Source organism: Ideonella sp. FW305-24, from assembly GCF_058788035.1.
In genome coordinates this window covers 55,134-110,113 of sequence record NZ_JBYTAI010000016.1, presented here as the reverse complement: position 1 = coordinate 110,113, position 54,980 = coordinate 55,134, and the positions used below count along the sequence as shown (strand labels likewise).

The 54,980-nt window shown below is 68.6% G+C and carries 54 protein-coding genes (2 of these 54 cut by a window edge); 33 read left to right on the top strand and 21 right to left on the bottom strand.

Going from position 1 to position 54,980, the window contains the following annotated elements; genetic code table 11:
• Together AC3WR5_RS29285 and AC3WR5_RS29280 are read right to left on the bottom strand one after the other, a co-directional pair.
• Positions 1–135: the 5' portion of an antibiotic biosynthesis monooxygenase gene (locus AC3WR5_RS29285; protein ID WP_492489073.1), read on the bottom strand. It extends 507 nt beyond the left edge of the window; only the first 135 of its 642 coding nucleotides appear in the window; the start codon lies at positions 133–135; the stop codon falls past the left edge of the window.
• 110 nt (positions 136–245) lie between these two features.
• Positions 246–1,220, bottom strand: a complete 975-nt coding sequence (locus tag AC3WR5_RS29280; RefSeq protein ID WP_492489071.1) for a helix-turn-helix domain-containing protein — start codon at positions 1,218–1,220, stop codon at positions 246–248.
• Between the two features lie 499 nt (positions 1,221–1,719).
• Here AC3WR5_RS29280 and AC3WR5_RS29275 point away from each other — a divergent pair, with 499 nt between their 5' ends.
• The 8 genes from AC3WR5_RS29275 (at position 1,720) to AC3WR5_RS29240 (ending at position 9,332) form a co-directional block, all read left to right on the top strand.
• Complete coding sequence (locus AC3WR5_RS29275) at positions 1,720–2,967, top strand: acyl-CoA dehydrogenase family protein (protein WP_492489069.1); 1,248 nt, start codon at positions 1,720–1,722, stop codon at positions 2,965–2,967.
• 69 nt (positions 2,968–3,036) lie between these two features.
• Positions 3,037–3,960, top strand: coding sequence for an AraC-like ligand-binding domain-containing protein (locus AC3WR5_RS29270; RefSeq protein ID WP_492489067.1), 924 nt, complete (start codon positions 3,037–3,039; stop codon positions 3,958–3,960).
• 280 nt (positions 3,961–4,240) lie between these two features.
• A complete protein-coding gene (locus AC3WR5_RS29265; protein ID WP_492489065.1) occupies positions 4,241–5,755 on the top strand; it encodes an amidase in 1,515 nt (504 codons plus the stop codon).
• Between the two features lie 54 nt (positions 5,756–5,809).
• Positions 5,810–6,433 (top strand): nitrile hydratase subunit alpha, encoded by a 624-nt coding sequence (nthA, locus tag AC3WR5_RS29260; protein WP_141286903.1) that lies wholly within the window; start codon positions 5,810–5,812, stop codon positions 6,431–6,433.
• 25 nt (positions 6,434–6,458) lie between these two features.
• Positions 6,459–7,112, top strand: a complete 654-nt coding sequence (gene nthB, locus AC3WR5_RS29255) for a nitrile hydratase subunit beta (RefSeq protein WP_492489063.1) — start codon at positions 6,459–6,461, stop codon at positions 7,110–7,112.
• Entirely contained in the window at positions 7,109–7,546 is a 438-nt protein-coding gene (locus tag AC3WR5_RS29250) for a nitrile hydratase accessory protein (RefSeq protein ID WP_492489061.1), read from the top strand. Before nthB ends, AC3WR5_RS29250 begins: the two co-directional genes overlap by 4 nt.
• A 79-nt stretch (positions 7,547–7,625) precedes the next feature.
• Complete coding sequence (locus AC3WR5_RS29245; protein WP_492489059.1) at positions 7,626–8,309, top strand: energy-coupling factor ABC transporter permease; 684 nt, start codon at positions 7,626–7,628, stop codon at positions 8,307–8,309.
• 156 nt (positions 8,310–8,465) lie between these two features.
• Complete coding sequence (locus AC3WR5_RS29240; protein WP_492489116.1) at positions 8,466–9,332, top strand: transporter; 867 nt, start codon at positions 8,466–8,468, stop codon at positions 9,330–9,332.
• A 48-nt stretch (positions 9,333–9,380) separates the two neighbouring features.
• On the opposite strand, the gene AC3WR5_RS29235 is transcribed toward AC3WR5_RS29240, so the two are convergent.
• Both AC3WR5_RS29235 and AC3WR5_RS29230 read right to left on the bottom strand, forming a co-directional pair.
• Positions 9,381–9,710: a high-potential iron-sulfur protein gene (locus tag AC3WR5_RS29235; protein WP_231011857.1), complete on the bottom strand. Its 330-nt coding sequence runs from the start codon at positions 9,708–9,710 to the stop codon at positions 9,381–9,383.
• 1 nt (position 9,711) lies between these two features.
• A complete protein-coding gene (locus AC3WR5_RS29230) occupies positions 9,712–9,912 on the bottom strand; it encodes a heavy-metal-associated domain-containing protein (protein ID WP_231011856.1) in 201 nt (66 codons plus the stop codon).
• Between the two features lie 216 nt (positions 9,913–10,128).
• Between AC3WR5_RS29230 and AC3WR5_RS29225 the strand changes: the two genes are divergently transcribed.
• The 5 genes from AC3WR5_RS29225 (at position 10,129) to AC3WR5_RS29205 (ending at position 16,225) form a co-directional block, all read left to right on the top strand.
• A complete protein-coding gene (locus AC3WR5_RS29225; RefSeq protein ID WP_492489057.1) occupies positions 10,129–12,354 on the top strand; it encodes a heavy metal translocating P-type ATPase in 2,226 nt (741 codons plus the stop codon).
• Between the two features lie 22 nt (positions 12,355–12,376).
• Entirely contained in the window at positions 12,377–12,838 is a 462-nt protein-coding gene (gene cueR, locus AC3WR5_RS29220) for a Cu(I)-responsive transcriptional regulator (RefSeq protein ID WP_492489056.1), read from the top strand.
• A 63-nt stretch (positions 12,839–12,901) separates the two neighbouring features.
• The gene (locus AC3WR5_RS29215) at positions 12,902–13,306 is read left to right on the top strand and encodes a hypothetical protein (protein ID WP_492489054.1); all 405 of its coding nucleotides are present in this window, start codon (positions 12,902–12,904) and stop codon (positions 13,304–13,306) included.
• Positions 13,307–13,421: 115 nt separating this feature from the next.
• Positions 13,422–14,810 (top strand): TolC family protein, encoded by a 1,389-nt coding sequence (locus AC3WR5_RS29210; RefSeq protein ID WP_492489052.1) that lies wholly within the window; start codon positions 13,422–13,424, stop codon positions 14,808–14,810.
• Between the two features lie 11 nt (positions 14,811–14,821).
• On the top strand, positions 14,822–16,225 hold the full coding sequence (locus AC3WR5_RS29205; protein WP_492489050.1) for a multicopper oxidase family protein: 1,404 nt from the start codon (positions 14,822–14,824) through the stop codon (positions 16,223–16,225).
• A 67-nt stretch (positions 16,226–16,292) separates the two neighbouring features.
• Here AC3WR5_RS29205 and AC3WR5_RS29200 read toward each other — a convergent pair whose 3' ends face one another.
• The 9 genes from AC3WR5_RS29200 to flgA all read right to left on the bottom strand — a co-directional run bounded on the left by AC3WR5_RS29200 (position 16,293) and on the right by flgA (position 22,838).
• Positions 16,293–16,613 (bottom strand): hypothetical protein, encoded by a 321-nt coding sequence (locus AC3WR5_RS29200; RefSeq protein WP_492489049.1) that lies wholly within the window; start codon positions 16,611–16,613, stop codon positions 16,293–16,295.
• Between the two features lie 99 nt (positions 16,614–16,712).
• The gene (locus tag AC3WR5_RS29195) at positions 16,713–17,663 is read right to left on the bottom strand and encodes a winged helix-turn-helix domain-containing protein (RefSeq protein WP_492489047.1); all 951 of its coding nucleotides are present in this window, start codon (positions 17,661–17,663) and stop codon (positions 16,713–16,715) included.
• Between the two features lie 143 nt (positions 17,664–17,806).
• Complete coding sequence (locus AC3WR5_RS29190) at positions 17,807–18,445, bottom strand: YceI family protein (RefSeq protein ID WP_492489045.1); 639 nt, start codon at positions 18,443–18,445, stop codon at positions 17,807–17,809.
• A gap of 152 nt (positions 18,446–18,597) precedes the next feature.
• Entirely contained in the window at positions 18,598–19,008 is a 411-nt protein-coding gene (locus AC3WR5_RS29185; protein ID WP_141291182.1) for a type II toxin-antitoxin system VapC family toxin, read from the bottom strand.
• A 2-nt stretch (positions 19,009–19,010) separates the two neighbouring features.
• Positions 19,011–19,283 (bottom strand): type II toxin-antitoxin system Phd/YefM family antitoxin, encoded by a 273-nt coding sequence (locus AC3WR5_RS29180; protein ID WP_141291180.1) that lies wholly within the window; start codon positions 19,281–19,283, stop codon positions 19,011–19,013.
• 120 nt (positions 19,284–19,403) lie between these two features.
• Positions 19,404–20,864, bottom strand: a complete 1,461-nt coding sequence (locus AC3WR5_RS29175) for a M20/M25/M40 family metallo-hydrolase (RefSeq protein ID WP_492489042.1) — start codon at positions 20,862–20,864, stop codon at positions 19,404–19,406.
• A gap of 120 nt (positions 20,865–20,984) precedes the next feature.
• Positions 20,985–21,371, bottom strand: coding sequence for a hypothetical protein (locus AC3WR5_RS29170; RefSeq protein WP_492489040.1), 387 nt, complete (start codon positions 21,369–21,371; stop codon positions 20,985–20,987).
• Between the two features lie 146 nt (positions 21,372–21,517).
• Positions 21,518–21,817 carry a flagellar biosynthesis anti-sigma factor FlgM gene (gene flgM / locus AC3WR5_RS29165; RefSeq protein ID WP_141289757.1) on the bottom strand — a complete coding sequence of 100 codons (300 nt, stop codon included), beginning with the start codon at positions 21,815–21,817 and terminating at the stop codon, positions 21,518–21,520.
• Between the two features lie 112 nt (positions 21,818–21,929).
• Positions 21,930–22,838, bottom strand: a complete 909-nt coding sequence (gene flgA / locus AC3WR5_RS29160; RefSeq protein ID WP_492489039.1) for a flagellar basal body P-ring formation chaperone FlgA — start codon at positions 22,836–22,838, stop codon at positions 21,930–21,932.
• Between the two features lie 184 nt (positions 22,839–23,022).
• On the opposite strand from flgA, the gene flgB reads away from it, so the two are divergent.
• The 6 genes from flgB (at position 23,023) to flgF (ending at position 26,828) form a co-directional block, all read left to right on the top strand.
• Entirely contained in the window at positions 23,023–23,436 is a 414-nt protein-coding gene (gene flgB / locus AC3WR5_RS29155) for a flagellar basal body rod protein FlgB (protein WP_141286388.1), read from the top strand.
• A 28-nt stretch (positions 23,437–23,464) separates the two neighbouring features.
• The gene (locus AC3WR5_RS29150) at positions 23,465–23,593 is read left to right on the top strand and encodes a hypothetical protein (protein ID WP_259374078.1); all 129 of its coding nucleotides are present in this window, start codon (positions 23,465–23,467) and stop codon (positions 23,591–23,593) included.
• On the top strand, positions 23,590–24,039 hold the full coding sequence (gene flgC, locus AC3WR5_RS29145) for a flagellar basal body rod protein FlgC (RefSeq protein WP_141286390.1): 450 nt from the start codon (positions 23,590–23,592) through the stop codon (positions 24,037–24,039). Before AC3WR5_RS29150 ends, flgC begins: the two co-directional genes overlap by 4 nt.
• 43 nt (positions 24,040–24,082) lie before the next feature.
• A complete protein-coding gene (locus AC3WR5_RS29140) occupies positions 24,083–24,736 on the top strand; it encodes a flagellar hook assembly protein FlgD (protein WP_141286392.1) in 654 nt (217 codons plus the stop codon).
• Between the two features lie 78 nt (positions 24,737–24,814).
• A complete protein-coding gene (gene flgE / locus AC3WR5_RS29135; RefSeq protein WP_141286394.1) occupies positions 24,815–26,077 on the top strand; it encodes a flagellar hook protein FlgE in 1,263 nt (420 codons plus the stop codon).
• A gap of 19 nt (positions 26,078–26,096) precedes the next feature.
• Positions 26,097–26,828, top strand: a complete 732-nt coding sequence (flgF, locus tag AC3WR5_RS29130) for a flagellar basal-body rod protein FlgF (protein ID WP_141286396.1) — start codon at positions 26,097–26,099, stop codon at positions 26,826–26,828.
• A 13-nt stretch (positions 26,829–26,841) separates the two neighbouring features.
• Here flgF and AC3WR5_RS29125 read toward each other — a convergent pair whose 3' ends face one another.
• The 3 genes from AC3WR5_RS29125 to AC3WR5_RS29115 are packed head-to-tail and all read right to left on the bottom strand — an operon-like array spanning position 26,842 to position 30,548.
• The gene (locus AC3WR5_RS29125; protein ID WP_492489037.1) at positions 26,842–28,638 is read right to left on the bottom strand and encodes an ATP-binding protein; all 1,797 of its coding nucleotides are present in this window, start codon (positions 28,636–28,638) and stop codon (positions 26,842–26,844) included.
• 15 nt (positions 28,639–28,653) lie between these two features.
• Positions 28,654–29,046 carry a response regulator gene (locus tag AC3WR5_RS29120; RefSeq protein ID WP_141286400.1) on the bottom strand — a complete coding sequence of 131 codons (393 nt, stop codon included), beginning with the start codon at positions 29,044–29,046 and terminating at the stop codon, positions 28,654–28,656.
• A gap of 2 nt (positions 29,047–29,048) precedes the next feature.
• Positions 29,049–30,548 (bottom strand): PAS domain S-box protein, encoded by a 1,500-nt coding sequence (locus AC3WR5_RS29115; RefSeq protein ID WP_492489035.1) that lies wholly within the window; start codon positions 30,546–30,548, stop codon positions 29,049–29,051.
• 212 nt (positions 30,549–30,760) lie between these two features.
• On the opposite strand from AC3WR5_RS29115, the gene flgG reads away from it, so the two are divergent.
• The 7 genes from flgG (at position 30,761) to AC3WR5_RS29080 (ending at position 38,856) form a co-directional block, all read left to right on the top strand.
• Positions 30,761–31,543 (top strand): flagellar basal-body rod protein FlgG, encoded by a 783-nt coding sequence (gene flgG, locus AC3WR5_RS29110; RefSeq protein ID WP_141286402.1) that lies wholly within the window; start codon positions 30,761–30,763, stop codon positions 31,541–31,543.
• Positions 31,544–31,563: 20 nt separating this feature from the next.
• Complete coding sequence (locus AC3WR5_RS29105; protein ID WP_141286404.1) at positions 31,564–32,310, top strand: flagellar basal body L-ring protein FlgH; 747 nt, start codon at positions 31,564–31,566, stop codon at positions 32,308–32,310.
• 61 nt (positions 32,311–32,371) lie between these two features.
• On the top strand, positions 32,372–33,499 hold the full coding sequence (locus AC3WR5_RS29100; protein WP_492489032.1) for a flagellar basal body P-ring protein FlgI: 1,128 nt from the start codon (positions 32,372–32,374) through the stop codon (positions 33,497–33,499).
• A gap of 1 nt (position 33,500) precedes the next feature.
• Entirely contained in the window at positions 33,501–34,421 is a 921-nt protein-coding gene (flgJ, locus tag AC3WR5_RS29095; protein ID WP_141286406.1) for a flagellar assembly peptidoglycan hydrolase FlgJ, read from the top strand.
• Positions 34,422–34,431: 10 nt separating this feature from the next.
• Positions 34,432–36,381: a flagellar hook-associated protein FlgK gene (gene flgK, locus AC3WR5_RS29090; RefSeq protein WP_141286408.1), complete on the top strand. Its 1,950-nt coding sequence runs from the start codon at positions 34,432–34,434 to the stop codon at positions 36,379–36,381.
• A 68-nt stretch (positions 36,382–36,449) separates the two neighbouring features.
• Complete coding sequence (flgL, locus tag AC3WR5_RS29085) at positions 36,450–37,643, top strand: flagellar hook-associated protein FlgL (protein WP_141286410.1); 1,194 nt, start codon at positions 36,450–36,452, stop codon at positions 37,641–37,643.
• 16 nt (positions 37,644–37,659) lie between these two features.
• Complete coding sequence (locus AC3WR5_RS29080; RefSeq protein WP_492489030.1) at positions 37,660–38,856, top strand: EAL and HDOD domain-containing protein; 1,197 nt, start codon at positions 37,660–37,662, stop codon at positions 38,854–38,856.
• A 235-nt stretch (positions 38,857–39,091) separates the two neighbouring features.
• On the opposite strand, the gene AC3WR5_RS29075 is transcribed toward AC3WR5_RS29080, so the two are convergent.
• Together AC3WR5_RS29075 and AC3WR5_RS29070 are read right to left on the bottom strand one after the other, a co-directional pair.
• Positions 39,092–39,532 (bottom strand): hypothetical protein, encoded by a 441-nt coding sequence (locus tag AC3WR5_RS29075; RefSeq protein ID WP_492489028.1) that lies wholly within the window; start codon positions 39,530–39,532, stop codon positions 39,092–39,094.
• Positions 39,533–40,047: 515 nt separating this feature from the next.
• Complete coding sequence (locus AC3WR5_RS29070) at positions 40,048–40,509, bottom strand: MarR family winged helix-turn-helix transcriptional regulator (protein WP_492489026.1); 462 nt, start codon at positions 40,507–40,509, stop codon at positions 40,048–40,050.
• 54 nt (positions 40,510–40,563) lie between these two features.
• Between AC3WR5_RS29070 and AC3WR5_RS29065 the strand changes: the two genes are divergently transcribed.
• The 3 genes from AC3WR5_RS29065 to AC3WR5_RS29055 all read left to right on the top strand — a co-directional run bounded on the left by AC3WR5_RS29065 (position 40,564) and on the right by AC3WR5_RS29055 (position 44,873).
• Positions 40,564–40,932, top strand: coding sequence for a VOC family protein (locus AC3WR5_RS29065; protein WP_141290558.1), 369 nt, complete (start codon positions 40,564–40,566; stop codon positions 40,930–40,932).
• A gap of 131 nt (positions 40,933–41,063) precedes the next feature.
• Positions 41,064–44,114: a PAS domain S-box protein gene (locus tag AC3WR5_RS29060; RefSeq protein ID WP_231011840.1), complete on the top strand. Its 3,051-nt coding sequence runs from the start codon at positions 41,064–41,066 to the stop codon at positions 44,112–44,114.
• A 66-nt stretch (positions 44,115–44,180) separates the two neighbouring features.
• Entirely contained in the window at positions 44,181–44,873 is a 693-nt protein-coding gene (locus tag AC3WR5_RS29055; RefSeq protein ID WP_492489024.1) for a response regulator, read from the top strand.
• Positions 44,874–45,167: 294 nt separating this feature from the next.
• On the opposite strand, the gene AC3WR5_RS29050 is transcribed toward AC3WR5_RS29055, so the two are convergent.
• Positions 45,168–46,811: a sensor histidine kinase gene (locus AC3WR5_RS29050; RefSeq protein ID WP_492489022.1), complete on the bottom strand. Its 1,644-nt coding sequence runs from the start codon at positions 46,809–46,811 to the stop codon at positions 45,168–45,170.
• 232 nt (positions 46,812–47,043) lie between these two features.
• Here AC3WR5_RS29050 and AC3WR5_RS29045 point away from each other — a divergent pair, with 232 nt between their 5' ends.
• From AC3WR5_RS29045 to AC3WR5_RS29035, 3 genes are all read left to right on the top strand, one after another.
• Positions 47,044–47,424, top strand: coding sequence for an Hpt domain-containing protein (locus tag AC3WR5_RS29045; protein ID WP_141290495.1), 381 nt, complete (start codon positions 47,044–47,046; stop codon positions 47,422–47,424).
• Positions 47,421–49,733 (top strand): putative bifunctional diguanylate cyclase/phosphodiesterase, encoded by a 2,313-nt coding sequence (locus tag AC3WR5_RS29040; RefSeq protein WP_492489020.1) that lies wholly within the window; start codon positions 47,421–47,423, stop codon positions 49,731–49,733. Before AC3WR5_RS29045 ends, AC3WR5_RS29040 begins: the two co-directional genes overlap by 4 nt.
• 114 nt (positions 49,734–49,847) lie before the next feature.
• Positions 49,848–51,611, top strand: coding sequence for a GGDEF domain-containing protein (locus tag AC3WR5_RS29035; protein ID WP_492489017.1), 1,764 nt, complete (start codon positions 49,848–49,850; stop codon positions 51,609–51,611).
• Between the two features lie 30 nt (positions 51,612–51,641).
• On the opposite strand, the gene AC3WR5_RS29030 is transcribed toward AC3WR5_RS29035, so the two are convergent.
• On the bottom strand, positions 51,642–54,224 hold the full coding sequence (locus tag AC3WR5_RS29030) for an ATP-binding protein (RefSeq protein ID WP_492489016.1): 2,583 nt from the start codon (positions 54,222–54,224) through the stop codon (positions 51,642–51,644).
• 76 nt (positions 54,225–54,300) lie between these two features.
• Between AC3WR5_RS29030 and AC3WR5_RS29025 the strand changes: the two genes are divergently transcribed.
• Positions 54,301–54,573, top strand: coding sequence for a DUF4242 domain-containing protein (locus tag AC3WR5_RS29025; protein ID WP_492489014.1), 273 nt, complete (start codon positions 54,301–54,303; stop codon positions 54,571–54,573).
• Between the two features lie 5 nt (positions 54,574–54,578).
• Here AC3WR5_RS29025 and AC3WR5_RS29020 read toward each other — a convergent pair whose 3' ends face one another.
• Positions 54,579–54,980: the end of an AraC family transcriptional regulator gene (locus AC3WR5_RS29020; protein ID WP_492489012.1), read on the bottom strand. It continues 525 nt past the right edge of the window; the window shows 402 of its 927 coding nt (coding positions 526–927); its start codon lies off the right edge, out of view — the gene reads right to left on this strand; it ends in the stop codon at positions 54,579–54,581.

The window sequence follows — 54,980 nt, the reverse complement described above, 5'->3', positions numbered from 1 at the left end:
ACGCTGGCGGATCACCGCGGTGATCATTTCGGCCTGAGGCAGTTCGCTGGCCACGACCTGAAGCAGGTCTGCAGAGCGCAGTTCCGGGCGTCTTTCATCGGTGGCATGTGCCGGGGGAATGCGAGCGGTGTCCATGCCGCACTGTGGGCGCAAAAGGCCCGGCCAGGCTTCGGCCAAATGGCCGATGCAGCCCTCCCCACTGCGGTGGATTTGCGCAAGAAGTGGCCAGCGCCCGCCTCAGGCTCTCAGCGGTCGTCTTCCCGAGCGGCAGCCTGGCCGGCAGCGAACCCGCGCGGAGAGACGCCGAAGCGCTGCTTGAACAGCCGGGAGAAGTGCGAGGCGTCGTTGAAGCCCCAGCGCAAGGCCACCGCCAGGACGCCCGGATGGCCGGGTCTGCGCAGGTCGCTGGCGCTGCGCTGCAGGCGCAGCTCCCGGATCAGGCTGCTGACGGACAGCGGCGCCTCCTCGAACAGGCCGTAGAGCGTGCGGCGGGAAACCCGGAAGCGCGCGGCAAGCTGGTCCGGCCCGAGCTGTGGCTCCATCAGGTGGTCGGCAATGTAGGTCTCGACCGCCTGGCGAAAGGCTGCGCGCACCGGCAGCCGGTCCTGTTCCTGGGCCTCCAGCGTCGCGCCCAGCGCGGTGGTGATGATGCCGTTGAGCGCGGCGCTGAGCCCGTCCTGCGCGCTGATGCTGGTGGCGGCGCCCACCTGTTCCAGCGACCGGGCGAAGCGGGCTGCGACCAGGCCCAGCCCGGTCTGTCCGCTGACGCAGCGTGCAGTCGCCTGGTGCGGTGCCGCGAGCCGGGACACAAGCTGGTTCCTGGGGATGCGGAACGACAGCACGCGCCAGTCCTCACGGAAGTCGAGGAAATACGGCCGCGTGCTGTCCACGATCGAGAAGTCGCCAGGCGATACCAGCGTTTCCTGGCCATCCTGGCGAACCACGCACGAGCCTTCCAACTGGAAGTTCGCGAAGCAGAACTCGACCGGATTGCGGCGGATCTCGTCCCAGCGGCGCTGGACGAACTGGCTGCGTGAGAACACGCGGGTCTGCATGCTCAGCGAGAGCGGGCTGGAACTGGCCTCGCCGGTGAAATCGGGCCCTGGGTCGCTTTGCTTGAGGACGGGATTGAGCGAAACAAAGGCCTGGCAGAGGACCTCGCGCCAGTAGCTGAATCGCTCGTGCTGCGCACAGGCTTCGGTGGTCCAGACCCGCTGCATTGCTGGCTACTCCGCGGGCACACGCGCGGCCCATGTCAGGCGCGGGCGCCGCTCGGCGGTGGCGCGGCATGGCATGCCGTTCAAGCGCGTCATGTGGGTGCTCGCTTTGCACAGATCGTCAACTGGCCTTGCACGAAAAGACAACTCATGGCGTGACGGGCTTGCAGCGTGTGCCCATGCTGTGCACGAGGCGCGCGCAGGCTGCGTCATCTCGGTGCAGCCTTTTCGCACGCCGGTGCGGTGGCAGGTGGCGCAGGCCCGGATCCAGGCGCCTGCGGACCGAAAAGATGCAAGGTCCGGGCCAGAGCACGGAGGCCATCGCGTGCCGGCGGTGGCGCGAACGGGCGTGCCCGCGCCTTGGCGAGAGCGGTGGAGGGCGGCGCTGCCGTGCTTGCGCGAATCATCAATTGGGCCTGCATGGACTGGCGAGATGACAGCAGACCCCCTGCCTACGATCCATCGTCGCTTTCCCCAACTCCCGCAAGAAAGGTCGTTTCGCATGGCTATCGATTTCCAGCTCTCCGAGGCGCAGCAGGGCCTGCAAATGGGCGCGCGTGCGTTCGGTGCCGAGGTCCTGCGCAAGGTCGCGCCCACCATCGCCCCGATCCCCCGGCCCGAGGACCGGTTCTACGCCACGCGCCCGTTCTACAAGGCCATGGCCGACGCCGGTTTCGTCAAGGCGCTGCTGCCGGCCTCGATCGGCGGCACCGCACTCAGCACGCTGGACTTCGCTTTGGCAGCCGAAGAGCTCGCCGCCGTCGATGTCAACGTGCCAACCGCCCTGCTGGGCACCGGCCTGGGACTGCATGCGGTGCTGCATCACGGCACCGAGGCGCAGAAGCAGCGCTTCCTGCCGGACTTCGCCGAGGACGGCTCGCGCCTGGCCGCACTGGCATTCACCGAAGTCACCGGCGGGGCCAACTACGACAACCCCGACCCGTCCGTCGGCGTGCAGACCTTTGCCCGGCGCGAAGGCGACGAATGGGTCATCAATGGCGCCAAGCACTACACCACCAATGGCACCGGCTGGGACGGCAAGGGCGCGCACCTGTACAGCGTCATCTGCCGCACCGACCCGGCCTTGCCGCCGCAGGATTCGCTGGCGGTCGTCATGGTGCCGGGCGGCACGCCGGGCATCGAGATCGTGGGCATTCTCGACACCGTGGGCCACCGCGCGACGATCTCGCCGCGCATCCACTTCAACAACGTGCGCGTGCCGGCCGCCAACATCGTGGGCAAGCCCGGCGACGGCATCGCCATGGTGGAGGGTGCCTTCGCATGGACAGCGGCGCTGATCGGCGCGGCCTGCGTGGGCGTGATGCGCGCGGCCTTCGACGTGGCGTTGAAATTCGCCCGCAGCGACAAGCGTTCCGGCACGGTGCCGGTGATCGAGCACCAGAACGTCGGCTTCATGCTGGCCGACATCAAGATGCGCATCGAGGCCGCGCGCTACCTGACCTGGAAAGCCTGCCACCAGCTCGACCTCACCGAGGGCCGCAGCCGCGAGCTGGCCATCATCACCAAGGTGCACTGCTCGGAACTGTGCGTGCAGGCGGTGTACGACACCATGCGCGTGGTCGGCGTGGATGCCTACACCGACATGCACCCGCTGGCCGGCCTGATGCAGGACGCGCTGTGCTTCCCGCTGTACGACGGCGGCAACATGGGCGTGCGCCGCCGCCAGCTGCATGCGCTGCTGCGCTCGCCGGACTACAACCCCATGGCCTCGGCCGAGGCGCGTGGATGAGGCCTGCCGCCGCTTGATTGTTCGACCGTCTGACCGTCTGTCCGTTTGACATCGCCGAGGGTCACGCCGATGAAGCTCCAATACGCTACCGAGATCGTTGACGCGCCCAGGCGCTTCGACTACTGGAACGAGGTCGTCTGCCGCCATTGCCTGCTGGCGGACAGCAAGTCGCTCAGCGAGAGGCCGTTCGACGGCAAATTGCATGTCGGAGCGGCGGGCACCGTGGGTGTCAGCATCATGTCCGCGCCCTTGCATCACTGGCGGCGGGACGCGCACCACATCCGCATCCGGCCGGACGACGACCTGTGGTTGGCCTACATGGTCAGTGGCGAAGCCCGCATCAGCCAGGACGGACGCCAGGCGCATCTGCGCAGCGGCGACATGGCCCTGTACGACGCGACGCGGCCTTTCGAGTTCGACATGGCGCCGGAGAAGGTGTGCGTGGTGCGCCTGCCGCGCAAGTCCATGCTCAGCCGCGTGCCCGGCGCAGACCGCATGACGGCCCAACTGATCGACCCCCGGCGGCCGGGGGGCGCCGCTGTGCGTTCGATGATCGAGGAAGCCGCGCGCACCGAATTCTCCGATGCGGATGCTGCCGCCCGCTACGGAAGTGCGCTGCTGGATGTGCTCTCGCTGCACCTGGACATGCCGTCGGACGCGAGGACCGTGGTCAGGGAACGGGATCTCTACGCGCGCCTGGTGGCCCATATCCGCGAGAACTTCGCGGACACCGGTTTGACGCTGCAATCGCTGGCGCAGACGCACCACGTGTGCGAGCGCACCGTCGCGCGTGCCTTTGCGCGCCACGGCCAGACCCCCATGGAAGTCCTGCGCCGGGCGCGCCTGCAGGCCAGCCATCGCGCGCTGGCTGAAAGACAGGCCGACAGCGTGACGACGGCAGCCTTGAGCTGCGGCTTCACCGACCTGTCCCACTTCAGCCGCGTGTTCCGTGTGGCTTACGGCTACACCCCGCAGAGCCTGCTGTCGCATTGAGCTTGGCGGCGACCGCCGCTGCGTGCTTCGGCAGGTCGCGTTGCGCGTCAGGCACGCGCCCGGCGCCGTGAAACCGACAGCCCCGCAGCTTGTCATTCCTCGTCAAGCGCATGTCCTTCTGAAGCAAGCGCCGGCACCCGGTTTGGCCAACCATGGCATCAACCCGCTGCACGAAAACGAGCGGGGCCTGTGGCCCCTCCCGCCTTCGATGTGTGCATCCTTCATCTTTCGTTTTCAGTTTCCGGATCGGCTGGCCGACCGGAACCAGGAGCAGGCATACATGGCCATCGACCGTCCCACGACCGAGCAGCTTGCGGCGCTTGCAAGCCGTCTTCACATGCGGCTCACGCCCGAGGAGGCCAGCGAGTACCTGGCGCTGATGCAGCCCAGCTTCGACGCCTACGACCTGATCGACGAGCTGCCCGACGAAGTGCCCGAGCTGCGCTATCCGCGCGCCGCCGGCCATCGCCCCAGCGGTGACATGAACCGCTACAACGCCTGGGCCTGCAAGACCGAGGTGAAGGGTGCGACCGTGGGCAAGCTGGCCGGCCGCACGGTGGTGCTCAAGGACAACATTGCGCTGGCAGGCGTGCCGATGATGAACGGGTCTTCGACGCTCGAAGGCTTCGTCCCGGCCTATGACGCCACCGTGGCCACCCGGCTGCTGGACGCGGGCGCCACCATCGTCGGCAAGGCGACCTGTGAGCACTTCTGCCTCTCGGGTGGCAGCCACACTTCGGATCCCGCGCCGGTGCACAACCCGCGCCGCCATGGCCATTCGTCGGGCGGCTCCTCTTCCGGCAGCGCCGTGCTGGTGGCCGCTGGCGAGGTGGACCTGGCGGTGGGCGGCGACCAGGGCGGCTCGGTCCGGATTCCCGCGGCGTGGTGTGGCATCTACGGCCTCAAGCCAACGCACGGGCTGGTGCCCTACACCGGGATCATGCCCATCGAGTCCACCCTGGACCACACCGGGCCGATGACCGCCAACGTGCGCGACAACGCGCTCATGCTGGAGGTCATGGCGGGGGCCGACGGGCTCGATCCGCGCCAGGCGGCGCCCAAGGTCGATGCCTATACCGAGGCGCTGGGGCGCGGCGCCGATGGCCTGCGCATCGGCATCCTCAGCGAAGGCTTCCAGCTCGCCAACCTGGACCCGCGGGTGGCCGACAAGGTGCGCAATGCCATCGCCAGGTTCGAGGGCCTGGGCGCGCGCGTCGAAGAGGTCTCGGTGCCGGCCCACGGCCTGGCCGGCGCGCTGTGGAGCCCCATCGGTTGCGAGGGGCTGACCATGCAGATGATGCACGGCAACGGCATGGGCTTCAACTGGAAGGGCCAGTACGACGTGGCGCTGCTGGACCGGCACACCGGCTGGCACGAGCAGGCCGATGCCTTGTCGGCCTCGCTCAAGGTCTGCATGTTCGTCGGCCAGTACGGCCTGGAGCGCTACAACGGGCGCTACTACGCCAAGGCGCAGAACATCGCGCGCCGCGCCCGGGCCGGTTACGACCAGGCGCTGGCGCAGTACGACCTGCTGGTCATGCCGACGGTGCCGTTCGCCGCCCAGCCGCATCCCGAGCCCGGCTGCTCGATCACCGAGTACGCGGCGAGGGCGCTGGAAATGATAGGCAACACCGCGCCGCAGGACATCACCGGCCATCCCGCCATGACCCTCCCTTGCGGCCTGGTCGACGGGTTGCCGATCGGTTTGATGCTGGTGGGCCGCCACCACGCAGAAAGCACGATCTACCAGGCCGCCGCAGCCTTCGAAGCCAGCGTCGACTGGCAGACGCTCTGACGCTGTTTCGTTTCCCTTCCTTCCCGGATTCATCGCGCACAGAAAGGCCCAACCATGAGCTCTCCCCCCGACCATGACCATGACCATACGCAGCCGCCGGATGCGATGGCCTTGCGCGTCAAGGCACTCGAGTCCCTGCTGACGGAGAAGGGCCTGATCGATCCGGCCGCGCTGGACGCGCTGATCGACACCTATGAGCACAAGATCGGCCCCCGTAACGGGGCGCAGGTGGTCGCCAAGGCCTGGAGCGACCCCGCGTACAAGGCGCGCCTGCTGAGCGGCGCCACCGAGGCCATTGCCGAACTGGGCTTCTCGGGCGTGCAGGGCGAGGACATGGTGGTGGTCGAGAACACCCCGCAGGTCCACAACGTGACCGTGTGCACGCTGTGCTCCTGCTACCCCTGGCCCACCCTGGGCCTGCCGCCGGTCTGGTACAAGGCCGCGCCCTACCGGTCACGCATCGTGATCGATCCGCGCGGCGTCCTGGCTGAGTTCGGTCTGAGCATCGCTGACGACAGGGAGGTTCGCGTCTGGGACAGCAGCGCCGAGTTGCGCTACCTCGTGCTGCCGGAACGCCCGGCCGACACCGAGGGCTGGAGCGAGGCGCAACTGGCCGAACTGGTCACGCGCGACTCGATGATCGGCACTGGCCTGGCCAGGCAGCCTGCCGCTGTTTGAACCCTTCCACGACAAGGAGCACAGCATGAATGGCATTCACGACCTGGGCGGCATGCACGGCATGGGTCCCATCGATCCGCCGCAGGACGAACCGCGGTTCCATCACGAATGGGAGCGACGGACCTTCCCCCTCTTTGCCTCGTTGTACGTGGGCGGGCATTTCAACGTGGACGAGTTTCGCCACGCCATCGAGCGCATGGCGCCGGTGCATTACCTGGACGGCAGCTACTACGAGCATTGGCTGCACGCCTTCGAAACGCTGCTGATGGAGAAGGGCATGATCACCGCCGCCGAGTTGCGCGGCGAGGCCCGTCCTGCCAAGCCATCCGTGCCGCCGCCGGTGCTGACCGTCGACATGGTTCAGCCGGTGGTGCTGGGTGGCGCCTCTGCGCGGGCCAAGGAGGACGTGCCGGGCCGCTTCCACGCAGGAGACCGGGTCCGGGCCCAGAACCTGAACCCGCTCACGCACACGCGGCTGCCACGCTATGCGCGCGGGAAGGTCGGCACCGTCGAGATCGTCCACGGCGCTTTCGCGACACCGGACACCATGGCACATGGACAGGGCGAGCAACCCCAGCAGGTGTACGCCGTGCGCTTCACCGCGAAGGAACTGTGGGGCGTGAACCGGCCCGACAGCGTGTGCATCGACCTGTGGGACAGCTACCTGGAGGCCGCATGAACACCGGCATTGACAGCGGCCTCGATGTCACGGCCTCGCGGCTGGACGGGGAGGGCCCGGCGTTCGACAAGCCCTGGCAGGCCGAGGCATTCGGCCTCGTCGTCAAGCTGCACCAGGCCGGGCTCTTCCCATGGGCTGATTGGGTGCGGATCTTCAGCGAAGAGATCAAGGCCGCGCCGGCCCTGCCTGGTGAGAGCGTCAACGACACCTATTACCGCCAGTGGGTTCCGGCGATGGAGCGGCTGGTCGCCTCCCTGGGCCTGGCTGCGGAAGACGATATCGCTCGCCGTGCCTCGGAGTGGCGGCTGGCCTACCTCCATACGCCCCACGGACAGCCGGTGTCATTGGTCAACGCGAGTTGCCCTCCGGCCCATGCGCATGAGCACACACCTCGACGAGTGCCGGTGGCCGTCAGCCTGGCCTGCGCGGGCTGAGAACCGCGGTCCAAGCCCCTTTCGCTTTCTCACCTTCGTTCATCACTGAAGCCGCCGACGCGGTGGCAAAGGAAACATCATGCACATCGAACCTGGCCTGGTAGATGCCGGAAAAATCGGCCTGAGCTATGTCACTGCGGCGGGGGCGGGCGCCTACGCCCTGCATCTGGCCGCAGCCGCGCTGCGCCAGCGTGGTGCCCTCTCGCTGCTGGGACGCACTGCCGTCACGACGGCCCTGGTGTTCTGCTTCTTCGAGGTGCTGCCGCACCAGCCCGTCGGTGTCTCCGAGGTCCATCTCATCCTCGGCTCGACGCTGCTGCTGCTGTTCGGTGCCGCACCTGCGGCCACCGGCCTTGCGCTTGGCCTGCTGCTGCAGGGCCTGTTCTTCGCGCCGTTCGACTTGCCGCAATACGGCATGAACGTCACGACCCTGCTCGTTCCGCTGTTCGCCATCTCGGCCCTGGCCCGTCGCATCGTCAAGCCCGACACGCCGTACGTCGACCTGCGCTACCGGCAGGCGCTCGCGCTGTCCACCGTCTACCAGGCGGGCATCGTCGGCTGGGTGGCCTTCTGGGCCGTCTATGGCCGAGGCCTCACGCTGGAGAACCTGACGACGATTGCCACTTTCGGCAGCGCCTACATGACGGTGATCCTGGTCGAACCCTTGGTTGACCTGGCCGTGCTGGCCATCGCCAAGCGCGCTGCACGCCTGCAAGGCACGCCGATGTTCGAGCACCGGCTTCACCACGCCGAGGCGCTCTGAAGTTCCCCGCTTGGCCGAACCTGCTTCGGCAAGTTCGGCCCCCACAGGAGTTGCATGATGACCCCCGCATTCCCCCGCGGCGGCCGCAGGAGCGGCCAGCCGTCGCAAGCCAGGCCCGGTCTGCCGTTGCCCCGCAGCAAGAAGGTGCAGTCCCTGATGGGCCTGCTGATGTTGGGTCTGCTGATGTCGGCCCTGGCGCCGATGACCGCGCAGGCCGTCGACGTGGACGCCGGCGATTTCGTCCCGGCGCCGGAAGGCACCACGACCGGGCTGCTGTACCTGCAGCATGCCGAGCGCAACAGCCTCTACGCGCATGGAAGCCAGTCGGTGAGCGACCCGCTGCTGGTCTCGGACGTCGGCATCGCCAGGCTGGTGCATTACACAAGCATCGGCGGGCTGACCGTCGCCCCCCAGATCCTGCTGCCCTTCGGCCGGCTCGACGCCGGGCGCGCCACCGAGGCGCTGGGCAAGACCAGCGGCCTGGGCGACATCATCCTGGCCGCGCCCGTGTGGCTGGTCAACGATGCCGCGTCTCCCACTTACCTCGCCATCGCGCCCTATCTGTTCCTGCCCACGGGCAGCTACGACAGCGGCCGCTCGCTCAACCTGGGCGAGAACCGCTGGAAGTTCGACCTGCAGGTGGGCTTCGTCAAAGGGCTCACGGACAAGTGGTCCGTCGACTTGACCGGGGATGTGATGTTCCACGGCAAGAACAACGATTTCGGCGCCACCAGCGCCACGCTCGACCAGAAGCCGCTCTACCAGGGGCAGGCCTATCTGCGCTACCAGTTCGCGCCGGGACTCAACGGCTTCGTCGGCCTGTCGCAGACCTGGGGCGGGGAGGATCGGGTGAACGGCGTGGACAGCGATGACCAGGCGCAACAGCGCAAGCTCAGCCTGGGCGGCAGTTATTTCATCCGCCCGACCACGCAACTGCTCGTTTCCCTCGGGCGGGACCTCAAGGTGGAGAACGGCTTCAAGGAAAACGCCCGCGTCAACCTGCGGCTGCTGCAGGTCTTCTGACGCGTCTTTGCGGGGGCGGCGGCAGGCGCTCGTCCCCGTGAGCGCAGCTCAGCCCGCCTTCTTGTCCCAGGCGTCACACCAGCCGGCAGCCGCCACGTCCTTGTCGATGAACAGCCCGCAGCCGCCATCGGTATCGCCCGGCGCGCCGGCGTAGAGGCTGCAGTTGGCGCAGGTCTGACCCGGGACGTATTTGGGCACCTTGGCGCGGTCGACCTTGCTCGCATCGCGCTTGTAGTGGATCTCGACCGCGGTGGGGTCGTCTTCCTGCAGGTGGCTGAGCTGCTGCGCGGCGGCCGGGCCGGCGCGCAGCGTGGCGGCTGCGGTGAAGGCCGCGAGCGTGCCAAGCGGCACCCGGGCCAGGGCCTCGCGGCGGTTCATGTCAGACCGGCACCGGCGTGAAGCCGGCGTCTTCGATCGCGGCCTGCAGGGCCTGCAGCGGTGCGCTGCCGGTTTCGATCTCCACGCGGTGCTGCGCCAGGTCCACCTGCACCTTGGCCTGCGCATCCACCGCCTGCACGGCGCGGGTCACGCTGGCCACGCAATGGCCGCAGGTCATGTCCTTGACTTCGAATGCCACCATGGTGGGCTCCTTTGATGTGGATGAAGAAAGTGGCGGGGCCATCCGCCTATGCTGCGCCAACTTTGAAGCTTCCGGCAGTGGCAAGGTCAAGCCTGAGATGCGCAAGACCCTTCTGGGTCAATAGAGGGTCGCTTGACCTTGCCACGGTTGGAATCCTGAGAATCGACACCAACTGCCTGACCTGTGCATGATCCATTTTCTCCCCGGAGCCACTGAATGACCACCGCCACCGTCTCGCCCGCCAAGGCCCTGCCCCAGGGGTTGGTCCAGCTCGACGTGACGGGCATGAGCTGCGCCTCCTGCGTGGCGCGGGTCGAGAAGGCCTTGCTGAAGGTGCCGGGCGTGGCGTCGGCTTCGGTGAACCTGGCGACCGAGCGGGCCTCGGTGCAGGCCTTGCCCAGCGTGCCGGTGGCGGCGCTGGCGGCTGCGGTGGAGAAGGCGGGCTACGGTGCCAGCGTGGTGCCGGAGACGCCCGCGCCTTTGCCGGCTGCGTCTGCCTGGCCCAGTTGGTGGCCGGTGGCGGTCGGCGCGCTGCTGACGCTGCCGCTGGTCACGCCCATGCTGCTGGAACTGTTCGGCCTGCACTGGATGCTGGGCGGCGCCTGGCAGCTGGCGCTGGCCACGCCCGTGCAGTTCGGCCTGGGCGCGCGCTTCTACCGTGCCGGCTGGAAGGCGCTGCGGGCGGGGGCCGGCAACATGGACCTGCTGGTGGCGCTGGGCACCTCGGCGGCCTACGGGCTGTCGGTCTATGAACTGGCTCGCCACGGCGGCCACGGCATGGCGCACCTGTACTTCGAGTCCTCGGCGGCCGTCATCACGCTGGTGCTGCTGGGCAAGTGGCTGGAAGCGCGCGCCAAGCGGCAGACGGCCGATGCGATCCGCGCGCTGAATGCGCTGCGCCCGAGCACGGCCCGCGTGCGCCGCGGCGGGCAGGAACTGTCGCTGCCGGTGGCGCAGGTGCTCGTGGGTGACCTGGTGGTCGTGAAGCCGGGCGAGCGGGTGCCGGTGGACGGCAAGGTCACCGAAGGCCACAGCCACCTGGACGAATCGCTGCTGACCGGCGAGAGCCTGCCGGTGGCCAAGGGCGTGGGCGAGCATGTGACCGGCGGGGCGATCAACGGCGAAGGCCTGCTGCTGGTGCTCACGCAAGCCGTGGGCGCCGAAACCACGCTGGCCCGCATCATCCGCATGGTCGAGTCGGCCCAGGCCGCCAAGGCGCCGATCCAGCGCATCGTCGACCAGGTCAGCGCCGTCTTCGTGCCGGTGGTGCTGGGCATTGCCTTGCTCACGCTGCTGGGCTGGGCCGGCGCCACCGGTGACTGGGAGCGTGCGCTGATCAACGCAGTGGCGGTGCTGGTCATTGCCTGCCCCTGCGCGCTGGGCCTGGCCACGCCCACGGCCATCATGGCCGGCACCGGGGTAGCGGCGCGCCAGGGCATCCTGATCAAGGACGCCGAGGCGCTGGAAGTGGCGCATGGCGTCACCACCGTGGTCTTCGACAAGACCGGCACGCTCACCGCCAGCAGGCCCACGCTGGTGGCCGCCCTGCCCGTGCCGGGCGGCTCGCGCGACGAACTGCTGCGCCTGGCCGCCGCGCTGCAGCTGACCAGCGACCACCCGCTGGCTCGCGCCGTGCTGGACGCTGCGCCGAAGTCCTTGCCCGCCGCGCAAGCCGCCCGCGCGCTGCCTGGCCGAGGGCTGGAAGCCACCGTCGAAGGCCAGCTGCTGGCGCTGGGCAGCAGCCGGCTGTTGCAGGAGCGTGGCCTGGTGCCTGGCGCGCTTTCCGCCGAGGCGGCACAACTCACCCAGGACGGCCGCACGCTGTCCTGGCTGATGGCCCAGGAACCGGCAGGCGGCTCGCGTTTGCTCGGGCTGCTGGCCTTTGGCGACACGCTCAAGCCCGAGGCCAGGCAGGCCGTGCAGCGCCTGCATGCGCTGGGCCTGAAGACCTTGCTGCTGACAGGCGACAACGCCGGCAGCGCGCAGGCCGTGGCGCAGGCGCTGGGCATTTCTGACGTGCGCGCCGAGGTGCTGCCGGGCGACAAGGCCGCCGTCATCGAAGCCCTGCGTGCGGCTGGCGAGCGTGTGGCGATGGTCGGCGACGGCATCAACGACGCCCCCGCGCTGGCCGCGGCCGACGTGGGCATGGCCATGGGCACCGGCACCGACGTGGCGATGGAAGCCGCCGGCATCACGCTGATGCGTGGCGACACCCGGCTGGTGGCAGACGCCATCGACGTTTCGCGCCGCACCTACGCCAAGATCCGTCAGGGCCTGTTCTGGGCCTTTGCCTACAACGTGCTGGGCATTCCGCTGGCCGCGGCCGGCCTGCTCAGCCCGGTGATTGCCGGCGCGGCCATGGCCTTCAGCAGCGTCAGCGTGGTCAGCAATGCGCTGCTGCTGCGGCGCTGGCGCGGCGCCGCCGATGAGCTTCCCGAATGAACCCGCGAACCCAGGAGCGCGCATGTCCGCACCCATGAACATCGGCGAGGCCGCCAAGGCCTCCGGCGTCTCGGCCAAGATGATCCGCCACTACGAAAGCGTGGGCCTGTTCCCCGAGGCCAGCCGCACCGAGGCCGGCTACCGGCAGTACAGCGAGAAGGACATCGCCACGCTGCGCTTCGTGCGCCAGTCGCGTGACCTGGGCTTCTCCATCGAGCAGATCCGCGAGCTGCTGGGCCTGTGGCAGAACCGCCGCCGGCCCAGCCGCCAGGTCAAGGCCCTGGCCGAGGCACATTTGCAGGAGCTCGATCAGAAGCTGCAGGAACTGCAGGCCATGAAGTCCACGCTGCAGCACCTGGTGCACTGCTGCCACGGCGACGACCGGCCGGACTGCCCCATCCTCGACAACCTGGCCCAGGGCGAGCCGGTGGCCGTGGCGCACGGTCCGCGCAGCGGTTTGAGGCCGGGCAAGGCATCTGCATGAATGCCCCGATTCCCGTGGCCAGGGGCTTGACCTCCCCACCCGGAAAGGCCTGATACTGCGGGCGTGAAGACGCTTCGCTTCTACGGCCTGTTCCGACTTTGCCTGCTGCTGCTGCTGGCTGCGCTGCTGCCCCTGCGCGGCGCGGTGGCAGCGGCCATGCTGTGCCCGGGCGGCCAGGCAGCGCAGCTGCAGCTGTCGGCTGCGCCTGCGGGCATGACCATGCATGACCATGCGCACATGCAGGCGCATGAGGCACAGACCGGGCAGGCGCATCACGCACAGGCCTCTGGCGAGCTCGCCAAGTGCAACACCTGCTGCGACTTCTGCGCGATGACGCCGCTGCCGGCCACCGAGCCGCTGTTGCCAGTGGCGCAGGCGCTGGCCACCGTGCGCTACCCGCACCTGCTGGCGCCCGCGCCGAGCTTCGTCTCGGGCGGGCAAGAGCGGCCGCCCAGACCGGTCTGCTGAAGCGGCCTTCGGGCCGATGGCATCCGTTTCGTTTTGACGGGTGAAGCTCGCCCGCGCTGGTCGCGGGTGCTGGCTGGCGGCCTGCGGGCTTGCCGGCGCCTTGCGCACTGCATCCATGTTCATATCTTTTTTCCCCGTTCGCAGCACCGCGGCGCTGGCCGCGCTGGCCGTGCTCGGTGGCTGTACCTCGTTTTCACCAGACGGCGGCTTCGGCGACGTTGCCCAGCTGACCCAGGCCCGCAGCGGCCAGGTGCCGCGCTGGCAGCGCACGCCGGCCGACGAAGCCGCCGCGCAAACCCGAGTCACCGAACTGTTGCAACAGCCGCTCAGCGCTGAGGCCGCAGTCGAGCTGGCGCTGCTGCACAACCGCGGCCTGCAGGCCCGCTTTGCCGAGCTGGGCCTCGCCGAGGCTGAGCGCGTGCAGGCCGGCCGCCTGGCCAACCCCGCGCTGCGCTACGGCCGCATGAGCGGCGGCGGCGTGACCGAGATCGACAGCGCGGTGCTGTTCAACCTGCTGGGCCTGTTGACGCTGCCGCTGGCCAGCGAACTCGGCCAGCAGCACTTCGAGCAGGCCAAGCTGCAAGCGGCGAGCGACGCCGTGGCCGTGGCCACCCAGGCCCGGCGCGCGTTCTTCAACGCGGTGGCTGCGCAGGCCTTGGTCGCCTACGCCCAGCAGGTCAAGTTGGCTGCCGAAGCCTCGCGCGAGCTGGCCACCCGCATGCAGCAGGCCGGCAACTTCAACAAGCTCGCGCAGATGCGCCAGCAGGCCTTCGATGCGGATGCCACCGCGCAGCTGCTGCGCGCCCAGCACCGCGCGGTCGCCGAGCGTGAACAGCTGGTGAAGGCACTGGGCCTGTCCAGCGAAGAACTTGGCAAGCTGCAACTGCCCGAGCGCCTGCCCGACTTGCCAGCCCAGCCGGCTGCGCTGGTGCAAGCCGAGCAGGCCGCGATGGACCGGCGCCTGGACGTGCTGCAGGCTCGCCGCAGCGCCGAAGCCACGGCGCGCCAGCTGGGCCTCACCCAGCGCACCGGCTTCGTCAACCTGCTGGACCCGAACCTCACGCTGGCCCGCCACGGCCAGACCGGCGAGGCCACGCGGCGCGGCTTCGAGCTGGAACTCACGCTGCCGCTGTTCGACTTCGGCGCCGGTGGCAGCCCGGCTGCGGTGCAGGCCGAGCTGCAGTACGGCCAGGCCGTGCACCACGCGGCCGAGGTGGCGGTGAATGCCCGCTCCGAAGTGCGCGAGTCCAGCTCGGCTTACCTCACGGCTCACGCGCTGGCGCGCCACTACCGCGATGAAGTGCTGCCGCTGCAGCAGCGCATCGCCGACGAGAACCAGCTTCGCTACAACGGCATGCTGCTCAGCGTCTTCGAACTGCTGGCCGACGCACGCGAACAGATCACCAGCGTCACCGGCTACACCGAAGCGCTGCGCGACTTCTGGCTCGCCGACGCCGACCTGCAACAAGCCCTGGCCGGCCCGCTGCCGCAGCCCGGCCAGTGAAAGCAATCCCCATGACTTCTTCCCGCCGACATTTCCTGCGCGCCGCCGGCGCCACCGCCGTGGGCGCCACCGCCGTGGGCGCCGCAGCCGTCAGCCGCGCCGCCGTGGCTGCAGTCCCCGAAGCCACCGAGGCACCCTCTGCCGCCACCCAGCCGCCGCCGCTGCCGCCCTCCGGCCGGCCGTTCAACCCGGTGGTCACGCTCAACGGCTGGTCCTTGCCCTGGCGCATGAAGGGCAACGTCAAGGAATTCCACCTGGTGGCCGAGCCGGTGGTGCGCGAATTCGCACCCGGCATGAAGGCCAGGCTCTGGGGCTACAACGGCACCAGCCCTGGCCCCACCATCGAGGCCGTCGAAGGCGACCGCGTGCGCATCTTCGTCACCAACCGCCTGCCCGAGCCCACCAGCACGCACTGGCACGGCCTGATCATCCCTTCGGGCATGGACGGCGTGACGGGTCTCACGCAACCGGCCGTCGCCCCCGGCAAGACCTTCGTCTACGAATTCGTGCTGAACCATTCAGGTACCTACATGTACCACCCGCATGCAGACGAAATGCTGCAGATGGCCATGGGCATGATGGGCCTCATCATCGTGCACCCGAAAGACCCGCGCCAGCACCGCGTGGACCGCGATTTCGCCTTCCTGCTCGCCGCCTACGACATCCAGCCCGGCGCTGCCACGCCCAGTGTCAACACCATGCTGGACTTCAACCTCTGGACCTGGAACAGCCGCGTCTTCCCGGGCATCGACCCGCTGGTCGCCCGCACCGGCGACCGCGTGCGCATCCGCGTCGGCAACCTGACGATGACCAACCACCCGATGCACCTGCACGGCCACCGCTTCGAGGTCACCGGCACCGACGGCGGCTGGGTGCCACCCGCGGCCCGCTGGCCGGAAGTGACGACCGATGTGGCCGTCGGCCAGATGCGCGCGCTGGAGTTCAACGCCGTGGCCGGCGACTGGTCACTGCACTGCCACAAGTCCCACCACACGATGAACGCGATGGGCCACGACGTGCCCACGATGATCGGCGTGGACCAGCGCGCCGCCACCGAAAAGATCATCCGCCTGCTGCCCGACTACATGCAGATGGGCGACAAGGGCATGCACGAGATGACCGAAATGGAAATGCCGCTGCCCGACAACACCCTGCCCATGATGACCGGCCAAGGCCCCTTCGGCGCCATCGGCATGGGCGGCATGTTCAGCGTTCTCAAGGTTCGCGACGACCAGAAGCCCGGCGACTACAGCGACCCCGGCTGGTTCAAGCATCCGGCGGGCACTTTGGCGAAGGAATACACAGGTGAGTTGCCAACGCCGGTCCGTGGCGCAGCGCCGCAGGCGGAGGCCAACACGCCGGAGGCGCGCAAGCCGATGGGGCATGAGGGGCACGGCGGGCACGAGGGGCATTGAGTGCCCTGCGTCTCTTCGGTGATACGGACTGCGATGCCATATTTCGGAGAGGCGCGCGGCAGCGATGCTATTGCCCGCGGGCCCGATTGATGAAGAACACTCCAACAGCACAAGGCACCAGCACTGCCGGCCAGAGCCACAGCGAGATCATGCACATCGCAATGCCTGCGCCCATGAGGCGACTTGCGGAAACCCAGGGTTGGGCCTTCAATCGAGCGCAGGCGATTGCGAGAAGAAGCAATGCAACTGGCAGTGCAGCCCAACCGATGAACCAGCCCTCATTTGGGTTGTCAGCCGACAAGAAGTAGCCCAGATCCGCTGACAGTGAATTCACGAGAGACCGCTCGGACGGGCGACCAACTAGGAAAAGAATCAGCCAGGTGCCCATGGGAATGGCAGCTGCCGCTGCGAAGCTGGCTGCTGCGCATGCGTGTGGGGAGAAATGCGGTAGTTTCATGAGTGGGTGCCCAGTGAACGCGCAATCCGATCAGTTGGCGGCACCGGTGGTACGAAGCGTCAAGTCATGTCCGCCCCAGGCCACCGCCAACGCTCGCCCCACCTTCGCCGCAATGTCATCCTGAATCGCCAGCGCGTCGGTTGCCTGGCGGTCGTAGGTCTCGGACCAGAGTTGGGTGGCGTCGCTGGCGCGGACGAGGCGGGCGGTGACGCGCAGGGTCTGGCCGGATTTGCGCACGCTGCCTTCGAGCACGTAGGCCACGTTCAGTGCGTGGGCGATCTCGGGGATGGTGGCTTGCTTGTCCTTGTAGAAGAAGGTCGAGGTGCGGGAGGGCACGCGCACGCCGGGCAGGTGGGCCAGGCTTTCGATCAACTGTTCGGTCATGCCGTCGGCGAAGGGCTCTTCGTCCATCGCGTTGGTGAGGTCCAGGAAGGGCATCACGGCGACCGAGGTGCCGGGCGCGCCGCGCCATAGGGCCCACCAGGCCAGGCCCAACGTGAGTGCCAGCAGCAGGACGGCCAGGGCGCCAACGAGGTGGGCGCGCTTGCGGCCCGGTCGTGCGGCTGGTGCAGGGCTGGGCAGCGCGGCGGGCGGTCCGGCCGGTGCGGGCTCGGCTGCGGCGACGGCCTGCGGTGCCGGCTCGACGGGGCCCACCGCCGCGATCAGGCGGTAGCCGCGGCGCGGCACCGTGGCGATGTAACTGGGCTCGCGGGTGCTGTCGCCCAAAGCGCGACGCAGCGTGGTGATGGCCTGGTAGACGGAGTCCTGCGAAACGACGACGTCGGCCCAGGCGGCCGAGAGCAGTTCGTCGATGCTGACGACTTCGCCAGGGCGGCTGGCCAGGTGCGCCAGCATGGCCATTGCCCGACTGTCCAGCGGCGTGGCCTCGCCGCCGCGCCAGAGGCGGTCGGTGGCGGGGTCGACCTGCCAGTCGCCGAGGCGGAATGCGGTGGGCGTGGCGGTGTGCCCTTGTGTGTCCATGTGCTCCCTGGGTCGCCGCGGGGTGGCGCGCGGCGTGGCCGGCATCTTACGCATGCCGGCACGCAGCGGAACGCCACCACCTCTGGCCCAGCCGCGCCGCAGCCGCCGGCCGCGTGCGGCGGCTGCGCACATGGCGTGGCCTTTCAGCGCTTCACGCCGTTGGCCGCGTTCTTGTTGCGCGCGTCGCCGTCTGCCCCGGCGGCCGCCTCGATCTGGATCTGCACCGCAAGTTCGTCGCCCACCAGGTCCGAGTAGGCGTTCAGGCCGTAGTCGGAGCGTTTGATCGTGGTGGTGGCGGAAAAGCCGACCGAGGCGAACTTGGTGATCTGGTTGACACCCAGCTTGTTGAAGCGCAATTGCAGCAGCACTGGCTTGGTGACGCCGGCCAGCGTCAGCTCGCCGGCCAGCGTGCCGTGCGTGGCGTCACTTCGTTCGAGCTTGGTGCTGCGGAAGCTGACAGTGGGACTCTTGAACAGCTTCGCCCAGGCATCGTCGCCGCGGATCTGCTGGTTCCAGGTCGCGTCGCCCATGTCCAGCGAGCGGGTTGGCATGCTCACGGCAATCGACGAGTTCTTCCAGTCCTCGTCATCGAAGCTGAAGCTTCCTGGCGCCATGCGCAGCGTGCCGAAGAGCTGGATGAAGCCCTGGTGCTCCAGCGAAAAGCTGACGCGGGAGAGCTTGCTGACGATGGTGTAGGTGACGGGCGCGCAGGGCGCCGCGGCGGCCGACAGGACCAGCGCAGCCGCCAGTGCGGCCCGGCGGGCGGTTTTGAAAGCGGACATGGACTCCTCGGTTCGGTGGATGACAACGGCCCGCTTTGTAGCCAGCGGGGCCCGAAGTCGTCCTGAAACCGCCCTGAAAAGTCCTGATTCGGGCTGAAACCGATGCTGCGCCGCCCGCTGGCGAGCGTTCGCGTCAGCGGCTGCTCCATGCATCAAACGAATGGATCGATGAGTCGCACGCCGGTTCCGGCAAAGTCCCGCACGTTGCGGGTGACGAGCGTCATGCCGTGCTCCAGCGCAGTGGCTGCGATCACGGAGTCGCGCCAAGCGCGCGGATTGGGGACGTGCAGAGGCGCGCACAGTCGCGCGCCGCGCGCTGTGAAGGGCAGCGTTCGACCGTCATAGGCAGCTTCCAGCCCCTCAATCCATGCCTTGAGACCGGCTGCCTGGGCCGCGTCGGTGCGCGCCTTGAGCTCGTAACCCAGCCACAACTCCAGCAGCACGACGGCCGACAGATAGAACTGCTCTGCCGGCAATTGCGCCGCCCAACTGCGCACTGTGGCCGAGGGTTGCTTCTTGCCCGTTCGCAGCTCGGAGACGACGTTCGTGTCGAGCAGGAACATGTTCAGTCCAGATCGGCCGCCACAGGCTGGTCGATCAGGCGCGGAGGCTCGAAGTCAATCCCGCCCGTCTCTGGCAGCCCGTCCATGAGCGCCAGCAGGCTGCGACTGGGCTGACGCTCGCCGCCAAGCGCGTAGAAGTCATCTATGCGCAGCAACGCGTACGCAGGATGGCCGCGGTCGGTGATCAGCACTGGGCCCATGTCGGCCGCCCGCTTGGCGCCGGCCAGATCGCGTGCGAACTGGCGCGCCGGGATCGTCGTGATCGGTTTGGGCATGGGTTGACTCCTGCAGGAGGTTTGCGGAATGTCGGTATGTTATGACATTCGTCCGCCAGAGCGTAAACCCATGGCATGCAAGGGGCGCGCATTGCCGCCGGTTGGACGGCAAGGTTTGGCTCAATGCCCTGCCGGCACGCGCGCCAGCGGCGTTTTCATCTCCGCCAGGGCATAGCTCAGCACCGCCAGCAGCGCGACCTGTTTGCGCAGGGCTTGCGGGTCGACCTTGTCCAGCGTGTCGGCGGCGGTGTGGTGGTAGTCGAAGTAGTGGCGGGTGTCGACCAGTGGCGCGAAGCCGGGCACGCCGGCTTGCTGCAGCGGTTCGATGTCGGTGCCGGCTTCGCCGGCACGGGTCGTCATCACGCCGGCGCCGATGCTGCGCAACACCTGGGCCACCGGCGCAAGTCGCTTCAGCTCGGCTTCGCTGATGGCGCCGAAGAAGCCCAGCGGGTCGCCCAGGCCGAAGTCGCTTTCGATGGCCGCGACCTGCGTGGGCAGCTTGCCCTTGACCGACTCGAAATAGGCCTTGCCGCCGCGGGCGCCGTTTTCCTCGTTGGCCCAGGCGACCATGCGCACCGTGCGGCGCGGCGAGAGGCCCAGCGACTTCAGCACCTGCACCGCGCCCATCGCCGCGGCCACGCCCATGCCGTCGTCCATCGCGCCGGTGCCCAGGTCCCAGCTGTCCAGGTGGCCGGAGACGATGACGACCTCGTCCGGATGCTCGCGGCCGGGCAGGTCGGCCAGCACGTTGTGGCCATCGGCGTCGGGCAGCGTGCGCGGCGTGAGCACCAGCTTCATCGTCACCGGGCCTTCGGCGGCCAGGCGCTCGATCAGCATCGCGTCTTCGGCGCTCAGCGCGGCGGCAGGCAAGGGCTGCACGCCGGGCGCAAAGCCGGTGGCGCCGGTGTGCGGCAGGCGGTAGTTGGCCGCGCCGACCGAGCGCACCAGCACCGCGGCAGCGCCCAGTTTGGCCGCCACCGAAGGCCCGCGGAAGCGCGGTTCGCCGGCCTGGCCGTAGGCGGCGCCCGCCAGGCCGTTGTCGGCCAGGTGCTGGTCGAACGGCACGCTGATCAGCACGATCTTGCCCGGCACCTCGGCCGCGCGGGCGGCCAGCTCGTCCATGCCGTGCACCAGCAGCACCGGCGCGGTGAGGCCAGTGGCTGGCGTCGCGGCCGAGCCGCCCAGCGTGGTCAGCACCAGGCGCTGGGTGATGCCGGCCGGGCGGCCGGCGTAGTCCACCAGCTCGGCGCGCTCTTCGCCGCGCTCCCAGTGCGGCACCTTGACGGGTTGCTGCGTCACCGTGAGACCGGCGGCCGCCATCGCGGCGCCGACCTGGGCTGCTGCGGCCTCGGCACCGGGTGAGCCAGCCAGCCGCGGGCCGATCTTGTCGGCCAGATTGGCCAGGCGCTGCCAGGCGAAGTCGCTTTGCAGTGCGGCGTCGCGAATGCGCACCAGCGTGGCCAGGTCAACCTCGGGCGCCGGGGCGGCGGTCTGCGCTTGGCCGAGCTGGCTGGCGAGCACCAGCAACGAAGCGGCGATGAACTTGAAGGAGGGACAGAAAGGCGGGGCCGGCTGGCGCATGCGAGAGGTTCCTGGCGTTCTTGGACGAAGGCTGGAGCTTACTCAAGCTGCGGACTTCGGCGCCGCAAACGACAAAGCCCGCCAAGGCGGGCTTTTGGAATGGCAGTGGCAGGCGGTGCGTCAGGCCTGGGCCAGCCCGCTGGTGCGTCCTGCGCCGCTCTGGCCGTAGACCGACGAAGCGGGCGCTTCGGAGGGCAGCAGCACGTCGATCGCGCGGTCCAGTGCGGTGGTGGCGCGGGCCACGGCGTCGCGCTGGGCGGCCACCTGGCCACTGGTGCGCACCAGGCGGCGGCGCAGCGCGGGCGGCACGCCGCCGCTGCGCTCGGCATTGCCAAAGCGGGAGACGGCCTGGGCCAGCGCCCGGTGCAGCGCGGCAGCGGCCTCTTCGGCGGCGGGGGCGTTCTGCAGCTTCAGGGCGTTGCCCAGGGCCGACAGCTGGGCTTCGACTTCGGCCAGGGTGGCTTCCAGGTCGCGGGGCGCGGAGGTGGGGGCGAGATTGGGGCGCATCGGGGGTGCAGGTGAGCCTCGGCCCGCGCGGATGCGCTGGGCCGATGCGGGCTTACGGCGGAAACAGGCAGGAGCTGGGCGAGTTCAGGCCCTGGGGGGCGGCGGAGCCGCGCACCAGGCCGGGCAAGTTCAGCGCTGGCGCGGCCTCAGGAAGGCTGGCGACCCAGCAGTTCCTGCGCGTTGCTGATCAGCTTGTCGGCGATCTTGCCGGCGTTGACCTCGAACTTGCCGTCGCGGATGGCTTGCGCCATGCGCTGGACCTTCTCGGTGTCGAAGGTCGCGTCGGTCGGGGCGTTGCGCAGCTCGCTGGCGGTGGACGAGATGGCCACTTCGGCACTCACAGGTTCCGCTGCGGCGCTGCCCGATTTTTTGTCGGTGCCAGCGGCCTTGCGGTCGTTGACCAGCTGGCTGATGCCAGGCTGGCTGTCGGGGGAACCGATCTTCATGATGTTGCTCTCCTGCTGGCCCGGGGAAACTCCAGGGATCCGGTGCACTTGGGTGCTGTATCGGAACACTTTGGCGGGACTTTAGCCATTTCGAATCGAGAAAAGCGGGTTTTCACAAGGCCACTTCGACCAATCGGTCGGCCACCGCGCGGCCCATCAAGACCTTGCCGGCCTCGGTGCGCACGCGAATGGTCTGGCCCTCTATGCCCGGGTTCATGGCCTGGGCTTCGGTGGCAATGGCCCAACCGGCACCGCCGGCCACCACCTTCACCGTCTCGCCAGCGGCGAACCACTGGCGTGCCTTGAGGTCTGGCGGTCGCAGCGCGCTGCCGGCGGCCATGCCGCGCTGCAGCGAGCGGCCCACCAGGCCATTGGCTTCGGCAACCGGCATGCCGGTGCCGGCGGCCAGGTCGACCTCGGCTTCCATCAGGTGGCTGGCCAGCAGCACGGTGCCGGCGGGCAGGGCGTCGCGCAGCACCATCGCGGGCCGCCAGACGTGCACCGTCAGCGGCAGGCTGACGTTCCAGGCCTTGCTGCCCTGCACGCATTTCAGGCCGATGCGGGTGCGGCCCCAGGTCGGCAGGCCAGGCGGCAGATAGGGTTCTATCTTCTGGCAAGGCGCCAGGCGCAGCCGAGGGTCCAGCGCGCCGACCTCGATCTCCACGCGGGTGTTCTTGTTGCCGCTGCCCAGCACTGCGCTGTCGTGCGCCAGCTGCTGGATGCGGCCGCTCAGCTCGCCGCCCAGGGACGCCAGGGCGCCGTCCTGCGGCGGCGGTGGCGCCGCGGCGCTCACCGGCGCAGGCGCTGCCGAAGCAGCAGCGGCGGTTGTGGGGGCGGACGCGGGGGCGGCGGCCGGTTTGATGATGCGGGTGTTCGGCGGCAAGGTCTGCACCAGGCCGGGGTTGATGACGATCTCTTCAGCCGACACGCCGGCCCAGGCCGCGGCCAGCGCAGCGCACAGCAGCGGCTGCATCAGCGCGCGGCGGGCGGTACGGGGCAGGGCGGGGGTTCGGGCTGGCATGGCAGTTTCCTGGAGCGTCAGGTTTTGCACTGTAGGCAGCCAGGCGCTGTCGGACGGTCCGAAATGCGGGGCCGGTGGCCGCCATTTCGCGCCTTCAGAGGGCGGCGCGCACTTTCACAATCGCTCCACGCCGCAAGCCATGCCTGCTTATCGGCTCACCCGGCAACTTCTGAAGGACGTTCGCATGATCAACCGCTTGACCGACAGCATGGACTTCCAGTCCCAGGCCCTGTCCCTGCGGGCCGAACGCCAGCGCCTGATTGCCAGCAACATCGCCAATGCCGACACCCCTGGCTACACGGCCCGCGAAATGGACTTCTCGCAAGCCCTGCGCGAAGCCACCGGCAGCGCCGCGGTGAATGGCCGCATGGCGGCGACCCAGGCCGGCCACATCCAGCCCGCGGCCGGCGCCACCAGCGAGACCGGCCTGAAATACGCACTCGCCTCGCAGACCAACCTGGACGGCAACTCGGTCGACATGGACCGCGAGCGCGCCAGCTTCGCCGAGAACTCGGTCAAGTACGAGGCCACATTGAGGTTTCTGAATGGCCAGATCAAGGCCTTGTCCGACGCAATGAAGAGCCCGAGCCAGGGCTGATGCCCGGCCTGACTGAAGGAGCCCCGAGATGAGCCACTGGACTTTGCAACCCGCCTCGCCGCCGCAGCGTCCCGTGTCCGGCGACTGGCCGATGGCACCTGCGCCGCGCAGCCCGGTCTCTCCTGTTCCCACCAAGCCGCAAGGAGCTGCCAAATGAGCATGTTCAAGGTGTTCGACATCTCGGGCAGCGCGGTCAGCGCGCAAAGCCAGCGGCTGAACGTGGTGGCCTCCAACCTGGCCAACGTCGACACCGTCGCCGGCCCGGATGGCCAGCCCTACAAGGCGCGCCAGGTCGTGTTCCAGACGGTGCTGATGGACGCTGCCGGCAATGTCTCGGCCGGCCGCCAGAGCGATGACGGCCTGACCGCCAGCGCCGGCGTGCGGGTCTCCAACATCCAGGAAGACCAGACCGCCGGCCGCAAGATCCACGACCCCTCGCACCCGCAGGCCGATGCGCAGGGCTATGTCACCTACAGCAACGTGAACCCGGTGGAAGAGATGGTCAACATGATCTCGTCCTCGCGTTCGTACCAGAACAACATCGAAGTCATGAACACGGCCAAGAGCCTGCTGCTCAAGACGCTGCAAATGGGCCAGGGCTGAGTCCCCCGCCGTCCCCGCCCACCTGATTTCATAGGAGGCCCTCATGGCCGTCGATTCCGCCACTGGCACCAACAGCACGAACAAGACCGGCACCACCGCCGGGCTGAACAGCACCTCCAGCAGCGAGGCTTCGGACCGCTTCCTGAAGCTGCTGGTCACGCAGATGCAGAACCAGGATCCGCTGAACCCTTTGGACAACGCGCAGGTCACCAGCCAGATGGCGCAGATCAGCACCGTCACCGGCCTGGAAACGCTCAACACCACGGTCGGCGGCCTGAACACGCAGTTCCTGCAGATGCAGACCATGCAGGGCGCAGCGCTGGTGGGCCACGAGGTGGCTTACGAAGGCAACACGCTGACCCAGGCCGCAGGCAAGGGCAGCGGCGGCTTCGAGATCAGCAGCGCCTCGGACGAAGTCAAGGTCGAGATCCAGACGGCCGACGGCACCACGCTGGACACGGTCACGATGAAGAACCTCGAAGCCGGCCGCCACGACTTCAACTGGGACATTCCGACCGAACGCCAGGGCAATGCGCTGACCTTCAAGGTCACCGCCACCGCCAAGGGCGCCGCGGTCGATTCGATGCCGCTGCAAACCGACAAGATCACCGCCGTCAGCACCTTCAACAACACGATGGCGCTGGAACTCTCCAATGGCGACCGGGTGGCCTATGACGCCGTCTGGGCCTTCCTCTGATCGCCGGCCGGCACAGGTCGCCTTCCCCCGTCTCCGCCCCGTCTTTCCGCTTTCCTCTTCCAGCCCCAGGAGCAATCCATGAGCTTCCAGCAAGGCCTCTCCGGCCTGAACGTCATGTCCAAGAGCCTGGACGTGATCGGCAACAACATTGCCAACGCGAACACCTACGGCGCCAAGTCCTCGCGCGCCGAGTTTGCCGACATGTATGCCAGCGCGCTGAACGGCGCCGGCACCAACAATGTCGGCATTGGCGTGCAGCTGGCTTCGGTGTCGCAGCAGTTCACCCAGGGCAACATCACGGCCACTGAAAACCCGATGGACGTGGCGATCAACGGCGGCGGCTTCTTCCAGCTGACCGATGGCCACAGCCCGGTTACCTACTCGCGCAACGGCCAGTTCAAGGTCGACTCCACCGGCAACATCGTCAACAACCAGGGCCTGAAGCTGATGGGCTATCAGGCCGACAACACCGGCACCATCCAGCCTGGCCTGGCGGTGCCGCTGCAGCTGCCCACCGCCGGCATCAGCCCCCAGGCCACCACGTCGATCGACATGGAGTTCAACCTGGACTCGCGCCTGGCCACCACCGATCCGGGCAGCGGCGTGTCGCCCCGCATCAACTTCACCGATGCCACGACCTACAACAAGGCGACCTCGCTGACGACCTACGACGCCAAGGGCCAGCCCGTGGCGCTGACCTACTACTACCAGAAGACCGACACCGACAAGTGGAACGTCTACGTGACCGCCAACGGCACCTCGGTCGGTGGCAGCAGCACCGACCCGCAGCCGCTGACCGAGCTGGACTTCCAGTCCGACGGCTCCTCGGCCACGCCCACCGGCGTCACCTTCGACATTCCCGCCTCGCAGAATTCGGCTGGCTCGCAGACGCTGCCGATCACGGGCATCGACCTGAGCTTCAAGGGCTCGACCCAGTATGGCTCCGACTTCGCGGTGACCAACCTGGCGCAGGACGGCTACGCCCCGGGTTCCCTGTCGTCCATCGCGATCGACGACAGCGGCATCATCATGGCGCGCTACTCGAACGGCCAGTCCAAGCCGGCGGGTCAGGTCGAGCTGGCGACCTTCCGCAACATGCAGGGCCTGCAGCCCATGGGCGGCAATGGCTGGCAGCGCACCTATGCCTCGGGTGACCCGGTGGTCGGCACGCCTGGCGTGGGCAACATCGGCTCGCTGCAGGCGGGTGCGCTGGAAGAGTCCAACGTGGACCTGACCGGTGAGCTGGTCGGCATGATCACCGCGCAGCGCAACTACCAGGCCAACGCACAGACCATCAAGACGATGGACCAGGTGCTGCAGACGCTGGTCAACCTCCGCTAACCTGACTTAGGAACCCGCCATGGACCGCATGATCTACCTGTCGATGTCCGGCGCGAAGGCGGCGATGCAGCGCCAGGAGGTGATCAGCCACAACCTGGCGAACGTCAACACCACCGGCTTTCGCGAGCAGATGGCGGCGTTCCGCTCGGTGCCGGTGCGCGGCGATGGCGCGTCCACGCGCGCCTATGCGCTCGAAACCACCATCGGCTACAAGGGCGACGCGGGGCCGCTGGAAGTCACCGGCCGCAACCTGGACGTGGCGATGAAAGGCCAGTCCTGGATGGCCGTGCAGGGGCTGGACGGCACCGAGGCCTACACGCGAGCCGGCGCGCTGGAAGTCAACAGCGAGGGCCTGCTGGTCACGCGCAATGGCCTGCAGGTCATGGGCGACGGCGGGCCTGTCACGGTGCCGACGAATGCCGAGGTGCAGATCGGCGACGACGGCACGATTTCGGCCACCGTGCCCGGCGGCAAGCCGCAGGCGGTGGGCAAGCTCAAGCTGGTGACGCCCGAGGCCGGCAACCTGCTCACGCGCGGCGAAGACGGCCTGTTCCGCGCCGCCACCGGTGACCTGGAGGCCGATCCGAACGCCAGGGTGCAAAGCGGCTCGCTCGAAGGCTCGAACGTCAGCCCTGTCGAGACCATGGTGGCGATGATCTCGGCCGCCCGCCAGTTCGAACACCAGATGAAGCTGCTGCAGACCTCCGAGAAGCAGGACCAGGCCGCCTCGCGGCTGCTGAGCAGCAGCTGATGGCAGGCCGTGCTCAGCCGCCTGCCGGCAGCTCGCCGGCATTGGCGCCAACAGCCTGCGGGCCGAAGCTGACGTAGAAGGTCGCGCCCTGTCCGGGCATGCTTTCGGCCCACACCCGGCCGCCGTGCCGGTCGACGATGCGCTTGACGATGGACAGGCCGACACCCGAGCCCGCGAACTGCGCGCCGTGCAGCCGGTGGAAGGGCTTGAACAGCCGGTCTGCCTGGCTGGGATCGAATCCCACCCCGTTGTCCCGCACGAAGAGCACGGGCGGCTGCTGCTCGCCGACCACGCCGATCACCACCGATGCAGGCTGAGCCGAAGCGCTGGCGAACTTCAGGGCGTTGCCGATCAGGTTGAAGAACACCTGCTGCGCCAGATCGGGGTCGGCGTCGATCTGCGGCAAGGCTTCGATGCAGACCGGCAGCGGCAGCGCACCCGGCAGTTGCAGCAAGCCCAGCGCCGTCTGCACCACGGGCCCGGCATCCACGGTCTGGCGACGCAGTTGCACGTCGCTGGAGCGCGCCAGGGTCAGCAGCGACTCCACCATCCTGCCGGTCTGCTCGGCCTGATCCGCAATCACCTCCAGGAATTGGTCGACCTTGTCGTGGCGCTGCTGCGCGACAAAGCCGCGTGCCAGCCTGGCCGCGCCGGCAATGCCGCCCAAGGGCCCGCGCAGGTCGTGCGACACGCTGCGGGTGAAGCTTTCGAGGCCATCGATGATCTCGTGCAATTGCGCGGTGCGCTCCTGCACGCGCAGTTCCAGCGTCTCGTTGGCAATGCGCAGTTTTGCGGCGGCGGCCTTGCGCTCGACGACTTCCAGCTCCAGCTGTTCGGCCGTGTGCTGCACCCGCTTGTAGAGGCTGCCGTTTTCGTAGATGCGGCCGGCCTGGGCCGCGTGAATCGCCAGCAGGTCCAGGTCCTGCGCGCTGAACTCGCCATCGCCGAGCTTGTCGAGCAGCAGGATCCAGCCATAGCTGTGGTGCAGCGAGACAATGGGTGCCAGCAAACCGTGCTGCCAGGGCGGAAAACCGGGTGGCAGCTGGGTCTGGCCGTCCTCGAAGGAGAAGCGCCGGGACCGGCCGTCTTCCATCACCTGACCTGGCAGCCCTGCGCCAAGGTCCAGCTGTGCCCTGAGCTGCGTCGTTTCGTCCTGTGTCAGGCCCCATGTGGCCAGGTGGGTCGTGGTGGTCCCGTTCTTGTACCTGGCCGCCAGCACGGAGCGCCGGGCACCGGTGAGCCCGCGTGCGCCACGGCAGACCTTGTTGAGCAGCTCGTAGGGATCTCGCTCCGAGGCCAGCTGCAGGCTCAGGTCGGTCAGTGCCGACATCCGGTGGTTGGTGTGCTCCAGCTCCTCGACCTTCAATGCGAGCTTGTTGGTGAGCACACGCAGGTGCTCGCGGTCGAAGCTTTCCGCGTCCAGGGCGATCGCCGGCGTCTGATGAGAGGACAGGGCTTCGGCCACCACACGCAGGATCTCTTCCGGCTCGCAAGGCTTCACCAGGACGTGGTTCACACCACAGGCATCGGCCAGGGCGCGCGCCTCCCTTTCCATGAAGGTGGCGGTGTAGAAGATGATGTGCGTGGCAGCAATGGCGGGTTCCAGCCGCAACTGGCGCACGAACTCGTAGCCGTCCATCGTCGGCATCAGCAGGTCACAGATCACCAGCTCGGGCGCGTGTTCGCGCACCAGTGCCAGCGCGAGCTGGCCGTCGGCCGCCTCCAGCGAGCGGTGACCGGCGTAGCGCAGCAGGGTCACGACCAGCGCCCGGTTGGGCGCCTGGTCATCGACAACGAGCACGAGGGCCATGAGCGTGTGCGTCGGTCAGCCCGCTGCGGGGCCGCGCAGCGCGGCGGGCAGGTAGGCCTCGATCTGGCCGACAAACAGCTCCGGTTCGATGGGCTTGGACAGGTAGCCATCGAAGCCGGCGGTGAGGACGCGTTCGCGGTCATTGGGCATCGAGAAAGCCGTGACAGCCACCACCGGAATGGCCGCCGTGTGCGGATCGGCACGCAAGGCCGCCAGCGTCTGGTAGCCGTCGAGCACCGGCATCTGCAGGTCGCAGACGATCAGCGCCGGCAGGGTTGACCGAGCAACCGCCAGACCTTCCTGGCCGTTGACTGCCATCAGCACCGTGTGGCCGCGGTGCGTGAGCAGGTAGCGCACCAACTCCATGTTGGCGGGGTTGTCTTCGATGACCAGGAGGGTTGCAGGCATCTTCACGCTTCCGGCAACAGCAAGGAAAAACTGCTGCCGCGATCACTTTCGCTTTGCACCACGATACGCCCTCCCAGCACTTCGGCAAGCCGTTGGCTCAGGTGTAAACCCAGGCCGGTACCTTCGGGCGCGCCCGGCCGGCTCTGGTTGACGCGGGCGAAAGCGCCAAACAGCTTGGCCTGGTCTGCTGGTGCGATGCCGATGCCGCTGTCGTCGACCCGGATCTCCACCCAGGCGCCGCCATCGCCCGCAGACAGGTTGCGTCCGGGCGTCAGCGTCAGCTGCACGCTGCCGTGTTCGGTGAACTTGATGGCATTGCCCACCAGGTTCAGCACGATCTGCTTCAGGGCGCGGCTGTCACTTTCCAGCACCACGGCTTTGCCGGGCAGGTGCAGCGAGAAGTCCAGGCCCTTGGCACGGGCTTGGGGTGCCAGCGTCGCCTCGATCTCCCGCAGCAAGGCGCTGCAGTCCACCGGCTCAAAGTGAAGCTGCACCTTGCCGGCCTCGATCTTGGCCACGTCCAGCAAGTCGTTGATCAAGGCCAGCAAATGCCGGCCGCCGGCCTGCACGGTGCGCAGCTGCTGTTCCTGTTCTTCATTCAATGGGCCGGGCAGCTTCATCAGCAGCGTGCCGGTGAAGCCGATGATGGCGTTCAGCGGCGTGCGCAGCTCATGGCTCATGCCGGCCAGGAAACGGTCCTTGGCCTGGTTGGCCAGCGCGAGCTCCTGGTTCTTTTCCTGCAGCGCCTGCTCGAAGCGTTTGCGTTCGCTGATGTTGCGGATCGCGCTCATCACGTAGGTGTGGCCCTCCGCGCGAAGTGGGCTCAGGCTGATCTCGACGGGGAACTCGCTGCCATCCTTGCGCAGGCCGGCCAAGTCCAGGCCCGAGCCCATCGAGCGTTTGCGCGGCTGGAGGAAATAGTTGGACCGATGGCCCACATGTGCCTGCCGGTAGCGCGGCGGCAGCAGTTCGTCCACCACCCGGCCCCGCAGCTCGCCGGGCGCGTAGCCGAACAGCTGTTCGGCCTGGGTGTTGGCAATGACAATGTGGCCGGTGGGGTTGGCCATCACGATGCCGTCGGGGGTCGAGTCAAGCAGTTCGCGATAGCGCTCTTCCATCAGCTGCGCATCGCGCTGGACCCGCAGGGCCGTGACATCCTTCTCCGCCGCGACGATCAGCGGCTGGCCCTCGCCGTCCAACAGCCTGCGTGCCGACACGTCCACATACAGCAGCGAGCCGTTGCGGCGCTGGCGCACCGATTCCCAGGCACCTGCGCCTGTCGCCAGCACACTGGCCAGGTGACCCGCATGGTCTGCATGAAGGTCTGGCGGCACCATGAAGGCCTCGAAGCGCTGGCCGCAGACCTCAGCCGAAGTGTGGCCATAAATGGCCTCGGCTCCCTGGGCCCAGCGCAGCACTTCGCCGTCTGGCCGGATCAGGATCAGTGCGTCCGGCGCATGGCCCAGCATCAGCCTGAGCAGTTCGTCTTCGGGGATGGGCAAGCCGCTCCTCCTGTTGATTGCCCGATTCTGATCAGTTCTGAGGAGGGCGACGGCCTGGATCGGCTGCGTTACATCCTTCAGGCTGAGGATGCGGCCCGGCAAGGCTGGCCGCTGGCTGGCGAGGAATGTCGGCGCTTAGGCTGGCTTTTCCGGCGCTAGGCGCCCTCAAGTTCCCCGCATCATTGGATTTACCGCTTGACGGGGGTGCCCCAATGCTTCGATCGCTCTGGATTTCCAAATCCGGGATGGAGGCCCAGCAGATGCAGCTGGACCACATCTCCCACAACCTCTCCAACGTGGCCACCAACGGCTACAAGCAGTCGCACGCCAGCTTCGAGGACCTGATGTACCAGAACCTGCGCCAGACGGGTTCGAACAGCTCGGAGCAGACGCAGCTGCCGACCGGCCTGCAGGTTGGCCTGGGCACGCGCGCGGTGGCCACCACGCGCAATTTCAGCCAGGGCACGCTGCAGCAGACCAGCAACATGCTGGACCTGGGCATCAAGGGCAACGGCTTCTTCCAGGTGGCGATGCCCGACGGCACCACCGGCTATACCCGCGACGGTGCCTTCCAGCTCGACGCGCAGGGCCAGATGGTGACCAACAACGGCTACCTGGTGCAGCCCGGCATCACCATCCCGACCAATGCCACTTCGGTGAGCATTGCCGCCGACGGCACGGTCTCGGTGACCACGCCGGGCCAGGTCGCGCCGCAGAACGTCGGCCAGCTGCAGATCGCCAACTTCATCAATCCGTCCGGCCTGGAGCCGCGCGGGCAGAACCTGTTCACCGAGACCGCCTCGTCCGGCACGCCGACGACCGGCGCCGGTGGCACCAACAGCCTGGGCACGGTGCAGCAAGGCTTCACCGAGGCCAGCAACGTGAACGTGGTCGAGGAGCTGGTCTCGATGATCCAGACCCAGCGCGCCTACGAACTCAATTCCAAGGCCGTGTCGACCTCCGACCAGATGCTGCAGCGCCTGTCGCAGCTTTGATCCTTCCCTGGAGACCCGTCGTGACCCTCGCCCGTTCTTCCCTGCGTTCCGTCGCGCTGCTTGCCCTGCTGTCCTGCGGCGCGCTGGCCGCCTGCAGCACTGTCTACACCACGCCCGAAGTGCAGTTCCCCACCGCCACCGCGCCGGCCATGCCGGCCAGCGGGCCGACGCCCTGGGAAGCCCAGATGCCGGTGCCCGTGGCCACCCGCCAGGCCGGCATGGTCAACGGCTCGATCTACCAGGCCGCGGCCTACCGGCCGATGTTCGAGGACCACCGCGCGCGCATGGTGGGCGACACGCTGACGGTGCAGATCAGCGAGCGCGTGACCGCCAGCCAGAAGGCCACCAGCACCATCGACAAGACCGGCGCGGTCACCGGCGCGCTCAGCGGCCTGCCGCTGATCAGCCCCAGCCTGCTGGCCAAGGTGGGCGTGAACGCCGCCGGCAGCAGCAGCAACACCTTCGCCGGCAAGGGCTCGACCGACACCGCCAACGACTTCTCCGGCACCATCACCGCCATTGTCACCGGCGTGCTGCCCAACGGCCACCTGCTGATCGCCGGCGAAAAGCAGGTCGGCGTGAACCACAACGTGGACACGCTGCGCTTCACCGGCCAGGTCGACCCGCGCAGCATCCTGCCGGGCAATTCGATCGCCAGCACCCAGATCGCCAACGTGCGCGTGCAGCACAAGGGCGACGGCGCGATGGCCGATACGCAGGGAATTAACTGGCTCTCGCGCTTCTTCTTGAACCTTCTGCCGGTTTGAGTTTGCCCAGAATCGGCCGAACCCCTCCCGCTTTGTGTCAGCTTTGCAAACGCCCGCCACCATGACCCTGATCACCCGCCTTTCCCGCTGTGCAGTCGTGCTCACCGGCCTGGCCCTGGCGGTGGGTGCGGTGCTGCCGGCGCAGGCCGCGCAGCGCATCAAGGAAGTCGCCTCGGTGCAGGGCGTGCGCAGCAACCAGCTGATCGGCTACGGCCTGGTCGTGGGCCTGGACGGCACTGGCGACCAGACGGCGCAGGTGCCGTTCACCGCGCAGGGTGTCAGCTCGATGCTGCAGCAGATGGGCATCTCGGTGCCGCCCGGCACCTCGATGCAGCTGAAGAACATTGCCGCGGTGCTGGTCACCGCGACGCTGCCGGCCTTTGCCCAGCCCGGCCAGCAGATCGACGTCAGCGTCTCGTCCATCGGCAATGCCAAGAGCCTGCGCGGCGGCTCGCTGGTCGCCACGCCGCTCAAGGGCGCTGACGGCGAGGTCTATGCCGTGGCCCAGGGCGGCCTGATCGTCGGCGGTGCCGGCGCTTCGCAAGGCGGCTCCAAGGTGCAGATCAACCATTTGAGCGGTGGCCGCGTGCCCGAAGGCGCGACGGTGGAGCGCACCGTGCCCACGCCGCTGTCGCAGGGCGACTTGATCCAGCTCGACGTGAATTCCGCCGACTTCAACACCGCCCGCGCGGTGGCCCAGGCCATCAATGCGGCCAAGGGCCCCGGCACCGCGCAGGCGGTCGACGGGCGCGTGGTGCGCGTGCGTGCGCCGCAGGACATGAACGAGCGCGTGAGTTTCCTGGCCGACATCGAGAACCTGCCGCTGGAGCTGGCCAAGCCGGCTGCCAAAGTGGTGATGAACCCACGCACCGGCTCCATCGTGCTGAACCAGGCCGTCTCGCTGGCGCCTTGCGCGGTGGCGCATGGCAGCCTGTCGGTGACCATCAATTCCACGCCCACGGTCAGCCAGCCCAATGCGCTGTCCGGCGGTACCACCACCGTCACCGAAAAGACCGACATCTCGATCGCCCAGCAAGGTGGCAACGTGATCCAGCTGCCGGCGAGCGCCCAGCTGGCCGACGTGGTGAAAGCCCTGAACGCACTGGGCGCGACGCCGCAAGACCTGCTGGCCATCCTGCAGGCCATGAAGGCGGCCGGCGCGCTGCAGGCGGACTTGGAGGTCATCTGACATGACCAAGCTCGCCACCACCGGCCTGGGCGCCAACGCAGGGGCGGCCAATGTGGCCAGCAGCACCGGCTTTGGCGATGCACGCGGTGTCGAGTCGCTGAAGAGCCGCGCGGCCAAGGACCCCAAGGCCGCCGTCAAGGAAGCCGCCAAGCAGTTCGAGACGCTGTTCATGCAACAGCTGCTCAAGAGCATGCGCGAGGCCACCAAGTCCGACAGCAGCATGGACAACGACGCTTCCAAGCTCGGCGCCGAAATGCTGGACACGCAGTGGTCCACCAAGCTCTCCGGCCGACCCGGCGGCCTGGCCGACGTGATCGCCCGCCAGCTGGACCGCCAGGTCAGCGGCAGCGCGACTTCGATTGCCAGGCCCGACAGCGCCAACCTTGCCGCCACCCGTTCCACCGCCAGCCTGGCTCGGCCGCAGGCGGCCGTCGGCATGCCGCAGCAGTCGGCCTCCGACTTCGTGACGCAGCACACCGAAGCCGCGACGCAGGCCGAAGCCACCACCGGCATCCCCGCCTCGTTCATGATCGCCCAGGCGGCGCACGAGACCGGCTGGGGCAAGCACGAGATCCGCCACCAGGATGGCACCACCGCGCACAACCTGTTCGGCATCAAGGCCGGCAGCAACTGGACCGGCGACACGGTGGACGTGACCACCACCGAATACAGCAACGGCCAGCCGCGCAAGGTGGTGCAGAAATTCCGCGCCTACGGCAGCTATGCCGAGTCCTTTGCCGACTACGCCAAGCTGATGAAGGACAACCCGCGCTACGAGCGCGTGGTCGCCTCCGGCAGCGACGCCCACAGCTTTGCCCATGGCCTGCAGAAGGCCGGCTACGCCACCGACCCGGCCTACGCGCAAAAGCTCAGCCGCGTGATCAACACCACCCTGCGCCTGCAGCGCAGCGTGCAGACCTGAGGCGCCCGCCATGTCCGGTTTGATGACCATCGGCCTGCGCGGCATGTTCGCCGCCCAGGCTGCGCTGGATGTCACCAGCCACAACATTGCCAACGCCAACGTCACCGGGTATTCGCGCCAGGAAGCGCTGATCGAGACCTCCAAGGGCCAATACACCGGCCGGGGTTTCTTCGGCAAGGGCGTGAATGTGGCCAACGTCAAGCGGGCGCACGACGACTTCCTGACCATGCAGGCCGCTGCCGCGCAGTCGCTGAAGTCCATGGACGCCACCCGCTCGGGCCAGCTGCAGCAACTGCAGGACGTGTTTCCTTCGGGCAACCAGGGCATTGGCTATGCCATGGGCGATTTCCTGAACTCGATGGTCGACCTGGCCAACACGCCCAACGATGCTTCGGCCCGCCAGGTGGTGTTGGCCCGCGCCGCCGACGTGGCCGACCGCTTCAAGGCCGGTGCCGAGCGCATCCGGGTGCTGCAGGAGGGCGTGCAGTCCGACATGCGCAACTCGGTGTCCACGCTGAACACCTTGGCCGCCAAGGTTGCCGACCTGAACAACCAGATTGCCGGTTATGCCGGTGCGACCCAGCAGCCCAACGACTTGCTGGACCAGCGCGACCAGCTGATCTCGCAGATCAGCGACATCGTCGAGGTCAGCACGCTGAAGGCGTCCGACGGCTCGATGGGCGTGTTCATTGCCGGCGGCCAGCGCCTGGTGCTGGGCAGCGAAGCCTCGACGATGACGGTGCAGGCCGACCCGGCCGATCCGTCGCGCAGCGCGCTGTCGCTGCAAAGCTCGGGCGACACGCTGGCACTGCGCGAGGACATGATCACCGGCGGCTCGCTGGCCGGCCTGCTGAAGTTCCAGAACGACGACCTGGTGGACGCGCGCAACGAGCTCGGCCAGATGGCCGCGGCCTTCGGCTCGCGGGTCAACGAGGTGCAGTCGCTGGGCATCGACATGGGCAACCCGGCCGGTGCCGGCGCGCCGCTGTTCAGCCTGGGCGCGCCGAGCGCCAAGCCGAATGCCAACAATGCCAAGGACGGCAGCGGCATCTTCATCGCCCAGGTCCAGCTGACGGTGACGGACGCCACCCAGCTGCAGGCCAGCGACTACGAGATGCGCGCCGACGGCACGGGCAACTACACGCTCAAGCGCCTGTCTGACGGCGTGACCCGCACGGTGGCCAACGGCGACACCGTGGACGGTTTCAAGATCGACGTCAACCCCGACCTGCAGACCGGCGACCGCTTCCTGCTGCAGCCGGTGGGCGAAGCGGCCAGCGGCATGAGCCGCATCATGGACGACGTCAACGGCATTGCCGCTGCGTCGCCGGTCACCGCGACGATGGGCGTGGCCAACACCGGCACCGCCACCGTCAGATCGTTGACCGTGACCGACAAGTCGATCGACCCCACGCTCACCGCCAACGTCAGCTTCACGTCCGACACCGGTGACTTCAACTGGGAGCTGCGCGACAGCAGCGGCAACGTCACCACCAGCGGCACCGGCACCTGGGTCTCGGGCCAGCCGATCTCGCTCAACGGCTTCGAGGTCCAGCTCAACGGCGTGCCCAAGAGCGGCGACTCGATGAGCGTGGCGCCCACCACCTACACCGACACCAACAACGGCAACGCGCTGGCCTTTGCCGCGCTGCGCGACGAGCGCATGGTCGGCCGCTTCCAGCGCACCGACGGCACGATTGCCGACGGCGCCACCGCCACCGACGCCTACGCCGCGGCCATGGCCGACATCGGCGTGCGCGTGCAGGGTGCGATGGCGGCGGCCAACATCTCCGCCTCCGCTGCCGACCAGACCGCGCAGACCCTGGCCTCCAAGACCGGCGTCAACCTGGACGAAGAGGCCTCGCGGCTGATCCAGTTCCAGCAGGCCTACCAGGCCGCCGCCAAGGTGCTGCAGATTGCCCAGACCGTGTTCGACACCATGCTGCAGCTGGGCCATTGAGCCCTGCGGCATGGTTGCCTGATGATTGACTGCCTTGACCGCGCGGCGAGAGCCGCAGGAGCCCCGCGATGACCCGCATCACCACCGCCTACGCGTTCTCCTCTTCGGTGGAAAACCTCCAGCAGCGCCAGGCCGAACTGGTCCGTGCGCAGGAGCAGATGACCAGCGGCAAGCGCGTGCTGAAAGCCAGCGACGACCCGACCGCCGCCGCCCGCGCCGAGCGCGCCCGTGCGATGGAGCAGCGCGCCGACGCAACGACCCGCGCGATCGACGCCAGCCGCAATTCGATGACGCTGACCGAATCGGCGCTGTCCGACGCAGGCGAGCTGGTGCAGCAGGCGCGAGAACTCATCGTCGCGGCCGGCAATGCCTCGTACAGCGACGCCGAGCGCGCCGACACCGCCAACCAGATCGCCGCGATCCGCAAGCAGTTGCTGGCCGTGGCCAACCGCGGTGACGGCACCGGCGGCTATGTGTTTTCCGGCCAGGGCAGCAGCCAGGCCCCGTTCATCGACCAGCCCGGCGGCGTGGGCTACACCGGCAGCGGCGGCGCCACCCAGGTTGCGTCCGACGAACAACTGCCGCTGACGCTGGACGGCAACGAGACCTGGCTGGCCGCGCCCACCGGCAACGGCGTGTTCACCACCAGCAGCAACAGCGCCAGCGCCTGGATCGACGCCGGCCGCGTGACCTCGCCGGCGGCCATCACCGGCTCGGCCTACCAGATCCAGTTCACCGTGGCCAACGGCGCCACGACCTACTCGGTCATCAAGGACGGCAGCACCGCCGTGCTGTCCGACCAGCCCTACACCTCGGGCCAGGCCATCCAGGTCGACGGCATGGCGCTGAGCGTCAGCGGCACACCCGGCCAGGGCGACAGCTTCGACATCCAGCCGTCCACGCCGAGTGCCTCGATCTTCAGCGTGCTCGACAAGGTCGTGGCCGAGTTGAAGACACCTTCGCGCAGCGCGGCGCAGACCACGCAGACGGTGCAGTCCGGCCTGCGCGACATCGATTCGGTCGCCAACCACCTGCAAAGCACCCGCAGCATGACCGGCGAGTTGCTCAAGCGCATCGACAGCGTGCAGGGCCGGGTCGACGATTTGAAGCTCTACGGTAAAACCACCGAGTCAAATGCCGAAGACCTCGACATGGCCCAGGCCATCTCGGACTTCTCGAACAAGCAGACCGGCTACTCTGCCGCGCTGCAGACCTACGCGTCGATGCAGAAGCTGTCCTTGTTCAACTACATCAACGGCTGACAACAAGAAAACTGTCATGGATCATCCTGTGCTCGACCAGCTGGTGCTGGCCTACGGCGCCCTGTTCAATGCCAAGCGCCAGCCGGCGATCTCGCGGCTCACGCTGCACCCGCTTGTTGGCTCGCCGGCCGAACTGGCCGATGGCGTGCTGGCCATGCTGGCGGCCGACTGGTCCGAGGCCAACGGTCCGCTGGCGCTGAACCCGACCAGCGAGCCGCTGCTGCACGCGCTGCTGGCCCGGCCTGCACCGGCCCACATCCAGCTGGAAGTGCCGGCCTTCATGGCCGCCGACCCGGCCGGCGCCGAACTGCTGCGCGAGCATGCGAAGTCCGGCTCGGTGCTGGTGCTCAAGGGCCGGCCGCTGGCTCCGCTGCCGCCGGACCTGGCGGGCTGCTTCAAGCATGTGATCGTGGACGCCGCCGAAGACCGGCGCCAGCAACCCGCGCCTGCCAACGCCCCCGCGCGCAGCACGCCCTGGGTGATTGCGGCCGCGCCGACCGCAGCCGTGGCCGCTGACGCGCTCAAGCGCGGCGCGCTGGCGGTGCAGGGCTGGCCGCTGGGCGAGGCGCCGGGTGCCAACGTCGCCCGCAAGGACGTGCCGGCCAGCGCCCAGGTGGTGATGAACCTGATCCAGCGCGTGGACCGCGAGGAGCCGGCCAACAAGCTCGACGCCGTGCTGCGCGGCGACCCCGCGCTGGCCTTCAAGCTGATGCGGCTGATCAACTCGCCAGCCTTCGGCCTGTCGGTCGAGGTCAGTTCGTTCCAGCACGCCATCATGATCCTCGGCTACCAGCGCCTGAAGCGCTGGCTGGCCCTGTTGATGACCAGCGCGGTCGACAGCCCGGACCTGAAGCCACTGATGTTCCTTGCCGTGCGCCGCGGCCTGCTGATGGAAGACCTGGCGCGCAGCCTGGGCGACGAATCCGCCCGCAGCGAAGCCTTCATCTGCGGCGTGTTCTCGCTGCTGGACCGCATGCTGGGCCAGCCCTTTGACCGCCTGCTGTCCAGCCTGCCGGTCGCCGAAGGCGTGGCACAAACCCTGGTCGGCGAAAACGGCCCCTACCGCCAGTCCCTGAACCTGGCCATCGCCATCGAATCCGAATCGCCGCACGACATCACCGATGCGACCGGCGAGATGCTGCTGTCCGCCGGCGAGGTCAACCGCGCCGCCTGGAAGGCCTTGCTCGCGTCGCGCCAGATGCAGCCGGAGTAGTGCTCCGTTCGGGCTGAGTAATTCTCCGTTCGGGCCTGTCGAAGCTTGCCTTGTATTCCTTGCCATCAAAGTCCGAGACACGGCAACAAAGTCAGGAACGTTGGAGCGCGAGGAAGCACGGCATTGCAGCGGGTGCGGTCCTTCGATGTGCTGAACTCGACGCTCTGAAGCAGTCGTTCAACGTTCGCGCATGATCCCCAGCCTGCGAGGCCTGATCTCTGTGGGGTTCGGCCGCTCATACCTTGGCGAGGAAGGCCGCCGCATCACCCGCTTCACACTTCCAGTCTGCGAAGACCCCGACCAGATTGCATTCCACGCAGCGGCAAGCGATGTAGTACCAGCGCACGTCATGGGTGCCCGCGTACACAGAGACGCCGGACATCAGCTCGAACACCTCGTTCTCGCACACGCACTCGTGCGCCTCGGGCGCGGCTTCTTCAACGTAGTCCGCGCTGTCGCCCATCAGGTGTTCCTGCCCGCAGTCTGTGCAGGTGCGGATCGCCACGCCGGCTTCTTCATCGGTCTGCAGCGCGAAGGTCCGGCACCCGCAATCGCATTTGGACGCGGCAAATCGGACGGCCTCATGGCCATTCGCAACGCTGTAGCTGCGCAGCTCGGCTTGGGTGTCGCCGGACGTCGTCCCGTACCAGAACTCGCCCTTCTTCGTCAGTGCCATTGATGCTGCTCCATTCAAGGTGGGCTTCCCGGCAGGCCTGACGCCAGGCTCGCCCGATCATCTGGATTTTGCCTGGAGGCCCGGCGAGTCGTCGTCAAGAGCCCGGGTCTGGGTGGTCGCCGACAAGAGCTGCGGACATCCTTCGATGCCGATTCTTGGAGATTGCAGCCATGTGGCGGCCTCTCCGATTCGAACGGCTCCTATCAGCCTGGAGCGCACATTGCGCCATCCGCTTCCATGCCCAGGACATTGAAGCCGAGCCGTGCGCCCCGCGGTTCCGCTGGCGGTGATGTCCCAGACTCTCGCTGCGAGCCCTCCGTCGACACGCTTCCTGGGTTCGCCGTCTCGGAGTTCATTGGTGATGGGCATTTGTGAGGGGCATTTGTGAGGGGCTTGCAAACCCTTCGACAGGGAGAACGGCGGAAATGCCTTCGGCAAGCGCAGGGCGGACAGGGTGGACATTCGCTTTCCCGTCCCCACCTTTTCTGGTTCCGTGCCATCGGGAAGACAAGCCGCTAGCCGTGGGCCGGCTCCTCGCCCAGTCCGGCGGCGCAGCGCTTGAGCAACGCGCAGAGCAGCTGGGCCTCTTCAGGCGACAGCAGGGAGAGCATCTGCCTTTCGACCGCGTCGGCGGCTTTTGCGCCATCGGCGACGGCTTTTTGACCGGCCTTCGTCAGCTCGGTCATGATGACCCGGCCATGCTCAGGGTGCGGGCTTCGCACGATCAGGCCTGCGCGTTCGAGATTGACGAGGATCGCCTGCATGGTCTGTGGCGTCACGAACGCCGCGCGAGCCAGTTCGGCATTCGAGATTCGCGGATTGCCGGCGACGGCAAGCAGGACTGCGTTCTGGGGTGCCGTGATGCCGATCTGCGCGAGCTCGGCATCCAGGCGTTGCCTCAATCGATGTTGCGTGATCTTCAGGTTGTAGCCAATCCAGTCGACTCCGCTGCGAGGCGTTGGCTTCGCTGTTGACATATCAGGGCCCTTACATTAATATCAGTCCCCTGATATTAATGGACAGGAGCCATCATGACAACGCCAGTCGGCCCGGATTTCATCGCCTTGCAAGTGCGCGACCTCGCCGCATCCCGCAAGTTCTACGTCGAGACCTTCGGTTTCGAAGCCGCGCCCCAGAGCCCTCCCGGGGCGGTCGTTTTCAAGACCGAGCCCATCCCGCTGGCGCTGCGTGTGCCGCTGCGTGCGCTTCCCGAAGCAGGGCCACTCGGCGTGGGCATGGTGCTCTGGATCGCATGCGCCGACGCCGATGCGCTGCACGACCGCATCGTCGAGCGGGGCGGTGCGATCCTCAGCCCGCTGGCCGACGGCCCCTTCGGCCGCTTCTTCGTTGCCGGTGATCCCGATGGCTACGCGATCACCTTTCATACGGCGCGGCGCTGACTGGGCGTGCATTGCGGTGGACCTGTGTGAGGGGCTTGCAAACCCTTCGACAGGCTCAGGGCGAACGGAAGGAACCCTTCCACCCGATGCTTCGGGGGCTAAACTGGCTTTTCCCCCTCAAGCTGGTGCCCATGTCGTTCAAATCCAAGCTGCTGCCTTCGTTGCGGGCCGCGCCGGAATCGGCGGGGCTGGTGACTTCGAGTTGGACGGGTGCGCCATTGCCGCCCGAGCTGCTGGCGCTGCTGGAGATCAACCCGCTGGCTTTGCTGGCATGCGACAGCACTGGGCGCATTGCCTGCGCCAACGCGCCGATGCAGGCGCTGATGGGCGTGGCGGATGCGAACCAGCTGGGGGCCTTGTCACCGGCGCTCTGTGAGCTGATCGGCTGGCCGGGCGCGATGCCCGGGCCTGGCCAGAGCCACCGCATGGAAGGCTGGCTGCCGAGCGCGGCTGGCGGCCAGCGTCATTTGCGCGCCACCACGCGCGCGCTGGATGGCGTACCGCGGCGCTGGCTGGTGCAGCTGGAAGACTGCAAGCTGGAAGACGCGCAGGAGCTGTCGCGCATCGAGATTGCGGCCTTGATGGGCACGGCCGGCCTGGGGGTGGCGACCTTTGACCCGGCGCGCGGCTGGATCACCGCCGCGCCCGGCCGTCCGGATGCCGGGGAAGGCATGGCCGAGGCCGCGCCAGCCGGGCAGGGCGCGGGGCTGATGTCGATTGGCCGTGACCTGGTCGAGCCTGAATCGCTGCCCGAATACGAGCGGCTGCAAAGCGCGCTGCGCCAGCGCCAGCGGGTGGAGGTGCGCTACGCCGTGCGCCACCGCGACATGGGCCGGCGCTGGCTGCTGACCCGGGTCGAGCCGACGGCGCTGGGCGACGATGGCCGCCATGGCTTCAGCGTCGTCACGCTGGACGTGACCGAAGAAGAAAACGCCCGCCGCCGCAACGAGCAGCTGCTGCAGGAGCTGGGCACCATCCTCGACACCTCGCCGGCCGGCATTGCCTACCTGCGCGGCCCGCGGCTGGCGCGCTGCAATGCGCGCTTCGAAGCCTTGCTGGACCTGGCGCCTGGCGATGGCACGGGGCTCAGCATGGACGCACTGCTGGCGCGCTGCGGCGTGACCGGCACGGCGGCGCGCCAGGCGCTGGCCACGCTGGCCCAGCAAGGCAGTTTCGAGACCCAGTTCCAGCCGGCGAGCGCGCAGGCCTCGGGCAAGCCGGTCTGGTACTCGCTGGCGCTGCGCCGCGCCGGGGTGTCCGGCCCCGGGCAGGACGAGGCGGTCGCGGTGCTGACCGACGTGACGCGGCTGCGCACCCAGCAGGCCGAGCTGGAGGGCCTGGAGCGTGAACGCGAGCTGATGTTCAGCCTGTCGGATGTGGGCATCGTGCACCAGCGCGAAGGGCGCATCGAGCGGGCCAACCAGGCCATGGCCGAGTTGACCGGCCACAGCCAGGCGGAGCTGCAAGGCCTGCCGCTGGCCGAGCTGTACGAAGACGAGCGGGTCTACCAGCATCACCTGGCGCAGGAAAAGCGCGACCTGGCCTTGCATGGCCGGGCCCGCGGCGAGCGCCGCATCCGCCGGCGCGATGGCACCGAGCTGTGGGTGCAGGTCAGCCAGAGGCCGGTGGACGCGAACGATCCGACGGCAGGCGCGATCAGTTCCTTCGTCAGCGTGGACGAGCGGCGGCGGGCGCGCGAGTCGCTGCTGGCGCAGGCGGACCGCACGCGCGCGATCCTGGATTCGGTGCTGGTGGGCATCGTCACGCTGGGCGAGAAGGGCATCGAGTGGATGAACCGCTCGGCGCGGCGCATGTTCGGTGGCGAGCTGTCGGATTTCCTGGGCCAGCCGATCAGCGTGGTCGCCTCGCCCGAGGCCGATCACCCGCTGCGCCGCACCGACTGGCTGGCCACGCTGCAGGAGGGCCAGGCCGAGACCTTTGAATGCCGGCTGGTGGGCCGCGACGGGCGCACCTTCTGGGTCGTGGGCAATGCCGTGGTGACCGGGCTTGACCAGGGAGGCGGGCAGCAGCTGACTTTTGCGCTGCTGGACATCGAGCGCCGCCGCGAGGCCGAGAACCAGATCACCCAGGCCCGCACCAGCCTGCAACGCATCATCGAGACCGCGCCGTTGGCGATTGCGCTGTTCGATGCGAACAACCAGCAGGTGCTGCAGCTCAACCAGATGATGGCGGCGTTTGCGCGCCGCCCTGCGGCGGAGATCCTCGGCCGCCAGCCGGCGCTGTGGCTGCCGGGGCCGGAAGCGGCTTCGCTGTCGGCTGACCTGCATCGCGCTCAGGAGGAATCGCTGGGCCGCCTCAAGACGCCTTCTCCCCCCCGGGGGGCGGGCTGGGCGCAGCCCGGCCCTGGGGGCGCACCTGAAGCCAGCGACACGCTGCGCCGCGAGCTGCACCGCGCGGCCGACCCGGAGAGCGGCGAGCCCGGCCAGGTCTGGGACATGCGCATCGTCTCGCTGGTCGACCCCGGCGAGGCCGGCGCGCAGTTGCTGCTGGTGGCCAGCGACGTGACCGAGCAGCGCGCCGCAGACGAGGCGCGGCTGGAAGCCGCCATCGCCCAGCGCGAGATGCTGGTCAAGGAAGTGCACCACCGCATCAAGAACAACCTGCAGGGTGTCGCCGGCCTGCTGCAACAGAGCGCACAGCGCACGCCCGCCGCCGGCCCGGCGATTGCCGAAGCCGTCAGCCAGGTGCATGCGATTGCCCAGGTGCACGGGCTGCAGGTCGGCATGACCGGGCCGCTGCGGGTGCGCGGCGTGATGGAGGCCATCGCCCAGTCGGTGCAGCGCATGTTCGGGCGGCAGATCGAAGTGGAAGTGCAGGGCCCGGCACCGCATCGCTTCGCGCTGACCGAGGCCGATTCGATCCCGGTGGCGCTCACGGTCAATGAGTTGCTGACCAACGCCATCAAGCACAGCGAGGGCGGCGTGATCGTCTGCCGCATGATTTGCGGCGAGGCAGAGGTGAGCCTGTGCGTGTTGAATCCAGGCCGGCTGGCGCCGGACTTCAGCCTGGCGCAGATCCCTTCGGGCATTTCCGGCCTGGGCCTGGTGCGGGCCTTGTTGCCGCGCAAGGGGGCGACGATTTCGCTGACCCAGGAAGGCGAGGCCGTGGTGGCACGGTTGCGCCTGGTGCCGCCGGCAGTCGCCCTGCTGGAGCCGCTGTGAGCGTCCCGACTTTCCCCCACCATATTTGGTGACCTGGTTCGCAGCAGTTCAGCGAAAATCCCACGCATGGTCGATCCCCTCTCGATGAACAGCAAAGGCAAGGTCCTGGTGGTCGATGACGACCGCCTGGTCCTGGCCACCGTCACCCACGGGCTGTCGCGCGCGGGGTTCGACGTGATCGACGCCGACAACGGCGACGATGCGATCCTGCTGGCGCGTGAGCACCGGCCGGACCTGGCGCTGCTGGACATCCGCATGGAAGGCAAGTCGGGCTTCGACGTGGCCGACTACCTGCGCGAGTCGCTGTCCATGCCTTTCATGTTCCTCTCGGCCTTTGCCGATGCGGCGACGGTGGCCAAGGTCAAGGAACTGGGTGCCGTGGCCTACCTGGTCAAGCCGCTGGACATCGCGCAGATCGTGCCGACCGTGGAGGCCGCCGTGGCAGCCGTGCGTGCCCGCCGTGGCCGCGCACCGGCGCCCGCACCCGCGCCTGCGGTCGTCGCCCCCGCGTTTTCGGTCACGCCAGTGGCAGCACCCACGCCTGCTGTTGCCGCTCATTCGGTGGCAGAACCTGCCAGCGCGCTGGCCGATCCGATTCCGCTGGCGGTGGGCGTGCTGATGCACCGCTACTCGCTGCCCCGCACCGAAGCGCTGGCCCGACTGGTTCGCCTGGCCGAAGCCGATGGGCGGAGTTTGGCTGCTCAGGCTGCGGCGCTGGTCGATGCGGTCGAACTGCTGGCTCGGCCTGGGAACGCTTGAACGCTGCCTGTTGAGGCCTGTTGCGGGCTGCGGCCATCAGGTGGGCGATTCCGTTCATGTCCCCCGCCTTCGGCTCCTCCTTTACTTCACTGCATCGCCCACCCGACGCCCTCCGCGTAAGCGTTGGCGTTTTGGCAAGCATTGAACAGCCAACACCGTGCCAGATCAGGACGGTGGGGTGTATTGCGCAGCGAAGTAAAGGAGGAGAACGGACGCAGTCCGTTCGGGGGACATGAGCGGAGCAATGCACCCCGGCGGCCTGATCCCGCGCAGACTTTCAAGGTCGATGGTCGTTCAGACCGTGAAGTAGAAGCGAGCGCCTTTGCCGACTTCAGATTCGGCCCAGATGTCGCCGCCGTGGCGGCGCAGGATGCGGCGCACCGAGGCCAGGCCGACGCCGGTGCCCTGGAAGTCCGTGGGGCTGTGCAGGCGCTGGAACACGCCGAACAGGCGGTCGGCGAAGCGCATGTCGAAGCCTGCGCCCTGGTCGGCCACGACGTAGACGCGGCGGCCGTCGGCCTGGCGTTCGCAGCGGAATTCTATCGTGGTGTGCGGGTTCTGGCCGCTGTACTTCCAGGCGTTGCTCAGCAGGTTTTCCAGCGCAATGCGCAGCAGCGTCGGGTCGCCCTGCACCACCAGGCCGGTTTCGATGTGGATGCTGGCCTGGCGGTCCGGTGCTTCGCGGCGCAGGTCTTCGATGATGAAGCCGGCCAGCTGCGACAGGTCCACCGGCTTGCGTGCCAGCGGCTGCGACTGCAGGCGCGACAGCGCCAGCAGTGCATCGATCATGCTGTTCATGCGCGCGCCGGCCGAGAGCACGCGGTCGACGTGGTCATTTCCGATGCGGTCCAGGAAGCGGCCGTAGTCTTCCTTGAGGATGCGCGCAAAACCTTCGACCACGCGCAGCGGTGCGCGCAGGTCGTGCGAAACCGAATAGATGAAGGACTCGTGATCGGCCGCGCTGATGGCGGCTTCTTCAGGCGCTGCGCCAGGCAGCGGGCGCAGCAGCAGCAGGCGGCCGGGTTGCTGGCCGGTTTCGCTGTCGAGTGGCAGCATTTCGAGCTGCCACTGGTCGGTGGTGGCACTTTGGCCCGGGGCCAGGCCTTCGATCACGCCGATCAGCTCGCGCGGTGCCTTGGCCAGTGCGCCGGCCCAGTCGCGCATGCCCTCGGGGGCATGCGGGTCGAGCTGGAGCAGGCGCGCCGCGTCGGGGCTGATCGCGGCAATGCGCCAGCCGCGGCCGTCCGGCACCAGCGCCACTGCGGCCACGTCCAGCTCGGGCCACAGGCGCTGCAGCACGGCCTGGTCGAACACACGTTGTTCGCTCTCGCCCAGCGGAGTTGCGGTACCGAGGTAACCGAGGAAGTCGCCATGGGCATCGAACTGCGGCAGTGCGCGCAGCCGCCACACCGGCTGGCCCGGCATGCCCAGCCGCACCACGCGCAGCTCGGGGATCAGCGCGTGCGCGTCCAGCCTGGCCTGCAGCGCGCCGGGGCGGGTGTCGGGGTCCAGCACCTCGAAACGGTCGAACAGCTTCAGGCCCAGCGCCTGCTCGGCCACCCAGGCTGCAGGCGCAGCGCCATGCGGTGGGCGCCAGCCCTGCACGCGGTGCTGGGCGTCGCTGCGCCAGACGAAGCTGTCGGCCAGCTCGGTCAGGCTTTGTTCGTTTTGGGTGGCGTTGCGCAGCTGATGCGCCAGGCTTTGGCGGCCCCACAGCAGGCCGGCGAGTGCGCACACGCCGCCAAAGGCCAGCATGGGCAGCCAGGACCAGGGCCCGCTCAGGCCTTCCGGATTGCCCGGCGCGGCGGCGAGCGACCATACCAGCAGGATGGCCAGCGCCAGCAGGCCGGCCCACAGCACCGTGGCCGTGAGGCTGCGCCCGCGCGATGCGCGAGCAGACGCCGGGGCGAACGCGCAGGCAGACAGGGATCGGCGCATGGCGCGGATTGTAAGGAGACGATCCGCTTGCAAGGGGCAAACCGCACAGTCGCGCGACATATTCCCGCTGCTCGTATCCACGATGGCGGCAATTCCGCCTTGACGTGCATGGGATGCCGCATGATGCTTGCGCAAGGCCGTTTCCTTGGGAGTGCCAAAATCGCGTGTGGCGAAGGCAGAATGGCGACACAACCAACTGCCGGTCGGCACCCCGACCGGACAAGATTGCAAGATGCTAGATGCCGGCGACAACGCACCTGTGCTGGACTCTGCCAGCCTCGACCAACTGCGGGCGCTCGACCCCCAGGGCAGCTCGGGCTTCGTCAAGCGGGTGCTGGACACTTTTCTTCGCTCGCTGCAGAACCAGCGCGATGCGGTCGCGGCTGCGCATGCGGCAGGTGACCTGAGGGCCTTGTCGCATGCCGCCCATGCGCTGAAGTCGGCTTCGGCCAGCGTGGGTGCGCTGCCGCTGTCGCGCCTGTGCGCTGCGCTGGAAGAGGCGGTGCGGCTGGACCAGCCCGAGCGGGTGCCGGCGCTGGCGCTGAAGTTCGATGCGGCCGCAGTGGCCGCCGATGCCGCCGTGAGGGCCTTGCTCGAAGGCGGGGCCGCATGATGGGGAGCAATGCTTCGGCGTTGCCCTTGACCGAGGAGCGACCCAAGGTGCTGCTGGTTGACGACGACGACGTCAACCTGATGCTGGTGGCCGCCGCGCTGACCCAGCACGGCTTCGACGTCACCCAGGCCAACAACGGCGACGAGGCGCTGCGCATCCTCGGCGGCTGGATACCCGACCTGGTGGTGCTGGACGCGCGCATGCCCGGGCTCGACGGCTTCGAGACCTGCGAAGAGCTGCGCAACATGTACGGCCTGGAAAACGTGCCGGTGCTGATGCTGACCGGCCTGGCCGACGAAGCCTCCATCCAGCGCGCCTACGACGCCGGTGCAACCGACTTCTTCGTCAAGTCCAACCAGTGGAGCCTGCTGGCCGGACGGCTGCGCTACATGCTGCGCTCGGCGCGCACCCAGCAGGAGCTGATCCGCAGCCGGGCCAAGCTGGCGCGCGCGCAGGACCTGGCCCGCATGGGCAGCTTCGAATGGTGGCAGCAGCCGGGCCACGGCCTGCCGGCCGGGCTGGAGCTTTCGGAAGAGGCGCTGCGCGTGTTTGGCAGCGGGCCGGACGACCGCCTCAGCTTCCGTGACCTGTTGCGCATGATGACGCGTGACGAGCGGCATTCGCTGGTGCGCGGCGTGCGGCAGATCGTGCGCCAGGTGTTCGGCATTGCGATGGACGTGCCGCTGTCGCGCGGCGTCAAGCGCAACCGCATCATCCATGTCGAAGGCGAACCCGAGTTCGGCGAATACGGCCAGTGCATCGGCTACACCGGCATCGTGCAGGACGTGACCGAGCGCCACCAGGCCGAAGATTCGATCCGCAAGCTGGCCAACAAGGACCCGCTGACCCAGCTGCCGAATCGCCGCCAGCTGCACTGGCGCGCCGAGCGCGCGCTGGAACAGGCGCGCCGCATGGGCCACCAGATGGCGGTGCTGATGATCGACCTGGATCGCTTCAAGAAGATCAACGACACGCTGGGCCATTCGGCTGGCGACGAGCTGCTGCTCTCGGTTTCGATGCGGCTGCGCAGCTGCGTGCGCCACAGCGACCAGATCTTCGACGGCACCGTCGAGGCGGTCGGCGCGCGTTTCCATCGGGCGCTGGAAGCGGTGGGCCGGCTGGGCGGCGATGAATTCGTCGCGCTGCTGCCCGAGGTGGCCGGCGAGGCCGACGCCCAGGCCGTGGCGCAACGCATCCTCGAAGCGCTGCGCGAGCCGGTCTACGTGGCCGACCAGGAGTTCTTCGCCACCGCCAGCATCGGCATTGCGCTGTACCCGCGCGACGGCCAGACGGTGGCCGACCTGATGCGCAATGCCGACGTGGCGATGTATGCCGCCAAGGACCGCGGCCGCAACGACGCGATGACCTATTCGCCCAACCTTGCGGTGCGTGACCGCGAGAAGCTGGAGCTGGAAACCGCGCTGCACAAGGCCATCGAGCGCAACGAGCTGGTGCTCTATTACCAGCCCAAGGTCGAGGCGCAGACCGGCAGGCTGGTGGGCGTTGAAGCGCTGATGCGCTGGCGCCGCGGCGAGACGCTGGTGCCACCCAACGAATTCATCCCGATGGCCGAGGAAACCGGCCTGATCGTGCCGCTGTCCGAATGGGCGCTGCGCGAGGCGGCGCGCCAGGCGCGCGAATGGCAGCTGGGTTTTGGCTTTTCGGAGTCCATCGCGGTCAACATGCCCAGCCGCATGTTCCTGCGCCACGACCTGGTCGAGCTGATCCACGCCTCGGTCAGCCCTTACGGCATTCCGCACCGCATGCTGCTGCTCGAAATCACCGAGAGCAGCCTGATGAAGGACCTGCAAAGCATCCTGCCCACGCTGCGCCGGCTCAATGAAGTGGGCGTGCAGATCTCGGTGGACGATTTCGGCACCGGCTATTCGTCGCTGCAGTACCTGACCGAATTGCCGATCTCCGAGCTGAAGATCGACCGTTCCTTCGTCAACAAGCTGGGCCGGGAGCCCAAGGCCAGCGAAGTCATCCACCTGATCATCTCGCTGGCGCAGGCGCTGAACCTGCGCGTGGTGGCCGAAGGCGTGGAAACCAGCGCGCAGATGAACCTGCTGCGCAGCCTGCAGTGCCGCTTGATGCAGGGTTACCTTATCGGCCGGCCGATGCCGGGGCCGGACCTGCCTGCCTGGCTGCGCGCGCATGCCACCGTGGCGCCCGGCCCGACACTGGATGCCTTGCCGGTCGCCCAGGCGGAGATGGACCTGGAAGCGGACACCGGACCGGTGACGGCCCCGGTGGAGATCGAGGCGGCCAGCGGTGAAGCCACGGCCGCCTCGCGTCGCGGCCCCTGAAGCGGGGTGGCGGGCGCGGCGTCCCAAGCGTCCGCACTTCACGCCGGCTGCCGCTTTGCGCGCGGGTGGCCGTGCCGTCCTCAAGTCGCTGCCCGCCATGCCGACAAGAAGACGATGAGCAGCGTGACCGAACTGACCCCGGCCCAGATTGCCAAGGCGGCCTTGCGGCGCTTGGCCCTGGCCAAGCAGGAGCCCACACCCGAGAACTATGCCCAGGCCTGGGCAGACGAATCGGGCGGGAAGGTCGCGGCGGCTGCGCTGCCGGCGCGCGCCAAACCGGTGATCGACAAGCTGGTGCAGCGCCTGACGGACGACCCCGCCCAGCGCACCGAGCTGCAGCAGGCCGTGCTGCAGGGCCAGTGGGACCAGGCGATGCACCTGGTAGAGCGCTCCGGCGGCAGCCTCAGTGCCCAGTCGCAAGCCTGGGCCCAGATGATCGAGCGCCTGGCCCGCGGGCTGGAGCGCGGCGGCAAGCAATGGACGCTGGCGCGCAAGAAGGACAGCCTGCAGCGCGTGCTCGACAGCAGCCGCAGCGACATGCAGCGCCTGCAGCACCGTCTCAAGCAACTGATGAGCAACTGGGACAGCGATGGCGAAGCGGCGACCACCGGCGACAAGTCGCTGGACGCCGAGCTGAACGCGACGGCTGCTGCCGCGCCGGCGGCACCGGCTGAGGCCGCACGCCTGCTGCATTGGCCTGCCGTCGTCACGCCACTTGCCGGCACCGTGGGCGCTGCCCTGCCGCCAGACGCACCGCGCGCCGCCGCGTTGGCCGACGAGCTGGCCGCACTCGCGCAGCGCCTGGCCACCGAAGGCGCCAGCGCCGAGCTGGCGCGCCAGGTGGCGGACGTGTGCGAGCGTGCGCGCAGGCTGCTGTCGCATCGCCACCATTTGCTGAACCAGACCTACCAGCTCAGCCGCGAACTCGCCGGCAGCCTGGCCGAGCTGGCCGAGGACGATTCCTGGGTCCAGGGCCAACTCGAAAGCCTGCGCGAGCGCCTGGGCGAAAGCCCCAGCTCACGCGCGGTGCATGCCGCGAGCGAACTGCTGGCCAGCACCCGCCAGCGCCAGGGGGCCTTGCGCGGCGACCGTGACCAGGCCCGCGATGCGCTGAAGTCCCTGATCCACCAGATGCTCAGCGAGCTGGGCGAACTCGACCAGCACACCGGCCGCTTCAGCGACAGCATGCAGCGCTACGCCGACACCATCGACCAGGCAGACTCCCTCGAAAGCCTGGCCGGCGTCGTGCACGAAATGGTTTCCGAGAGCCGCAGCGTGCACGCGCTGGTGCATGCCACCCGCGAGCGCCTGCAGGACGGCCACAGCCGCGCCAGCGAACTCGAAGCCCAGGTGCGCACGCTGGAAGGCGAGCTGCGCCGCATGTCCGACGAAGCCTCGACCGACGCGCTGACCCAGGTCGCCAACCGCCGCGGCCTGGCCCAGCTGTTCGGCGTCGAACAGGCCCGCTTGCAGCGCGAAGACAAGCCACTCTCCGTCGGCCTGCTTGACATCGACAACTTCAAGCGCTTGAACGACCAGCTCGGCCACGCCGCCGGCGACCAGGCCCTGGTGGCACTGGCACAGCGGGTGCGCGATTCGCTGCGCCCGGGCGACGTGGTGGCCCGCTTCGGCGGCGAAGAATTTGTCGTGCTGCTGCCGGCCACGCCGGTGGACGAAGCCCAGCAGGTGCTGACCCGCCTGCAGCGCCTGCTCAGCGCCAGCCTGTTCATGCACGAAGGCAAGGAAGTCTTCGTGACCTTCTCGGCCGGTGTGACGACCTACCGCGGCGCCGACACGCTGGAAGAGACGCTGGAACGCGCCGACGAAGCCTTGTACGAAGCCAAGCGCACCGGGAAGAACCGGACCTGCATCGGCTGAGGGCTCAATCGTCCCCGAGCTTGGCGCCCCTCAATCGGCGCCCGTGAACGCCAGCTGCAGCGCGTCGCCCGTCGCCATGGCCCAGCCTTCGGCGCGCCAGGCTGAAAGCTGAGTCTCGCCTGCCTGGGTGGCGAGCACGCGGTCCAGCCGGGCCCGGTCTGCGGCCTCGTTGGGCTGGCGTTTGTCCTGGCCGTGGTCGTGGTACGCCCGGTCGGCGGCGCCGGCCAGTTGGGCGGCGATGCGGGTCCGGCCGTCCAGCGCGTGCAGCAGTGCAAATGCGTCCAGCGTGCACCACATGCAGCTGTCCTCGGCGAAGTGGCGCATGCGCTGTTGGCATTCGGCGACGACCTCGCGGGCGCGTGCCACATTGCCTTGTGCCAGCAGCACGCCCAGCAGGTTGCCCAGCAGGTTGAAGTCGTCCAGCGAGGGCTGGCGGGCGCGCAGGCGCGGCAGGAACCGGTCGGCCAGGCGCACGGCTTCATCGAGCCGGCCGGCGGCGCGTTCGAGGTCGGCCAGGTTGGCCACCGCGCGGGTCAGTGCGTCCCCCACATCGCCGTCGCGCTCGCGCAGCGCCACCACCGAGGCGAACAGCTCACGGGCCAGCGCGAAGTCGCCGCTGTCGGTGGCCAGCGTGGCTTCGGTGATGCGACGGCGGGCTTGCAGCCGCGCCGGCCAGGCGGGCTGCTCCAGCGCCTTGGCGCGTGCCAGCGCGGCGCGGGCTTCGGGGTGGTCCACCCGCCAGTTGAAGGCCAGGTCCACGCAGGCCAGGTACTCGCCGCGCGTGTCGCCCAGTTGCCGGTAGAGCGCCGCGGCTTTCGTGGCGGCCTCGCGCGTGCGCTGCGGGTATTCGACCGTGTGGCAGTGCACCACGCTTTCCCAGAAGCGGGCGCGCAGCGCCGCGGGCCAGGTGCCGTCCAGCAGTGGCAGCAGCTGTTCGCTGCGCTGCCGGCCCTCGGACAGCAGCGACAGCGCCTCCCACAGCGGCCAGGCGTTGGCGAACAGCGCGGCGGCCGTCTCGGCGTCGTGGGCCGTGGCCTCGTCCAGCGCGGCGCGCAGGTTGTCGATCTCCGGCAGCCAGCGCTCGCGCCAGGCCTTGGGCGGGTCGCCCCAGTGCGCGTCGTAGGCAACGGCCAGCACCTGGCTCAGGCCGCGGGCGAAGCCGCGCCGAGCCTCGTCGGCCTGCGGGTCGGCGGCCAGGCGCGCCTGGGCGTAGAGCCGCGTGGTTTCGAGCAGCCGGTAGCGCGGCGCGTGCGCGCGGTCCAGGCCCACCAGCGAGCGATCCACCAGGTCCAGGATGGCTTCGACCACGCGCTCAGGCGGCAGCTGCGCATCGGCCAGGCACAGCGCGGCGGTGTCCAGCTCGAAGGCGCCGGGGAAGACCGCGAGGCGGCGGAAGACCTGTTGTTCGGTTTCGCTCAGCAGGCCGTGGCTCCAGTCCAGCGCGGCGTCCAGCGCATTGCGGCGCGAGCGGGGTGTGGCGGTGCCTGGCCCGAGCAGGCCCAGGCGCTGGTGCAGCCGCCCGGCCAGCCCGGCCAGGCCCAGCGCCGGCAGGCGGGCCGCGGCCAGTTCGATGGCCAGCGCGTTGCCGTCCAGTTCGCGGCAGACCTGCGCGGCGAGCTGCACCTCGGCGTCGCTGGCCGCGCTGTTGTGGCTGTGGGTCCAGGCCAATGGGCGACCCGCGCTGCCGGCGCGTGCGGCCAGCAGCTGCATCGCACCGCTGCTGCGCGCCTGCGCGGCGCTGCAGCCTTCGGGCGGCAGCGCCAGCGGCGCCAGGCGGAACAGCTGCTCGCTGGGCGCGCGCAGCGGCACCTGGCTGGTGACCAGCAGCGACAGCGCGCGCGTGGCCGCCACCAGCGCCGCCGCCAGTGCGCTGACGGCCTCGGCCAGGTGCTCGGCGTTGTCCAGCACCAGCAGCATCTGCACCGGGCGCAGCCGGCGCGCCAAGGCGGCCAGCGGGTCCTCGCCTTCGGCCGGCTTGAAGCCCAGCGTGCGCGCGATGGTGGGCGCGAGCTGAGCCGGGTCGGACAGCGGCGCCAGGTCCACCCACCAGGCGCCGTCGCGCTGCTGCGGCTGGCGCTGCACCGCAGCCGTCATCGCCAGATGCGTCTTGCCCACGCCGGCTTCGCCGCACACCGTGACCAACGGTTGCGTGGCCAGAAGCGCCAACAGGTCCAGCAGCTCCGCCTCGCGGCCGATCAGCGGTGCGGGTCGGGTTGGCAGGTTGCCGGGCAATTCGTCCGACGGCGGGCGGGTGGCGGGCAGTTTCGGCGCTGCCAGCGCGCCGGCCTGCACCGGCAGCGCAAAGCGGTAGCCGCAACCAGCGATGGTGGCGATGGCACGTGGCCCCAGCGCCTTGCGCAGCTGCGCCACATGCACGGCAATGTTGTTGTCCTCGACGATCAGGCCGGCCCAGACGCGCTGCATCAGCTCGTCCTTCGAGACCAGCTGGCCCGCGCGTTCGACCAGCGCCACCAGCACGCCAAAGGCGCGCGCCGTGAGCGCCACCGGCTCGCCCTGGCGCAGCAACTGGCGCTCGGCCGGCCACAGCGCGAAGTCGTCGAAGCGCAGGCAGGTGGGCGGGGCTGAAACTTCGGGGTCTGACCTTGAATTCATCGCGATTTCATCGTCGCTTCAGGACCGGGCGCGGCCGGCGCCGCAGCATGCAGGCCTTGTTCAACAGGAGGCCAACATGCCCAAGTTCGTGATCGAAAGAGACATTCCCGGTGCCGGCCAGCTTACACCGCAGGACCTCAAAGCCATCTCCCAGAAGTCATGCGGCGTGCTGCACAGCATGGGCCCCGGCATCCAGTGGATCCACAGCTACGTGACCGACGACCGCGTCTACTGCATCTACCAGGCGCCCGACGCGGCCACGGTCCGCCAGCACGCCGAACTCGGCGGCTTCCCGGCCAACAAGGTTTCGGAAGTGCGCACGGTGATCGACCCGGCCACGGCCGAGTGAGTCCCTCACGCCTCCACGGGTGAGGGCACGTCCTCGCGCAGCGCATCCACATCGCGCTGCGGCGAGCGGCCATAGAGACGGCTGTATTCTCGGCTGAACTGCGACGGGCTCTGGTAGCCCACGCGGTGGCCGGCGTTGGCGGCGGTGACCTGCTCCAGCAGCATCAGCCGGCGCGCCTCGTGCAGCCGCAGCTGTTTCTGGTACTGCAGCGGAGACAGGTTGGTCACCGCCTTGAACTGGTGGTGCAGCGAGGACACGCTCATGCCCACGCGGGCGGCCAGTGCTTCCACGCTCAGCGTTTCGGCATGGTGCTCGCGCAGCCAGGCGGCCGCGCGGGCCACCTTGTTGCCGGGGGTTTCGGCCAGTGCCATGTGCAGCAGCCGCCCGCCCGCCGGGCCGACCAGCAG

Coding starts and splice junctions, on each gene's coding strand:
- AC3WR5_RS29280 (WP_492489071.1), bottom strand. CDS start 1,220: ATGCAGCGGGTCTGGACCACCGAAGCCTGTGCGCAGCACGAGCGATTC.
- AC3WR5_RS29275 (WP_492489069.1), top strand. CDS start 1,720: ATGGCTATCGATTTCCAGCTCTCCGAGGCGCAGCAGGGCCTGCAAATG.
- AC3WR5_RS29270 (WP_492489067.1), top strand. CDS start 3,037: ATGAAGCTCCAATACGCTACCGAGATCGTTGACGCGCCCAGGCGCTTC.
- AC3WR5_RS29265 (WP_492489065.1), top strand. CDS start 4,241: ATGGCCATCGACCGTCCCACGACCGAGCAGCTTGCGGCGCTTGCAAGC.
- nthA (WP_141286903.1), top strand. CDS start 5,810: ATGAGCTCTCCCCCCGACCATGACCATGACCATACGCAGCCGCCGGAT.
- nthB (WP_492489063.1), top strand. CDS start 6,459: ATGAATGGCATTCACGACCTGGGCGGCATGCACGGCATGGGTCCCATC.
- AC3WR5_RS29250 (WP_492489061.1), top strand. CDS start 7,109: ATGAACACCGGCATTGACAGCGGCCTCGATGTCACGGCCTCGCGGCTG.
- AC3WR5_RS29245 (WP_492489059.1), top strand. CDS start 7,626: ATGCACATCGAACCTGGCCTGGTAGATGCCGGAAAAATCGGCCTGAGC.
- AC3WR5_RS29240 (WP_492489116.1), top strand. CDS start 8,466: ATGGGCCTGCTGATGTTGGGTCTGCTGATGTCGGCCCTGGCGCCGATG.
- AC3WR5_RS29235 (WP_231011857.1), bottom strand. CDS start 9,710: ATGAACCGCCGCGAGGCCCTGGCCCGGGTGCCGCTTGGCACGCTCGCG.
- AC3WR5_RS29230 (WP_231011856.1), bottom strand. CDS start 9,912: ATGGTGGCATTCGAAGTCAAGGACATGACCTGCGGCCATTGCGTGGCC.
- AC3WR5_RS29225 (WP_492489057.1), top strand. CDS start 10,129: ATGACCACCGCCACCGTCTCGCCCGCCAAGGCCCTGCCCCAGGGGTTG.
- cueR (WP_492489056.1), top strand. CDS start 12,377: ATGTCCGCACCCATGAACATCGGCGAGGCCGCCAAGGCCTCCGGCGTC.
- AC3WR5_RS29210 (WP_492489052.1), top strand. CDS start 13,422: ATGTTCATATCTTTTTTCCCCGTTCGCAGCACCGCGGCGCTGGCCGCG.
- AC3WR5_RS29205 (WP_492489050.1), top strand. CDS start 14,822: ATGACTTCTTCCCGCCGACATTTCCTGCGCGCCGCCGGCGCCACCGCC.
- AC3WR5_RS29200 (WP_492489049.1), bottom strand. CDS start 16,613: ATGGGCACCTGGCTGATTCTTTTCCTAGTTGGTCGCCCGTCCGAGCGG.
- AC3WR5_RS29195 (WP_492489047.1), bottom strand. CDS start 17,663: ATGGACACACAAGGGCACACCGCCACGCCCACCGCATTCCGCCTCGGC.
- AC3WR5_RS29190 (WP_492489045.1), bottom strand. CDS start 18,445: ATGTCCGCTTTCAAAACCGCCCGCCGGGCCGCACTGGCGGCTGCGCTG.
- AC3WR5_RS29185 (WP_141291182.1), bottom strand. CDS start 19,008: ATGTTCCTGCTCGACACGAACGTCGTCTCCGAGCTGCGAACGGGCAAG.
- AC3WR5_RS29180 (WP_141291180.1), bottom strand. CDS start 19,283: ATGCCCAAACCGATCACGACGATCCCGGCGCGCCAGTTCGCACGCGAT.
- AC3WR5_RS29175 (WP_492489042.1), bottom strand. CDS start 20,864: ATGCGCCAGCCGGCCCCGCCTTTCTGTCCCTCCTTCAAGTTCATCGCC.
- AC3WR5_RS29170 (WP_492489040.1), bottom strand. CDS start 21,371: ATGCGCCCCAATCTCGCCCCCACCTCCGCGCCCCGCGACCTGGAAGCC.
- flgM (WP_141289757.1), bottom strand. CDS start 21,817: ATGAAGATCGGTTCCCCCGACAGCCAGCCTGGCATCAGCCAGCTGGTC.
- flgA (WP_492489039.1), bottom strand. CDS start 22,838: ATGCCAGCCCGAACCCCCGCCCTGCCCCGTACCGCCCGCCGCGCGCTG.
- flgB (WP_141286388.1), top strand. CDS start 23,023: ATGATCAACCGCTTGACCGACAGCATGGACTTCCAGTCCCAGGCCCTG.
- AC3WR5_RS29150 (WP_259374078.1), top strand. CDS start 23,465: ATGAGCCACTGGACTTTGCAACCCGCCTCGCCGCCGCAGCGTCCCGTG.
- flgC (WP_141286390.1), top strand. CDS start 23,590: ATGAGCATGTTCAAGGTGTTCGACATCTCGGGCAGCGCGGTCAGCGCG.
- AC3WR5_RS29140 (WP_141286392.1), top strand. CDS start 24,083: ATGGCCGTCGATTCCGCCACTGGCACCAACAGCACGAACAAGACCGGC.
- flgE (WP_141286394.1), top strand. CDS start 24,815: ATGAGCTTCCAGCAAGGCCTCTCCGGCCTGAACGTCATGTCCAAGAGC.
- flgF (WP_141286396.1), top strand. CDS start 26,097: ATGGACCGCATGATCTACCTGTCGATGTCCGGCGCGAAGGCGGCGATG.
- AC3WR5_RS29125 (WP_492489037.1), bottom strand. CDS start 28,638: ATGGCCCTCGTGCTCGTTGTCGATGACCAGGCGCCCAACCGGGCGCTG.
- AC3WR5_RS29120 (WP_141286400.1), bottom strand. CDS start 29,046: ATGCCTGCAACCCTCCTGGTCATCGAAGACAACCCCGCCAACATGGAG.
- flgG (WP_141286402.1), top strand. CDS start 30,761: ATGCTTCGATCGCTCTGGATTTCCAAATCCGGGATGGAGGCCCAGCAG.
- AC3WR5_RS29100 (WP_492489032.1), top strand. CDS start 32,372: ATGACCCTGATCACCCGCCTTTCCCGCTGTGCAGTCGTGCTCACCGGC.
- flgJ (WP_141286406.1), top strand. CDS start 33,501: ATGACCAAGCTCGCCACCACCGGCCTGGGCGCCAACGCAGGGGCGGCC.
- flgK (WP_141286408.1), top strand. CDS start 34,432: ATGTCCGGTTTGATGACCATCGGCCTGCGCGGCATGTTCGCCGCCCAG.
- flgL (WP_141286410.1), top strand. CDS start 36,450: ATGACCCGCATCACCACCGCCTACGCGTTCTCCTCTTCGGTGGAAAAC.
- AC3WR5_RS29080 (WP_492489030.1), top strand. CDS start 37,660: ATGGATCATCCTGTGCTCGACCAGCTGGTGCTGGCCTACGGCGCCCTG.
- AC3WR5_RS29075 (WP_492489028.1), bottom strand. CDS start 39,532: ATGGCACTGACGAAGAAGGGCGAGTTCTGGTACGGGACGACGTCCGGC.
- AC3WR5_RS29070 (WP_492489026.1), bottom strand. CDS start 40,509: ATGTCAACAGCGAAGCCAACGCCTCGCAGCGGAGTCGACTGGATTGGC.
- AC3WR5_RS29065 (WP_141290558.1), top strand. CDS start 40,564: ATGACAACGCCAGTCGGCCCGGATTTCATCGCCTTGCAAGTGCGCGAC.
- AC3WR5_RS29060 (WP_231011840.1), top strand. CDS start 41,064: ATGTCGTTCAAATCCAAGCTGCTGCCTTCGTTGCGGGCCGCGCCGGAA.
- AC3WR5_RS29055 (WP_492489024.1), top strand. CDS start 44,181: ATGGTCGATCCCCTCTCGATGAACAGCAAAGGCAAGGTCCTGGTGGTC.
- AC3WR5_RS29050 (WP_492489022.1), bottom strand. CDS start 46,811: ATGCGCCGATCCCTGTCTGCCTGCGCGTTCGCCCCGGCGTCTGCTCGC.
- AC3WR5_RS29045 (WP_141290495.1), top strand. CDS start 47,044: ATGCTAGATGCCGGCGACAACGCACCTGTGCTGGACTCTGCCAGCCTC.
- AC3WR5_RS29040 (WP_492489020.1), top strand. CDS start 47,421: ATGATGGGGAGCAATGCTTCGGCGTTGCCCTTGACCGAGGAGCGACCC.
- AC3WR5_RS29035 (WP_492489017.1), top strand. CDS start 49,848: ATGAGCAGCGTGACCGAACTGACCCCGGCCCAGATTGCCAAGGCGGCC.
- AC3WR5_RS29030 (WP_492489016.1), bottom strand. CDS start 54,224: ATGAATTCAAGGTCAGACCCCGAAGTTTCAGCCCCGCCCACCTGCCTG.
- AC3WR5_RS29025 (WP_492489014.1), top strand. CDS start 54,301: ATGCCCAAGTTCGTGATCGAAAGAGACATTCCCGGTGCCGGCCAGCTT.